Raw genomic sequence first — 57671 nt, 5'->3', positions numbered from 1 at the left:
GTCCCGCGAGAACCTCTACGACGACGAGACGCTGGACGCCGTACGGGAAGCCCTGGGGATGCGGATCAGGGAGTGGCTGGCCGAGCTCGCGGCCGGTGACCCGGACCGGCTCGCCTCGTTCCTCGCCGTGCACCACCTGGGTGTGAAGTCCCTCGCCCGGCACGACGCGGACCTGCTGGAACTGATGCTGCCCTGGCTGCCGTTCGAGACCAGTGACGGACGGCTCACCCTGGACGAGTTTGCCCGCGCCCATCCCGAGGTGCACTTCACGCGCACCGTGGAGGAGTTCCGCCAGGTCGCCCCGATCGCCGCCGCGCACGGTCTGGGAGTGGTCAACGGCGGCTACACGTACGACGCCGAACTGGTCGAACTCCTGCCGCAGGTGCGCAAGGACGTGAAGGTCAGCGAGCTCGACGCCGGGGCCGTCACCGCGCACCTCGATCCGGTCGCCCCGCAGCAGGAGCTGGCCTTCGCCTCCTTCCTCGCCACCGCCAGGACCCGGCTCGACCCGCTGGGCTGCGACGTCGTCCTGCGCGGGTTCCAGCCGGTGACGGTGCCCGCGCTCTTCCTCGACGACCGTCAGGCCCGGCACGAACGCGACCGTGCGGACGCCGAGGCGAACGCCGACAGCCTGTGGACCGGCATCCTCGGCGCGCTGCGCGGCTCCGTGCCCCGCGCCCGTCTCGTCCTCAACCACAACAACCCCCTGGTCCGGAAGATCGCCGCGATACCCGAAGCCGACCTGGCGGGGACGGCCGTCGAGTCGCTGTACGGCCAGGCCCTGCTGATGTCGCAGCGCCCGCTGCGCCCCGCCGACACCTCGCTGCTCAACCGGGCCTTCCTCGGCCTCCTGGAGTGGGCGACCCACCCGATCGCGAACGCCGCCGACGCGGAGAAGAAGGAGGACGGCAAGTGAGCACCCCCGAGTCCACCGGGCCCCAGTCGGCCGATCGAATACGGCAGGCGATCTGGGAGAACCGCGAGTCCCCCAACGGCCTGCCGCGCAACTCCCGTGCCGAGGAACTGGTCTCCGCCGCCGAGCAGTCGGGCGAAGCCGAGCTGATCCGGCTCGCGCTCTTCAACCTCATCGACGCGTACGAGTTCTCCACCGAGCGCGGAAAGCTCATCGTGCCGTTCGCCCGCCTCCTCCAGGAGTGGGACCGCGACCCGTCCGGCTTCGACCAGTGGGACGTGCAGAGCCTGCACTGGCGGTTCAAGTGGGTCGGCTCCGGGATGCTCGACCTGCCGGAGATACCCCTGGACTCCATCCGGCAGTGGCAGCAGGAGATGGGCCGCCGGTTCGCCGTCGCCGGGTACAGCCCGCGCGCCGTGCGCCAGTCCGCGTACTACCTCGCGTACGAGATCGGCGACGACGAGGCCGCCGACCGGCACCTCGCCGAGTGGACCGCCGCTGACCGCGACCAGATGAGCGACTGCCACGCCTGCGAACTGAACGAGCAGGGCGGCTACTGGGCCCGCCGGGGCGAGGACGAGAAGGCCCTCGACACGTGGGCTCCGGTGCTGGACGGCACGCACACGTGCGCGGAGGAACCGCACCGGGTACTCGCGGAGGCACTGGTTCCGCTGGTCCGGCTAGGCCGCCTCGACGAGGCCCGCGCGAGCCACCTGCGCGGCTACCGCATGGCCAAGGGCAACGAGAGCCTGCTCCGCAGCATCGGCCACCACCTGGAGTTCTGCGCGCTCACCGGGAACGAGGCGCGCGGCCTGGAGATCCTCGCCGAGCACGCCACCCACCTGGGGCCGCTCAACGACGCGGACGCCCAACTGGGCTTCGGTGGCGGAGCGCTGGTGCTGCTGGGACGGCTGAAGGAGCTGGGACACGGGTCGCTTCCCGCGGCCCGCTACCAGGGCACCGACCGTACGGTCGCCGAACTGCACGACCTGCTGCTGGCCGACCTCACCGCGCTCACCGCCCGCTTCGACGCCCGCAACGGCACGGCGGCCAGCTCGACCCGGCTGGCGACGCGGCTCGGGCAGCGCCCCCTGGTGGAGGTGCTGCCGCTGGGGGTGCGGGCGGCGGTACCGGTCGCGGCTGGTTCCGTACGGCCTGGTGCCTCTGTGCGGTCTGCTGCTCCCGCGCCGTCCGTGGCGGAGGCGAGCACCGCCGAGACCGTCGAGGACATCGCCGTACGGGCAAGGGAATTGAGGGCCGCCGGGCACCCCGCCGCGGCAGAGCTCTGGGAGCGGATCGCGGTGCTGAGCGCGCGCGAGGACGCCTCGGTGCCGGACCGGCTGCTCTCCGCCGAACTGCTGGAGCACCGTGCGCTCACGATCGGCCGTGCCGGTGGGCAGCCTGTCCAGGACGGCACGGCACGGCGGCTGTTCGAGGAGGTCGTGGCGGCATTCCGGGCGATCGACGAGCCCGGCAGGGCCGCAGTCAACGGCGTACGGATCGCGGTCGCAGCCGTCCAGCAGGGCGCGCCCGACGAGGAGATACGGGCCGCACTGGACGCGGCGGCCACGCTCGTCGAGGAGATACCCGTCGACGACCCGCTGCGGCTGCGCCGGGTGGCCACGCTGGACCTGACCCGGATCAAGCTGGATGCCTTCGTCGCCCAGCGGGCCCACGCCCACCGCGGCGGTTCCGAGCACGACGGCGGTTCCGACGCGGAAGCCGGTGCGCGCTTCCTCGCGGCGATGTCCGGCTTCGTCACCGAGTACGGCACGGTCGAGGACGCCGGGGCCCTGGCCGACCTGGTCGCCGAGGCGGAGGCCGCGCTCGCGCACGAGGCGGTGAACACCCAGGACGGGGAGCGCGCCGAGGCCCTGCTGATCTCCGCCGCCCGGCGGAACCAGGACACGGGGAGGCCGTGGGAGGCCGTGGAGCCGCTGACCCGGCTCGCCAGGCTGCGCCTGATGCTGGGCCGCCCCGACCTGGCGGAGGAAGTGTCCCGTACGGCGCTGGAGTGCGCGGCCGATCTCACGGACGCCGACGAACTGGGCACCGTACGGCTGACCCTGGCGGAGGCGCTCTACCAGCAGGACGGCAAGGAGTCCGAGGCGGCGACCTACGCGCTGGAGGCGGCGCACTGGTTCGACGCGGCGGGTGAGGGGGCCGGGGCGGGGGCCTATGCGCGGCTGGTCCTGGCGCAGGCGTTCGGCGAGACCGGGCGGGCGGCGGAGGCCGCCGAGATCCTGGAGTCGGCGCTGCCCGACCTGCTGGAACACGGCGACGAGCAGGCCGTACGCGCGCGGGACACGCTCGGGCGAATGCTGCGGCAGCTCGGCGACGAGAAGGCGGCGGCCCAGCAGTACCTGCTGGCCGCGGAGCTGGCCGAGGCTTGGGACCACCCGGCGCCCAAGGCGCGGTTGGCCATGCTGGCGGGCGAGTGCCTCGCCGCCGCGGACGGTCTGGAGAAGCAGGCCGAGCAGGCGTACGAGCGGGCCGTCGAGCTGTGGCGGGAGGCGGGTGAGACCTTCGGGCACGTGCGCGCGCTGCGGGCGTTGGCGTGGCTCGCTGTCGAGACGCGGTACGACGAGGACGGCGTCGGCGGCGAGGACGAGGACGGCGTCGGCGGCGAGGACGAGGACGGCGTCGGCCTGCTGGGCGACGTCGACCGCGCGCGGGCGTTGATGGTCCAGGCCCTGGCGGCACTGGACGAGGACGGGCCCGAGCACCGTCTGGAGCGGGCCCGTACCTGGTCGCAGCTGTCGCAACTGCTCTACAACGAGGACGGCCTGGAGGCCGAGGCCGCCGAGTTGGGCATCCGGGCGGCGGAGGCACTGCGCGAGTTCGGACCCGAAGAGCTGCCGGAGCGTGCGAGCTGCGTCCTGCGGTCCGCCTGGGCGGAACAGGACCGGGGCCGCAAGGAGGAGGGGCGGGCACTGCTCGCAGCGTTCGTCGACGAACTCAAGGTCCTGGCCGAGGATTCCGATGAGGCCGCGGAGCTGCTCAAGCAGGTGGAGCAGCGGGTGGAGCACTACGGCTGAGCGGGTTGAGCGGGGCCGGGGATTGAGCGGGGCGAGGGTTGAGCGGGTCCGGGGGTGGTGCGGGGCGGGGATGATGCGGGGTCTGCCCGCACCACCCCCGCCCCGGCGATCCACCTAGCCCAGCTGCGCGAGCCCCTCGACCGCGATCTGCTCGAAGATCTTCTCGTCCGCGGCGAACTGCGTGTCCGCGATCGGCCAGTGCAGGACGATCTCGTCGAAGCCCAGCTCCGCGTGCCGTCCCGCGAAGTCGACGAAGGCGTCGACCGATTCCAGCGGCCGGTCCGGGGTGAATCCGGTGAGCAGGGTCTTGCCCAGCTCGCCGACGTCCCGTCCGACGGCCTCGCAGGCCGCGCCGAGCTTCGCCACCTGGGCCCGGATCGCCTCCAGGGACTCGTCCGGCGTGCCGTTCTCGGACAGCTTGGGGTCACCGGTGGTCACCCACGCCTGCCCGTGCTGGGCGGCCAGCTTCAGACCGCGCGGCCCGGTCGCCGCCACCGCGAACGGCAGGCGCGGCCGCTGTACGCAGCCGGGAATGTTCCGTACGTCCCCCGCCGACCAGAACGCGCCCGCGTAGGACACGGCGTCCTCGGTCAGCAGCCGGTCCAGCAGCCCCAGGAACTCGGCGAACCGGTCCGCCCGCTCGCGCGGCGTCCACGGCTCGGTTCCCTCGGGCACCAGGGCCGTCGCGTCGAACCCTGCGGCGCTGCCCGCGCCGATGCCCAGCGTGACGCGCCCGCCACTGATGTCGTCGAGCGAGATCAGCTCCTTGGCCAGGGTCACCGGGTGCCGGAAGTTCGGCGAGGTCACCAGGGTGCCCAGCCGGAGGGTCTCGGTCACGGAGGCGGCGGCCGTCAGCGTGGGCAGCGCCCCGAACCACGGGCCCTCCCGGAACGGCATCCTCCAGGTCAGGTGGTCGTAGGTGTACGCGGTGTGGAAGCCCAGCTCCTCGGCCCGCTGCCACACCTCCTTGCCGCCCTCGTGCCAACGACGGATGGGCAGAATCACAGTGCTCAGACGCATGATCCGACTGTACGGGCCGGGCTCACGACGCGGGGCTGCGCGGGCCTGGCTGCCATGGCCTGGCCTGGAATGACCTGGCATGGCCCGGTGGGGCCAGACCTACGGAGCGGGGAAACGCACGAATTCCACCGGCACCCGCGCCGTGAGCCACACCCCGTTGGCACTGACGCGGAAGGTGTGCCCCGCCCGGTACATCGCGCCGGTGTCCACGGACAGCACCACCGGACGGCCCCGGCGCGCACCGACCCGGGTGGCCGTCTCCCGGTCGGCCGACAGGTGCACGTCGTGCCGGGCCATCGGGCTCAGGCCGTCGGCGCGGATCGCCGCCACGGCCCGGGGGTGGGTGCCGTGGAAGAGGTACGCCGGAGGCTCGACCGGGGGCAGCGCCAGGTCGACCTCGACCGTGTGGCCCTGGCTGGCCCGGATCAGGGTGCCGCGCGCCTCGTCCTCCCGTACGGCGAAGCGCTTCTTGTCGTTGGTGGCGACGACGTGGTCCAGCTCGGCGCGGGTGAAGCGGAAGCCGTGCGCGGCGGCGGCCCGGACGAGGGTGTCGACTTCGACCCAGCCGTTCGTGTCGAGGGTGAGGCCGATGCGGTCGGGCTGATGACGCAGGTGCTTCGAGAGGTACTTCGACACCTTCACGATGCGGTGTTCATTCATCCGGTCAGAATCCCCGGCGGTGCAGCCCCGGTGCACCCGAATTCCGTTGGGCCGCGAGGAAGTTCGAGGTAATCCACAGCCAACCACCCTTTTCCACAAGGGAAATGCAAGATCTGTGGATAACTCATGCCCGATTTAGGGCGCTTCGTCAAGTTTCTCCCGATTGAGTTGTGTTGTTGACAACGCGTCCAAGGTCCTTGCCTGGAGCTCTCGTTCCGTGGCCGCCGCAACGAAAGCCGAAGCGTTCTCTGCCCCAACCAACGCCCGGACGGCGGCGATCGTTCCCGCCGGAAGCGCCAGTGCCTGCGGCCTTTCATCGGGCCCGGCGACCGGAGCGGCTCCGAGGTGCTGCTGAAGGTGGCGGGTCGCGAACAGCCGCATCGCTCTGGCCAGTTCCGCGTCCACGCTCTGCTGGGCGAGCGGTCGCAGCCGTCGTACGAGAGCGGCTGCCTCCGCTGCGTCCGCGTCCGTCGGCGGCGTGTGTCCCAGGTAGCGCGCGAAGACGTGCTCGGTGGTGAACTCCAGGAACCGGGCCGCTATGTGTTCGACCTGGCCCCGCAGTTCACGCAGGTGGCCGGAGATCGCGCGCAGCGGAACGCCCGACGCGTACAGCTCGGCAGCCACCGCCAGCTCCTGCGGCGAGGGCACCAGGAACTCGTCCTCCCGGCCCTCGATCCTTTCCAGCACGCCGAGTTCGACCGCTTCGGCGACTGCGGAGTCGTCGGGACGGCCGCCGAACCGCGCGTCCAGTTCCGCCCGAGTGATCCGGCTCGCCTCCTCGTCGGACCACGGCCCGCCGACCTCCGCGACGAGCCCGAGCACCCCGCCCAGCCCCCGGCCCGCGTCCCACGCCTCCAGCAGCTCCTTGATGCTGGCCAGCGTGTACCCGCGGTCCAGGAGGTCGGCGACCTGACGCAGCCGGGCCAGATGCACGTCCCCGTACACATTGGCCCGCCCGCGCCGCTCAGGCTTGGGGAGCAGCCCGCGGTCCTGGTAGGCGCGGATCGTCCTGACCGTGGCACCGCTGTGGTGCGCGAGGTCCTCGATCCGGTACTCGGCCTCCGCCTGTCGCCCGGACATGCCCACTCTCCTTCTCCCGGCGCCCGCCGAATTCCCCGGCCCGACCTGTGCCGATCTGCCCTGACCAGCGTCGACCTGCGCCGACATCCGTAGGCTCAGGACCCCAGTGCCGACCGCCCCACCGCCCCCGCCGCGGACCGTGCCGCGGGCGAGGAGGCCAGGTACGCGACGGCCCTGCGCAGCGAACCTTCCTGCGACGGATGGTACGACCGCCGGAAGTACCGGGGTATCGCCGAGCCCAGCTCCCGCCACGTGGGCAGTAGCCCCTTCGCGACCGCCCTGTTGTGCTCGCGGAGCGAGTAACGCAGCCTTCCGGCGAGCTGCGGGTCGTGCCGCACGAGATACGACGCGCCCCACGCCCACAGCCACAGCATCACCGGTGCCACGACGACCATGCCCTCGATCCGGCGGGCGTACCGGGGCAGGCCGGTGCCGCCGCAGTGCTGGTACATGTCGAAGGCCACCGCCCGGTGTTCGACCTCCTCCGCCCCGTGCCAGCGCAGCAGATCGAGCATCACCGCGTCCGGATCCGCCCGGTCCAGCCCCTCCGCACGCAGTACCCAGTCGCCGAGCACCGCCGTGAACTGCTCGATCGCGGCGACGACGGCCAGCCGGAACCGCAGCCACTCCTGGGCGGGTATCGGTGCGTTCAGCGGCGGCGTCTCGCCGAGCAGCTTCTCGAAGAGGAAGTCGACGTGCCTGGTGTACGGGGCCGTGTCCAGGTCCTGTTCGGCGAGATGGTCCAGCACATGACTGTGCTGCACGCTGTGCGTGGCCTCCTGCCCCATGAACCCCTTGACCTGCTGGAGCAGTTCAGGATCGCGGACCAGCGGCAACGCCTCCTTGAAGACCCGCACGAACCACCGCTCACCGGCCGGCAGCAGCAGGTGCAGCACATTGATGACGTGCGTGGCGGTCGGCTCGTCCGGTATCCAGTGCAGCGGCGTCTCGTGCCAGTCGAAGGAGACCCGGCGGGGCGCGATGACGTACCCGGCTTCGCTGTCGGAGTGGTCCGGGTGGGATGCGGTGCTCACAACGGCGGCTCCAGTCGTGCGATCGCGCGCAGCGCCTTCGGCGTGAAGCGGGACATCAGGTGCGCGGCGTGTGCCTCCGGCGTCACCGGCACCACCGCCTGGTTCTTCACCACGGCGCGCAGCACGGCTTCGGCGACCTTCTCCGGCGGGTAGTTGCGCAGCCCGTACAGTCGCGACGACCGCTTCTGCTTGCGCTTCTCCTCTTCCTCCGACACCCCGGTGAAGCGGGAAGTGGCGGTGATGTTCGTGTTGACGAGACCGGGGCAGATGGCGCTGACGCCGATGCCCTGCCCGGCGAGCTCGGCGCGCAGGCACTCGCTGAGCATGAGCACCGCCGCCTTCGAGGTGCTGTACGCGGGCAGCGCCCTGGACGGCTGGTACGCGGCGGCCGACGCGGTGTTGACGATGTGCCCGCCCTGACCGCGCTCCGCCATCTGCTTGCCGAAGGTGCGGCAACCGTGGATGACACCCCACAGATTGACGTCCAGGACCTTCTTCCAGTCCTCCGGCGACGTATTCATGAAGGAACCTGCCATGCCGATTCCGGCGTTGTTGACCAGCACGTCCACGATGCCGTAGTCGGCGGCCACCTTCCCCGCCAGCTTCTCCATGGCCTGCGCGTCACTGACGTCGACGACCTCGGGCCAGGCGTCCGGTGCGCCGATCAGGCGGGCCAGCTCAGCCGTCCGCGACGCGCCCTCCGCGTCCCGGTCCACCGCCACGATCCGTGCGCCCGCCTCGGCGAACGCGAAGGCGGTGGCCCGCCCGATCCCGCTGGCCGCACCGGTCACCAGCACCAGCTGCCCGCCAAACCGGTCCGCGTACGGGCCGTTCGCCACGGACGGCCTCGGGGCGACCCCCGCCGCGCTGTCCTCGTTCGCCGTGACGAACTCCGTTATCCACGCCGCAAGTTGGTCCGGCCGGGTGCGCGGCACCCAGTGCTTGGCGGGGAGCGTACGACGTACCAACTGCGGAGCCCACAGCTCCAGATCGTCGTACAGGCGCTCCGAAATGAAGATGTCGCCGGTCGGGGTGATCAGCTGCACGGGTACGTGCGCGTACGCGTCGGCGCGCGGTCTGCGCATCCGGGCGCGTACGTTGTCGCGGTAGAGCCAGGCACCGTGCGCCGCGTCCTGCGGCAGCGACGACGTCGGGTAGCCGCCCGCCGGGATCTTCTCGACCCGCTCCAGCACCTTCGGCCACCGCTTGCCGAGCGGCCCGCGCCACGCCAGCTCCGGCAGCACCGGCGTGTGCAGCATGTACACGTACCAGGACTTGACGCCCTGGTTCAGGAGCTGGGCGGCACGCCGTGGGGTCGGCCGGGACATCCGCTTCTTGATCCAGTGTCCGAAATGGTCCAGGGAAGGGCCCGACATGGAGGTGAAGGACGCGATGCGCCCCTGTGTCCGCTCGACCGTCGCGAACTCCCACCCCTGTACGGAGCCCCAGTCGTGCCCCACCAGGTGCACCGGACGGTCCGGGCTGACCGCGTCCGCGACCGCCAGGAAGTCGTCCGTCAGCTTCTCCAGGGTGAACCCGCCGCGCAGTGGCTTGGGCGCCTGGGACCGGCCGTGCCCCCGCACGTCGTACAGCACCACGTGGAAGCGCTTCGCCAGCCGCGTCGCGACCTCCGACCACACCTCCTTGCTGTCGGGATAGCCGTGCACCAGCAGGACGGTCGGCTGCGTCTCGTCTCCGAGTTCGGCGACGCTCAGCTCGATCCCGCCGGTCCGCACCCGACGCTCGCGCGCCCCTTCCAGCCCGGTCGTCCCCGGCACGCTTGCCCCTCCCCGTCCGCTCGTCCCCGGCCCGCTCGTCCCCGCCTCGGGTCCTGCCTTCTCCACGCTCATGCCGCCTTCTCCTCGGCCCAGCGCCGCACGTGCGGCAGGTCGTCGTCCAGCCAGAACGCGCTCTGCTCGGGATCCCGGGAGTCGGTGACCACCAGGATCTCCTCGAACTTCGCGCCCGTACCCCGGAATCCGAGGTGCGGCTCCACCGCCCACAGGCCCGGCCGCGGCGGGTGGTCGGAGAACTTGTACGGGCTCCACAGCGGCGACCAGCCGTCCCGGTGTCCGTGCAGCGCGTCGCTCGCCAGCCCCTTCAGCGACTGCGTGCCGAACCCGAACACATGTGGCGACCAGGGGCGTTCCTTCACCCGGTCGACCTTGTGGGCGATCACGCCGAAGGGATACGCGCGATGGCGGTTGGCGTACCCCTGGCGCACCATCAACCGCTCGACGTTCTCGTAGATCTCCCGCAGCGTGCGTTTCTCCCGCACCTGGTCGAGGATCAGGGTGCGGTGCGCCTCCAGGTCGGCGAGCAGCCGGTCGTGCACCGGATTGAGTCCGAGGCAGCCGGAGTAGCCGATGTCGGCGGTGAAGCCCTGAAAGACGGGGGCCATGTCGAGGACGAACGGCATCCCCGCCTCCAGCCGCCGGTTCGTCGGGAAGAACTGGAGCGGGATCCGGAAGCCGGTGAAGGCCGTCCGGTCCCCGAACCACGCGAACGGCAGGTGGAACCAGTCGCGCACCCCCCGCTCGCGCAGCCACACCCGCTGCATCCGGGCCGCCTCACGCTCCGTCACTCCCGGCTTGAGCTGCGCGGCCACGGCTTCCGCGCACTCGTACGCGAGGCGCTGCACCTGTCTGAATCCCCGCAGCTCGGCGGTGAGTTCGCCCCGTGTGCCGGAGACTTCTGAGATTGCTGAGGTCATGCCAGCCGTCCGTCCCGTGTAGCGGTACGCGTCCGTAACTTGACACTGATGAATGTGACAATGCCCGGCGGCTACGTCAAGGGGTGTGCACAACGGCCTGTGGATAACTCCCCGGCACCGGCCCGTGGCTTCGCCGCCGGGCGGTTCAGGGCCGCCCGGTCAGTCCCTGGTGCCCCTCTCCCCTACGGGTCCGTACGACCAGAGACGGAGAAGGGAACAACCGCCAGGGCTGACGTGGAATGTGGTGTGCGCCACTACCTTCGGAATGTGACTGTGATCGCGACCGAAACCCTGAGCAAGCGGTTCCCCCGGGTGACCGCGCTTGACCGGCTCACGTTGGACATCGGGCCCGGAGTAACCGGCCTGGTGGGCGCCAACGGAGCCGGCAAGTCCACGTTGATCAAGATCCTGCTCGGCCTGTCCCCCGCCACCGAGGGCAAGGCCGCCGTGCTCGGACTCGACGTCGCCACCAGCGGCGCCGAGATCCGCGAGCGCGTCGGGTACATGCCCGAGCACGACTGCCTCCCGCCGGACGTCTCGGCCACCGAGTTCGTCGTCCACATGGCGCGGATGTCCGGCCTGCCCGCGACCGCCGCCCGCGAGCGCACCGCGGACACCCTGCGGCACGTCGGCCTCTACGAAGAGCGCTACCGCCCCATCGGCGGCTACTCGACGGGCATGAAGCAGCGGGTGAAGCTGGCCCAGGCCCTGGTCCACGACCCGCAGCTGGTCCTCCTCGACGAGCCCACCAACGGCCTCGACCCGGTCGGCCGCGACGAGATGCTCGGCCTGATCCGCCGCATCCACACGGACTTCGGCATCTCGGTCCTGGTCACCTCGCACCTCCTGGGCGAACTGGAGCGCACCTGCGACCACGTCGTCGTCATCGACGGCGGCTCGCTGCTGCGGTCCAGTTCGACCAGTGACTTCACCCAGACGACCACGACCCTCGCGGTCGAGGTCACCGACTCCGACACCCACCCGGACGGCACGCGCGCGCTGCGCGAGGCGCTCACCGCGGCGGGCGTCACCCTGCACGAGGCCGAGGAGCAGGGCCTGCCGGGCGCCGGTCACATCCTCCTCGTCGAGGGCGAGGGCGACGCCACGTACGACCTGGTCCGGGACACCGTCGCCGACCTCGGCATCGGCCTGGTCCGCATGGAGCAGCGCCGCCACCACATCGCCGAGGTCTTCCAGACCGAACAGCAGCACACCGGGCAGCAGCACACCGCCGGACAGCCCGTCCCGGCCGGAGCCCCCACGGGCACGCCCTGGGGCGCCCAGTGGAACGACAAGCAGAAGGGAGGCGGCCACGATGGCAACTGAGCTCACGCCGCCGGGCGCCGACCCGACGCGCATCCACAACATCGGCTACCGCAAGTACGACGGCCCCCGCCTCGGCCGCGCCTACGCCCGCCGTTCGCTCTACTCGCAGTCCCTGCGCGGGGCGTACGGACTGGGCCGCAGCGCCAAGTCCAAGGTGCTGCCCATGGTCCTGTTCGGCGTGATGACGGCCACCGCGGCCATCATCGTCGCCGTCGCGGTCGCCGCCCCCGCGGGCACCATCACGAAACTCCCGCTGTCGTACACGGCGTTCGCGATCACCCTGCAACCGGTCATCAGCCTCTACCTGGCCGCACAGGCACCGCAGACGGTCTCCCGCGACCTGCGCTTCAAGACGGTGCCGCTGTACTTCTCGCGGCCCATCGAGCGCCGCGACTACGTGCTCGCCAAGTACGCGGCGATGGCCTCGGCGCTGTTCGTCCTGACGGCGATCCCGCTGGTCATCCTCTACGCGGGCGCGCTGCTCGCGAAGTTCGACTTCGGAGCCCAGACCAAGGGCTTCGCTCAGGGGCTGGTATCCGTGGCACTGCTGTCCCTCCTGTTCGCCGGGCTCGGCCTGGTGATGGCCGCCCTGACGCCGCGCCGCGGCTTCGGCGTCGCCGCCGTCATCGCCGTCCTGACGATCTCGTACGGTGCCGTCTCGACCGTCCAGGCCATCGCCACCAGCCAGGAGGCCAACAGCGCGGTGGAGTGGCTCGGCCTCTTCTCGCCCGCCACCCTCATCGACGGCGTCCAGACCGCCTTCCTCGGCGCCACCTCGAACTTCCCCGGCGGCAGCGGACCCGGCGCCGGGACCGGCGTGGTCTACCTGCTGGTCGTCCTCGGGCTCATCGCGGGCTCGTACGCCGTCCTGATGCGCCGCTACCGGAAGGTCGGACTGTGACCACGATCGACATCACCAAGGCGTCCCGCTGGTTCGGGAACGTGGTCGCCGTCAACGACGTGACCATGAGCGTCGGACCCGGCGTCACCGGCCTGCTCGGCCCCAACGGCGCCGGGAAGTCCACCCTGATCAACATGATGGGCGGCTTCCTCGCCCCCTCCAACGGCACCGTCACCCTCGACGGCAAGCCGATCTGGCGCAACGAGAGCATCTACAAGGAGATCGGCGTCGTCCCCGAGCGGGAGGCGATGTACGACTTCCTCACCGGCCGCGAATTCGTCGTCGCCAACGCAGAACTGCATGGTTTGGACGAGCGGGCAGCACAGAAGGCGCTCGCGACCGTCGAGATGGAGTACGCGCAGGACCGCAAGATCGCCACGTACAGCAAGGGCATGCGCCAGCGCGTGAAGATGGCGTCCGCCCTGGTGCACGAACCGTCGGTACTGCTGCTCGACGAGCCGTTCAACGGCATGGACCCGCGCCAGCGCATGCAGCTGATGGATCTGCTGCGCCGCATGGGCGGCGAGGGTCGCACGGTGCTGTTCTCCTCGCACATCCTGGAGGAGGTCGAGCAACTCGCCTCGCACATCGAGGTGATCGTCGCGGGACGGCACGCGGCCTCCGGCGACTTCCGCAAGATCCGCCGCCTGATGACCGACCGCCCGCACCGCTATCTCGTACGGTCCAGCGACGACCGGGCCCTGGCCGCGGCGCTCATCGCCGACCCGTCCACGGCGGGCATCGAGGTCGACCTCACCGAGAAGGCGCTGCGCATCCAGGCCGTCGACTTCGGCCGCTTCACCGAGCTGCTCCCACAGGTCGCCCGCGCGCACGGCATCCGCCTGCTCACGGTGCAGCCGTCGGACGAATCCCTCGAATCGGTCTTCTCCTACCTCGTCACGGCCTGAAAGGAGCTTGCTGCGATGTACGAACCCACTGTCGCCCGGCTCACCTACCGGGCCCTGCTCGGCCGCCGCCGCGCGGCCATCCTCTTCCTGCTGCCCGCCCTGCTCATCGTCATCGCGGTCGCGGTGCGGATGCTGGTCGGCGTGGACGACGGCGTGGCCGCCGACGTCCTGGGCGGCTTCGCGCTCGCCACGATGGTGCCGCTGATCGGCGTCATCGCGGGCACGGGTGCGATCGGCCCGGAGATCGACGACGGCTCGATCGTCTACCTGCTGTCCAAGCCGGTGAAGCGACCGACGATCATCTTCACCAAGCTGATCGTCGCCATCGCCGTCACCATGGCGTTCTCCGCGATCCCCACCTTCGTCGCGGGCCTCATCCTGAACGGCAACGGCAGCCAGATCGCCATCGCCTACACGGTCGCCGCCCTGGTCGCGTCCATCGCCTACAGCGCCGTCTTCCTGCTGCTGGGCACGATCTCGCGGCACGCGGTCGTCTTCGGCCTGGTGTACGCGCTGGTCTGGGAGGCCCTCTTCGGCAGCCTGGTGCCCGGAGCCCGGACGCTCAGCATCCAGCAGTGGGCGCTGTCCCTGGCCGAGAAGATCGGTGCCGACGGCACGATCGCCTCGGACGTCGGCCTGCCGACCGCCGTGATCCTGCTGGTCGCCGTCACCGGCCTGGCCACCTGGTACGCGGGCCAGAAGCTGCGCTCGCTCACTCTTGCGGGTGATGAATAGCCGAAAGCGGGCTCCTTCGGGAACGGGGAGCGCCCCCGGTTCGTATGTCAGATACGAACCGGGGGCGCTCCCCGTTTCAGCAACAGGTCGGGATTTCTTGGCCCTTCGGACTTCTCGGACTTCGAGTCCCCGGACCTTGACACCTGAAGAGCGTCAGATCTTACGATCCCGGGCCGCGAACAGGCCCACCACCAGAGCCGTCGCGCACACGCCCAGCATCAGGGCGATCGGCACCGTCCAGCTGCCGGTCGCCTGGTACACGGCACCCGCCGCCAACGGGCCCACGGCGGCCAGCAGATAGCCGATCGTCTGCGCCATGCCGGACAGCCGTGCCGCCGTCGCCGCGTCACCGCTCCGCAGCACGATCATCGTCAGCGCCAGGCCCACGGCACCGCCCTGGCCGACGCCGAGGACAGCCGACCACAGCCAGGCCCCGGACACCGGGGCGACCATCAGGCCGACGTACCCGCCCGCGACGAGAGAGGAGACCAGCACGACCAGCGGGCGCTGCGAGCGCATCCGCCCGGCCAGCAGCGGAACGCCGAAGGCGCCCGCGACCTGGATCAGATTGTTGAACGCGAAGACCACGCCCGCCGTGGAACGGCTCATCCCGTGATCCGTGAAGATCGTCGGCATCCAGGCGATCAGGACGTACGACCACAACGACTGGAGGCCCATGAAGAGAGTGACCTGCCAGGCCAGCGCCGAACGCCAGACGCTCTTCGGCGCGGCCCCCGCCCCGGCCGCCGGAGCGACCCGCACCTCGTGTCCGGTACGGCCCCGGGCGATCAGCACCTGAGGCAGCCAGGCCACGGCGGCCACGGCGGCCAGCAGCGACCAGAAGGCGAGGGACGCCTCCCAGCTCCCGCCGAAGGCTTTCTCCAGCGGTACCGAGGAGGCGGCCACGACGGTGGCCCCGGCGATCATCGAGCCCGTGTAGACCGACGTCATCGACGCCGCCCGGTCGGGGAAGTCCCGCTTGATCAGACCGGGCATCAGCACATTGAGGAGGGCTATCGCGACACCGATCAGGATGCCGCCGCCGTACAGCGCGATCGTCGACGGCACGACCCGCACCACGATGCCCACGCCGAGCAGCAACAGCGCGCAGAACAGCACTGCTTCGGTGCCGAATCGCCTGCCCAACCAGGGGGCGACCATCGCGCCGACGCCCAGGAAGAGCACCGGCACGGACGTCACCAGACTGGTGGCCGTGGACGAGAGCCCGAAGGTGTCGGTGATTTCGCCGACCAGCGGGGACACGCTCGCGAGTGCCGCCCGCATGTTGAGCGAGGCCAGCACGATGCCCACCATCAGGATCACCGGATGCGCCAGCAACGCCCGCCGCGCGGCGGCCCCTTGAGGAGTGGGCCGGACGTCTGCCTCGGCGTCCAGCAGGAGTTGATCGGCTTCCGGGCGTGACAAGGCGAACACCTTTCCAAGGGAGGTGAGAGAAATGAAGTGAAGGGGGAGGGGAGCGAGGCCGGGGAGGGAGGGGCCTCAGCGGCCGACGAGACCGCGGATCACGTCGATGGGCACCTGGAGCAGCGACCGCGCCGCCTGCTCGGCCGCCGCGGGGTCGCCGCTCTCGACGGCGTCGACCAGGGCGGCATGGGCGACCAGGTCGATGGGCGGCATCTCGTGATCGCCGAGCGAGGTCACCAGCGACTCGTGCACCTGGGCCGAGAAGAAGCGGTAGACCTCGGTGAACGCCGCGTTGTGGGTGGCCTCGACGATCCCGAGGTGGAAGGCGAGATCGGCGTCGGCGGCCCGGTCGCCCTGCTCGTGCAGCTTCGCGAGGGCCGCCCGCAGAGCGCGCAGGTCGTCGTCGTCGCGCCGTGTGGCGGCGAGCCGTGCGGCCTCCGCCTCCAGGGCCACTCGCAGCTCCAGTACGTCGAGAGCCCCGGCGTGCCGGATACCGCGCAGCACGGCCGCGGGGTCGGCGGTCGAGCGGACGAAGGTGCCGTTGCCCTGCCGGGACTCCAACAGCCCCGCGTGCACCAGGACGCGCACCGCTTCGCGCACGGTGTTGCGGCCGACGCCGAGCTGTTCCGCGAGGACGTGCTCGGTGGGGATGCGGTCGCCGACGGACCACTCGCCGTCGGTGAGCTGATCGCGGAGCTGCTCCACGACGGTGTCCACCAGGGACTTCCGCCCCGCCGCCCGAAGTGCCATGCCGTGCCCCGTTCCTGTCCTGCCCGCCGGATCACCGGGCGGCGATTCGCCCGGTTGCCCAGTCATCCTACAACTGAAATCGATGCATGGTGCACGCGGCTGGAAAATGAGTGGCAGGCGATATGGGGCGACACGCACAGTAGAAGGGCAGCAATGCCCAACTACCGGGGGTGGAGCGGGCGTTGGCCGATCGGTCGATGCGGCTCCCAGTCGGGGCAGCAGAGTGGGGCAGGCACCGGAGAAGGCAACACCCGTCGCTCCGTCGTGCGGCCCCCGGAGACTGCCCGGGGCGGCCTCGTCCAGCGCGCATCGCGCCGGGCCGCCCCCTCCCGTACCTTTTGGCGCCTCGCCCGGTCCCGTGCCTCCCGGGAGGGCTTCCGTGCCTCGCGGCCGAGCGCCTCAGCGGGCGAGACCCTCAGCGGGCGAGAGTCTCAGCGGGCGAGCAGGTTCTCCAGGACCACGGCGATGCCGTCGTCCTCGTTCGACGCGGTGATTTCGTGGGCGACGGCCTTCAGCTCGTCGTGCGCGTTGGCCATCGCCACGCCGTGCGCGGCCCAGCCGAACATCGGCACGTCGTTGGGCATGTCACCGAAGGCGATCGTGTCCGCGGCCTTCAGCTTCAGACGACGGGCGGCCAGGGACAGGCCGGTCGCCTTGCTCAGGCCCAGCGGCAGGATCTCCACGACCCCTTCGCCCGCCATGACGACATCCACCAGGTTCCCGACCGTCCGGCGCGCGACCCGGGCGAGGTCGTCGTCGGACATGCCGGGGTGCTGGATGTACAGCTTGGTCAGCGGGGCCGCCCAGACGTCCGCGATGTCCGTGAACGGGACGTACGGCAGCTCGCCCTCGTGCACCCGGTAGCCGGGGCCGATCAGCACCGCACCGTCTATCCCGTCCCGGCTCGCGGCCAGTGCCAGCGGGCCGATCTCCGCCTCGACCTTGGACAGCGCGAGACCGGCCAACTGGCGGTCCAGCGTCACCGAGGTCAGCAGTCGGCGTTCGCCCGCGTGGTAGACCTGCGCGCCCTGGCCGCACACCGCGAGTCCCTCGTAGCCGAGGGACTCGAAGATGTGCTTCGTCCAGGCCACCGACCGCCCGGTCACCACGATGTGCGCGGCGCCCGCCGCGCAGGCGGCGTCGAGCGCGTCACGGGTGCGCTGCGAGACCGACTCGTCGGAACGTAGCAGCGTGCCGTCGAGATCGGTCGCGATCAGCCGGTACGGGAACGGAGCGGAGGCGTCCGGACCGGAGGAAGCGGTGGTGCTCACTTGGCGATCGGCTCCAGGACCTCGCGGCCGCCCAGGTACGGACGCAGGATCTCGGGGACCCGCACCGAACCGTCGGGGAGCTGGTGGTTCTCCAGGATCGCCACGATGGTGCGCGGGACCGCGCACAGCGTGCCGTTCAGGGTGGCGAGGGGCTGGACCTTCTTGCCGTCGCGCATGCGGATCGAGAGTCGGCGCGCCTGGAAGCTGTTGCAGTTCGACGACGAGGTGAGCTCGCGGTACTTGCCCTGGGTCGGGATCCACGCCTCGCAGTCGTACTTCCGCGCAGCGGAGGCGCCGAGGTCGCCGGTGGCCACGTCGATCACCTGGAATGGCAGCTCAAGGGCGTTCAGCCACTGCTTCTCCCACTCCAGCAGACGCTCCAGCTCGGCCTCGGCGTCCTCCGGGTTCACGTAGGAGAACATCTCGACCTTGTCGAACTGGTGCACCCGGAAGATGCCTCGGGTGTCCTTGCCGTACGTCCCGGCCTCGCGGCGGAAGCAGGGCGAGAAGCCCGCGTAGCGCAGCGGCAGCTTGTCCGCGTCGATGATCTCGTCCATGTGGTACGCGGCGAGGGGGACCTCGGAGGTGCCGACGAGGTAGTAGTCGTCCTTCTCCAGGTGGTACACGTTCTCCGCGGCCTGGCCGAGGAAGCCCGTGCCCTCCATGGCGCGCGGGCGGACCAGCGCGGGGGTCAGCATCGGGATGAAACCGGCCTCGGTGGCCTGCGCGATCGCCGCGTTGACCAGGGCCAGCTCCAGGAGCGCGCCGACGCCGGTGAGGTAGTAGAAGCGCGAGCCGGAGACCTTCGCACCGCGTTCGACGTCGATGGCGCCCAGCGCCTCGCCGAGTTCCAGGTGGTCCTTGGGCTCGAAGCCCTCGGCGGCGAAGTCGCGGATCGTGCCGTGCGTCTCGCGGACGACGAAGTCCTCCTCGCCGCCGACCGGCACGTCCTCGTGGACGATGTTGCCGAGCTGGAGGAGCAGGCGCTGGGCCTCTTCGGCCGCCTCGTTCTGCTCCGCGTCAGCGGCCTTCACGGCGGCGGAGAGCTCGCCGGTGCGCTTCAGCAGCTCGGCCTTCTCGTCGCCGGAAGCCTTGGGGATGAGCTTGCCGAGCGACTTCTGCTCGTTGCGGAGTTCGTCGAAGCGGACGGCGGACGACCTGCGCCGCTCATCGGCGGAGAGCAGGGCGTCGACGAGCGCGACGTCCTCTCCACGGGCGCGCTGGGAGGCGCGAACACGGTCGGGGTCCTCACGGAGCAGGCGAAGGTCAATCACCCCTCCAGGCTACCGGTGCCTGCCTGCGCCCCTCGACTGGATATCAACGCGGCCCCTATTTTGTCCGGATTGCCGGAAATGGGAATTCGATGCGAAGGTGCCGCGAAGGTGCCGCGAAGGCGCCGAGAAGGCGCCGAGAAGGGGGCTGCGGAGTGGCGTCGACAGGGTTGCCGCGAGGCGCTTCGCGCGCGCCGGGAAAGGTGGGCGGATTTCCACGGCCGGGGCAGCGGCGGCGTCCCGGTCCCGCGCTCCCGCCTTGCGCGGCGCGGGAGTTGGGGCCCGGGAGGGAGCCTCTTTTCCACAGGGGGTGCGGATTCTGAAAGTTATCCACAGGGTGTGCGAAAGGTCTGTGGATTCCGGAACCAGCCCTTCCGAAAGGGGGGTTCGGGGCGATGGATTCCCAGCCCAAACCCACTTCACACGCTCATTCGAGTGGGAATTGCTCCACTAAGGAGTTGATCAAGGCAATTGAGCTGACACTGCCGGACCTGTGGGCCTGTGGAGGGATCTTGGGTCGCTAGGGCGATTTGTCGACCATGTCGCGTTGCGTTGTCGACTTGTCCCCAACCCACACCCCCCTCCTGTGGATAACTTTGTGGGAAACCTCCGGCACATTCGGCCCGCCTCCGAGCCGCCGCTCAAGGCCCGCTCGCAGGCCCTCTTCTCAGGCCCGACCGTCCTGGCACCGCGCCAGCCAGTCCGACGCCTCCGTGAACTCCCGGTCCGACGTCCCGTGGCGCAGCTGGGGCACGTCCTCCGCCGCCACCCCGGCCCTCGGATACGACCCCAGGAACCGCACCTTCGGCGCGATCCGCTTCAGCCCCATCAGAGCCTCGCCCACCCGCCGGTCCGCGATGTGCCCCTCCGCGTCCACCGCGAAGCAGTAGTTGCCGATCCCCGCGCCCGTCGGCCGCGACTGGATCAGCATCAGGTTCACCCCGCGCACCGCGAACTCCTGGAGCAGCTCCAGCAGCGCACCCGGCCGGTCGGGACCCAGCCAGATCACCACCGACGTCTTGTCCGCCCCCGTCGGCGCGGCGGGCCGTGCCGGACGTCCCACCAGCACGAAGCGCGTCTGCGCGTTCACCGCGTCGTGGATGTCCGTGACCAGCGGCTCCAGACCGTACGTCGCCGCCGCGAACTCGCCCGCGAAAGCAGCGTCGTACCGCCCCTCCTGCACCTGCCGCGCCCCGTCCGCGTTGGAGGCCGACGACTCCCACACCGCGTCCGGCAGGTTCTCCTTGATCCAGTTCCGGACCTGCGGCTGGGCCGCCGGGTGGGCGGTGACCGTCTTGATGTCCTGGAGCTTCGTCCCCGGACGCACCAGCAGCGCGAACCGGATCGACAGCAGTACCTCGCGGTAGATCATCAGCGGCTCGCCGGAGGTCAGCGCGTCGAGCGTCGCCGTGATGCCGCCCTCCACCGAGTTCTCGATCGGTACGAGAGCCGCCGCCGCCTCACCGCTGCGCACCGCGTCCAGCGCGGCCGGAACCGACACCATGGGGGCGAGTTCACGGGTGGCGGCTTCGGGGAGCGTACGGAGGGCGACCTCGGTGAAGGTGCCCTCGGGGCCGAGATAGGCGTAGCGCGTCGCTGACATACGGTCACCCTAATGCGCCGTACGAGGCACGGCTCAGCCGTCTCATCCCTCGCCCGGTGCCCCCGAGCCCCGCCGGTCACCGCCGTACGGGCCCCTCTCCGTCTCCGGGGGCCTCAGCCCTCCAGCAGCCGCTGTCCCACGTACTCGCCCTCACCCGGGCCGCCGGGCACCGCGAACAGCCCGCTCGACTCGTGGCGGATGAACTTCGACAGCGCGTCCCCCCGGTCGAGCTTCCGCTGCACCGGCACGAACCCGCGCATCGGGTCCGCCTGCCAGCAGATGAACAGCAGCCCCGCGTCCGGCACCCCGTCCGCGGAGATGCCGTCGTGGTACGAGAAGGGGCGTCGCAGCATCGCCGCGCCGCCGTTCTGCTCCGGGGCCGAGATCCGGGAGTGGGCGTCGGAAGCCACGACGAGCTTGCCGTTCGGCCCCACCTTCTGGAGTTCGGGCTCGGTGAACTCGTCCCCGCCGGTCAGCGGTGCGCCGTCCTTCTTCCGCCGCCCGATGACCGCCTCCTGGTCGCCCCGAGGCAGCTTCTCCCAGTCGTCCAGGAGCATGCGGATACGCCGTACGACCGCGTACGAACCGCCCGCCATCCACTCCTGACCAGCCGGTCCGCCCTTCTCCGGCACGAAGATCCGCTTCTCGAAGTCCGGTTCCGACGGCTTCGGGTTGCCCGTCCCGTCCACCTGCCCCATCAGATTGCGGGTCGTCATCGGGGCTGCCGTAGCGCCGGGCGACCGGTTGAAGCCGTTCATCTGCCAGCGCACCCGGGCCGCGTCCCCCGCCTCCCGCTGCACGGCCCGCAGCGCGTGGAAGGCGACCAGCGCGTCGTCGGAGCCGATCTGCACCCACAGGTCGCCGTTGCTGCGGCGGGCGTCGAGGCGATCGGACGAGAAGTCCGGCAGCGGGTCCAGCTCCACCGGGCGCTTCGCCGTCAGCCCCGTACGGTCGAAGAAGGTCCGGCCGAAGCCGAAGGTGACGGTGAGGGACGACGGCCCGGCGTCATAGGCGACCCCGGTGTCCTCCCCGGCGAGCGACCGGCCCGCCATCAGCGTCTTCGCCACCTCCGACCAGCGGCGCAGCAGCGCCATGGCCTCCTTGCGGCCGGACCCGGGCGCCAGGTCGAAGGCGATCAGGTGGCCGCGGGCCTGAAGCGGAGTGGTGATTCCGGCCTGATGTTTCCCGTGAAACATCGCCTCGGCCGTACCCAGCGAGGCCAGGGCGGCGGGTTCGTCACCGCCGGAGCCGACCGCGGCGGCGACACCCGCGCCGCCCGCCGCGCCCAGCACGAGCCCGGCGGCTCCGGCCGCACCCGCCGTGCCGAGCAGCCGACGCCGCGAGATCTCCGGAGTGGCGGAAGAGGCGGAGTCCTGTGCGGAGTCGGGGGAAGAGGTGGGGGAAGGAGTGTCGGTCACGCCGGTCAGCCGATCTTGACGTTCTGGGAAACGGTCACTTGGTCGATGTCGGAGGTGCGGATCGTCACGTCGATCTTCCAGGTCCCGGCCATCGGGATCTGCACACCGCTCGCGCTCCAGTGTCCGGGGGCGAGCTTGTCGGGGACGGCGGGCAGCGGGCCGACCTGCTTGTCCTCGTTGGTGAACGCGACCTTCAGTTCGGGTGCGTCCACCGGCTTGTTGTCCGGCGAATTGGCCCAGACGTGCAGGGCGTTGCTGCCGGTGCGGCCCGGGGTGATCTGGAGGCGGATGGTGCCCTTGCCGCCTTGCCCGCCGGTGTCGAAGGCCATGTTCAGGTCGACGGGGCGGTCGGCCACCGCAGGGGCCGAGGTGGTGTTGCGACCCGCCTCCTTGAGCTCCGTACGACCCGGTTCGGTGCTGGTCAGAACGGTCGTGACGGCGAGCAGCACGACCGCGACCCCGGCCTCCAGAAGGACGGAACGGCGCAGTCCGGAGCGCTCCGGATCGGCGTCGCGGACCCGCTTGGCGCGGACGGTGCTCATGGCCGCGCGCTGCCGGGCGAGCTGGGCGGCCCGCTGGGGGTCGGCGGGCACGGTGACCGACTCGGCGTCCTGCTGTGCCTTCTCCTCCCGTTCCTCCCGCTCGTCGAGTACGGCTTCCGCCTCGGCCTCCGGAGCCCGTCGTTCGGTCATCCGCCCGATCCACCGGCGCGAGAACCACGCGGCCGCGACCATCACTACGACCAGCGCGATCTTCGCCAGCAGCAGTTGTCCGTACGTGGTGTCGAAGAGCGCCTTCCACGAGCCGACCTGCCGCCAGGACTGGTAGAGCCCGGTCGCGGCGAGCACGGCGACACTCCCGAACGCGAGCCGGGAGAAATTCCGTACGGCCGTTCGTTCAAGGGAGGGAGACCGGTAGAGAGCGGTCAGCAGCGCGGCGAGCCCGCCCAGCCACGCGGCGACCGCCAGCATGTGCAGGACGTCGACGGGCATCGCGACGCCCGGCTGGATGCCCGTCGAGGCGTGTTCGGACATCGCCCAGGTCGCGGCGATGCCCGCTGCCACGACCCCGCCGCCCAGGGCGATGCCGAAGGTGAGGTCCTTGCGTGAGGAGTCCTCGTCGTCGTCCGGGGCGTCGTCCCCGTCTTCGGCGGCCACCTTCTTCGCGTACGCCCCGAAGAGGACCGCCACGAAGAGCGCCGCCGCGCCGAGCAGCAACAGCCGAGACACCAGCGCCGCACCGGTCTTGGTGGTCAGTACGGCCTTGAGCGCGGCGAGGTCGAAGATCCCCGACAGTTCCCCGGACCCGGTGTACGGGGCCCGGAGCAGCAGCATGAGCAGGGTCGCGGCCGTCAGCAGCAGCCAGCCGCGCACCACCAGACGCTGCATTGGACGCTCGGACGCCCCGCGCCGCCAGCAGGTCAGCACGAAGGCCGCACCGCCGACGAGCACGATGAACCCGGCGTAGGCGGCGTACCGGGCGATGCCGTAGAGCGCGCCGACGACGCCGCCCCCGGCCTCCTGGGAGGGCAGCGAGACGCTGCTTTCGGAGGGCGCGCCGATCGAGAAGGTCAGGGCTCCGGAGATGGGGTGGCTGTCGGCGGAGACGGCCTGCCAGGCGACGGTGTACGTGCCGTCCGGCAGCCCCTTGTGCAGCGCGACCCCGTACTGGACGAGGTTGCCGTTGCACAGGTCGAGGACCTCGCCGGTGTCGGCGCGCTTGCCCGACGGGTCGAGGACACGGATGGCGTCCTCGCCGAGCTGGATCTGCTCGGAGAAGTTCAGGGTGATGTTCTGGGGAGCGGTGGCGACCACCGCCCCGTCCTTCGGGTTGCTGTCGGTGAGCGCGGCGTGCGCGGCGGCGGGGCCCGCGCCCGCCAACAGCGCGCCGAACAGCGCGGCGACCACGAGCAGCGCACGTACGACATGCACGCGCACCGCACGTGCGTGCGGGCGTGCTTCACGCGCATGCACGTGCACCTCACGCAAATGCACGCGCACCTCACGGGCACGCACGCGTGCCTCGCGCACGCGTGCGGCCGAAGCGGTCCCCGGCGTCCCGAAGAGCGGGGCGGTGTCCTTCATGGTGAGTCCTCAGCCCCTCAGTGGTGCTGCTGCGGGTTGTGGGTGGCTGCCTCCACCGGCATGTCGACCTTCACGGTCCCGGCCTTCTCGAAGTGCAGCTCGACGGCGATCTTGTCGCCCTTCTTCGGCTTCTTCTTCACATCGAGGAACATGATGTGGTTGCCGCCGCGCTTGAGCTCCAGCGTGCCGTTGGCGAGAACGGGGAAACCGTTCTTCGCCTCCTTCATCTTTCCGTCCTTGGTCGTCTCGTGGATCTCGGCCTTGCCCGAGAACGCTGAGGCGGTGACGGACGTCAGACGGTCGCCGACGGAGCCGGTGTTCTTGACGGTGAGGAAGCCGCCCGCCATGTCGGGCATGGCGGGTTCCGGGATGAACGCGCCGGTGACCGCGAGCTTCGGCTTGCTGTCGGCCGCCGGAGCGGTCGTCTTCGCCGAGGAGGTCTTGTCGGTCTTCGCGTCGCCCCCGCACGCGGTCAGCGCGAGCGAGCCCGCCACGGCTATGGCGGCGAACGTGGTCAGACGTGCGGTGTAACGCATGGAACGGGTGGTGCGAGTGTTCACGGGGTGTCTCCCTTGACGATCTTCGGGAGATCGGCGGTGTAGTCGTCTGCGGTGGCCTCGTCGGTGTAGAGGAGGTAGCCCGCGTCGGTCTTCGGCGAGAACGCGATGACCTGCTTGGTGTGCATGGAAGTGACCTTGCCGTCCTTGTCCTTGGTGGACGGCTCGATGCTGACGCCGAGCTGCCTGGCGCCCGCCTGGATGGTCGGGAAGTCGCCGGTCAGCCCGATGAAGTCGGGGTTGCCCGCGCCCTTGAGCCAGGTGCCGAGTTCCTTCGGCGTGTCCCGTTCCGGGTCGGTCGTCACGAAGACGACACGGAGGTTCTCCTGGTCGGCCTTCGGCAGCTTCTTGTACGCGACCGCGATGTTGCTCATCGTCAGCGGGCACACGTCGGGGCAGTTGGTGTAGCCGAAGTAGATCAGCGTCGGCTTGCCCTTGGTGGCCTCACGGAGGTCGTACTCCTTGCCGTTCGTGTCCTTCAGGACGAGGTTCGGCTTGGTGTACGGCCGGTCGAGGACCGTCGCGGCCTTCTCCTTGGTGGGAGTGGCGACGTTGGCGACCGACTGGCCGCCTTCCTTCTTCGAGGAGTCGCCACCGCACGCGGACAGGGTGAGTGCGGCCGCGGCGACGAGAGCCGCCGCGACCAGCACGTTCTTCTTACGCATGGAATTCCTGGAACTCTTGAGGGGGTGGGTCAGGAGGCGCGGCGACGGCCCGCGAGAACCCCGAAGGCCACACCGGCGACACCCACGATGATGCCCACGATGCCGAGCACCCGGGCGGTGGTGTCGCTGCTGGAGACCGCGGCAACGGTCTCCTTCTTGCCGTCGTCGTGCGAGTCGGCGGCCTTGGAGTCCTTGGCCTTCTTGTCGTCGGCGGCCGGAGCCGCACCGTGCCCGTCGCCCACGGGCGCGGTCAGCTTCAGGACGGGCGCCGGGGACTGCGGCTCCGGCTGACCCTCCTTGGGCTCCTCGATCCAGCGCACGACCTCGTCGTTGTCGTACGTCTGGATGGCCTTCAGCACGATCTGGTCGGCGTCCTCGGGAAGCTTGCCCAGCGAGAGCGGGAACTGCTGGAACTCACCGGAGCCGACCTTCCCGCCGGTCCAGGTGATCTTCGAGACGGCTTCCTTGATCTCCTTGCCGTGCACCTTCAGCGGCTTGTCGAGCGTGGTCTTCTCGACCTTCACGGTCCAGCCCGGGACGGCCTGCGGCATCACGGAGGTCAGCGGGTGCTCCTTGACCGGGAAGCTCACTTCGAGCTTCACCGTCGAGGCGTTGTCGCGCTCGTTGGGGACCTTCACGTTGACGGTGGCGTAACCGCCCTTGGCGGCCGCGCCGACCGGCTGCACGCTGACGTGCGCGAAGGCGGGTCCGGCGAGCACCACGACGGATGCGGCCGCGGCGACACCGACGGCGGAGAGGCGTGAGATACGGGTGCGACGGTTTGCGTTCATGACTGTGAACCCCACATGGCAGAAGTGGATCGGATGAGGGGCACACCCCGACAGGCGCATCGGTGTTTCACGTGAAACGTCGGAACGTGGAACGTCGGAACGTGGAGCGTCCAAACGTGGAACGTGAACCACCGGGACGCGCCGCGACGGGGCGCACCGGAAGCACGACCCGCTCCGCCGTCGTCTTGTGTGCGTACGTACGTGAGGGGGCCGCGTCAGGCAGCGAGGAAGAACGCCGTCGCGGGCGGCCCGCGCCTGATCACCGAGTGCTGGAGGTCCTCCTCGCCCGCGCGCACGGGCACGAGGAAGGGTGCGGGCACCGTCACGGGCCCACACGAAGGAGCCCCGGAGAGCCCCGCCCACAGGGCGCGCACCAGCGCGAAAGCAGCACGCAGGGCGCGTACGAGCGCGCCCGTCGCCACTTCCTGCGCCCCGTACGCGGAGAGCCGGGCCAGCCTGCGCAGCGCGAGGTCGCCGTGCCGCAGCAGCCACCCGGTGGCGAGCGCGGCCAGCAGATGACCGAGCAGCATGGGAAGGCTGGGGACCAGCGAGTGCAGACAGTCGGCCGCAGCGGCGCCGCTGTCCTGTCCACCGCCCGTACCGACGGCGCCGTAGCCGACGTACGACTCGGTGGACGTGCCCGCCCCGTGTGCGGAGTGCGCCCCGGCGGTCGGATCGATGCCCGCCGTGGCCAGAACGTTCCGCGCCTGGGCGTCGCTCATGCCCGTACCGCCGCCGCACATCAACTGGGCGGCGAGCGCGGACAACGGCCCTTCGCCATCGCCCTGGACGGTGCCCGCATGGCTCTGGCCGAGGCCGAACAGGGCGTGCAGCGCCAGCTGTCCCGCCGTCATCGCGAAGGTGATGCCGGGCAGGGAACGCGTGCGTCCGGCCAGCGGCGCGGCCAGCGCGAACAGCCCGGCGAAGCCCACCGCGAGGGTCCACCACGGCACGGTCGCCGTGGAACCCAGTACGTGCCCGATCGCGGACAGCACGACGCAGACCGCGGCGAACACCGCGGCCCTGGCGAGTCGCGGAGCGACCCGGTCGTATGCGCCCGGCGAGGCGATGGGCTGTGACATGGCGGAGCCATCATCGCACTGCGCTCCCGTAGCGGACCGGGCAGGTCCAGAAGCTCACCATCGTCCGGTACGTCACCTTGGCCCGCCCGCCGCCCGGTCCTGCGGCGGCCCCCCTACACCGGCGCACGGGGTGCGCGCATCCGCCGAATGAGCGCTCTCGCACCGATTACTGGCTTACCGACCGCCTTCGGCGGCAATAGGTAGTCGTATGTCGAGCCGCAGCCAGGAGGCTGGAGCATGAGCATCTGGTGGTCACTCCACTTGCGGCGCGAAGCCGCGAGCGTTCCGCTCGCCCGCCGTCTTCTGCTCGACAGCATGAACACCGCGGGCGTCGATCCGGACATCTCCTACGACCTTTCGGTCGCACTCAGCGAAGCCTGTGCGAACGCCGTCGAGCACGGCGGTGACGACGAACCGGGTCCGCATTGCGCGGCGTACCGGGTCACCGCGTACCTCGACGGCGACACCTGCCGCATCGAGGTCACCGACTCGGGACCAGGCTTCCCGGCGGTCCGCAGACGCGGTGCGGGCAGTACGGGTGCGGGCGGTACGGGTGCGGGCCGCCCCGGCGCGGCCCGGCCCGCGGCGCACCTGCGGGAGAACGGCCGGGGGCTGCGCCTCATCGAGCAGCTCGCCGACCACGTGCACTTCCGCAACCGGCCGGGGCGGGGCGCGGTGGTCAGCTTCGACAAGATCCTCAAATGGCGCGAGGGCGCGCTGCTCCAGGCGTCCTGAGGACCCCGGGGCGAACGCGCCCTCACCCACCCGTGCACGTCCCGTGCCAGTACGGGACCTACTTGGCGGCCTTCGTCGCCGCCATCCACGCCTCGACCTCGTCGGACCGGCGCGGCAGCGCCGCCGACATGTTCCGGTTGCCGTCCTCGGTGACCAGGATGTCGTCCTCGATCCGGACGCCGATGCCCCGGTATTCCTCCGGCACCGTCAGGTCGTCGGCCTGGAAGTACAGGCCCGGCTCGACGGTCAGGCACACGCCCGGCTCCAGGGTGCCGTCGGCGTACGCCTCGCGGCGCGCGGCGGCGCAGTCGTGAACGTCCAGGCCCAGCATGTGGCCGGTGCCGTGCAGGGTCCAGCGGCGCTGGAGGCCCAGCTCCAGGACCCGCTCGGCCGGGCCCTCGACGAGGCCCCACTCGACGAGCTTCTCGGCGAGCACGCGCTGCGCGGCCTCGTGGAAGTCACGGTACGAGGCACCCGGCTTGACCGCCGCGATGCCGGCCTCCTGGGCCTCGTACACCGCGTCGTAGATCTTCTTCTGGAGCGGCGAGAACGTGCCGTTGATCGGCAGCGTGCGCGTCACGTCGGCTGTGTAGAGGGTGTGGGTCTCCACGCCGGCGTCGAGCAGCAGCAGGTCGCCGGAGCGCACCGCGCCGTCGTTGCGCACCCAGTGCAGGGTGGTGGCGTGCGGGCCCGCGGCGCAGATGGAGCCGTAGCCGATGTCGTTGCCCTCGACGCGGGCGCGCAGGAAGAACGTGCCCTCCAGGTAGCGCTCGGAGGTCGCCTCGGCCTTGTCGAGGACCTTCACGACGTCCTCGAAGCCGCGGACGGTGGAGTCCACGGCCTTCTGGAGCTCGCCGATCTCGAAGGCGTCCTTCACCACACGGGCCTCGGAGAGGTAGACGCGCAGTTCCTCGTCCGTCTCGGCGGTGACCTTGTCGGCGAGTGCGGCCTCGATGCCCGCGTCGTGCCCTCGGACGTTGCGGACCCGGCCGGTGGCCTCGCGCAGCGCCTGCGGCAGCTCGCGGACGTCCTTGGCGGGCAGGCCCAGCACCTGCTCGGCCTCGGCGAGGGAGTGCCGACGGCCGACCCACAGTTCGCCCTGGCCGTCCAGCCAGAACTCGCCGTTCTCCCGGTTGGAGCGCGGCAGCAGGTAGACCGTCGCGTCGTGCCCGGTCTCGGTCGGCTCCAGGACCAGGACGCCGTCGTGGGTCTGGTCACCGGTCAGGTACGCGTACTCCGTGGAGGCGCGGAAGGCGTACTCGGTGTCGTTGGAACGCGTCTTGAGGTTGCCCGCGGCGATCACCAGGCGTTCGCCCGGGAAGCGCGCGGAGAGCGCGGCGCGGCGGGCGGCGGTGTGCGACGCCTGCGCGATCGGCTCCAGGCCGTGCAGCTCGGTGTCGGCCCAGCCGGACTTCATGTTCTCGGCGAGCTCGTCGGACAGTCCCGGGTACAGCCCGTTCTTGCGCTGCTTGATGGGCTCTTCCTCGGTGGCCTCAGTCTCGCCATCCACGATTTCCGGGGTCTCCGGCTTGAGCTCCTCAGACACGACACGTCTCCTCATACGACACAGGGCCAGGGGTTTCCCGCCTCCTGGCCCTCCATCGTATGTCCGTGCGGTCGAACGTTCCCCAGCCTGTGGATAACTGTGAGAAATCATTCCCGGACAAGGGACGACCTCAGACGACCTCAGTCGAAACGTGCCGCCAGCAGCACGATGTCCTCCGCCGAGTCCACCTCGTCCAGCCCGTCCGGCAGCACCGTCCGCAGCACGTGGTCGGCGATCGCCCCCGGGTCGTCCCGGATCGCCTTCGGCACGCCCACCGCCGCCGCGTGCAGCCGCGCGAACGCCCGGTCCATCGGCTCCCCGGTGCGGTGCAGCAGCCCGTCGGTGTACAGCAGCACGGTCTCGCCCGGCTTCGGGCTGATCTCCACGCTGGGCGCCTCCCAGCAGGACAGCATCCCCAGCGGTGCCGACAGCGACGTCTCCGCGTACTCCGTGCGCCGCTCGCCGATGATCAGCGGCGGTGTGTGCCCCGCCCCGGCGAGCACGATCTTCCGCTTGGCGGGTTCGCAGTACGCCAGCAGGGCGGTGGCCGAGCGCGCGGGCTCCGTCAGCCGCATCAGCAGCTCCAGATCGGAGAGCACGGCGACCGGGTCCTCGCCCTCTATGACGGCGTACGCCCGCAGGCTCGCCCGCAGCCGTCCCATGGCGGCGGTCGCGCTGGGCCCCGCCCCGGTGACCGAGCCGACGACCAGGCCGAGCGCCCCTTCGGGCAGCGGCAGCGCGTCGTACCAGTCGCCCCCGCCGCGCGGCCCGGTCCGGTGCCGTACGGCCAGCTGTACGCCGGAGACCCGGGGCAGGCGGCTCGGCAGCAGCTCCTCGACGAGCGTCCTCGCGTGGGTGCGTGCCCGCTCCAGTTCGAGCAGCCGGGTCAGGTGCTCGGACGCGTACCTGCCGTAGAGCCCGACCAGGTGCCGCTGACGCTCCACCGGCTCGGCGGGTTCGTCGTACAGCCAGACGACCGCGCCGAGCCGCCCCGAGGAACCGGTCAGGGGCAGCGCGTAACTGGCGGCGTACCCGAGGCGCGCGGCCACCTCGCGGTGCAGCGGGTCGAGCCCCTCCTCGTGCAGCAGATCGGGGCTGGCGCTCGGCCCGCCGTCGCCGGGTTCGGTGGTCCCGTCGAGGAAGCGGCCGTACGCCGTCGCGTCGCGCGGCACGGTCTCGATGTGACCGAGGTCGGCGTGCGCGAGGCCGAAACCGACGGTACTGGCGGGCCCGAGGCCGTCGGCGGGCTCCAGGACGGCGAGGCCGCGCCTGGCCCCGACGAGGGCGGCTCCGGCGCGCACCACCTCGTGCAGTGCCTCGTCGAGCGCACCCGTTCCCACCAGGCGTTCGGTGAGTTCGTGAAGAGTGGTCAGGTCGGAGACCCAGCCCGCCAGCCGGTCCTGGATCACTGCTCCCGCAGGCGCGGGAGTCTGCGCGGGGGGCGGAACCAGTGGATCGATTCCGGCCACTTTCGGCACGTTCGGGGCGCTCATGTCAGCCGGCTTTCCACCTGGTGCGTAGTGCTCAATAGCATCGCAAACCCCCATGTCATTCTGCGCCGCTATCAATAGATCCACATCTACACGCACATGTAAGGCGATGTCCAGCATTGTCCTGGCGGGATTGATGGTGTCCCTGGGGAAACGAGGGAACACGTACTTGGCGTGAAAACGCAGCCCCGTACACACATTTGCGGTCGACTGGGGGCGTTCGACAGCGCGTCATATCAAGCCGCGCTGGGTATCTGACTCCGTGATGACCGGGGGACCGCGGCCGTGCCGCTGTCGTCGACCCGGAACCCGGCGGCGGGCGCAGGCGTCCTATCCGCTGTGGGCCGGGCGCCGTCACCGAGTGGCGGTCATGGACCGTCAAGCACCAGGGATCAGCACCACCGGAAGATCTGGCGACGTCCCCTGGGGACGGGGAAGCGCCCTGTGCGCGCCACCCCTCGCCACGTTCCGCGCTCGGCCCCTGTGGGGCTGCCGTACCGCAGGCTGTTCAGAGGCTCTGTACGTCTACCAGTACGCGCAGTGAGTACGTCCCCAGTACACGCAGTCAAGTGATGCACACATGGTGTCATGTGGACCTCGGCGTTCAACGGAAAGGAACGAGCGCTCATGCGCGAGATCCTCGGAAGGCGACGCAGGCTCCGGTTCCGGCGAAGCGAGCGGCCAGTTCTGCCCGGTACGGCGCTCACCTGCGCCACCGCGTGGCAGTGGCCGGTGCTCCCGGGAGTGGGGCTGACGGCGGCCGGCGGCCGCGCGGGTGCGGCGAAGCGCTGCGCCTGCCCCGATCCCGAGTGCGTGGTGCCCGGCGCGCACCCTTTCGACCCCGGGCTGATGGCAGCCACCACCGATGCGCGCATGGTGCGCTGGTGGTGGGAGAAGCGACCGGACGCACCGGTGGTGCTCGCCACCGGCGGCCGCGCCCCCTGTGCGCTCAGTCTCCCGGCGCTGGCGGGCGCGCGGGCGCTGGTGGCACTCGACCGGATGGGAGTGCGGCTGGGTCCCGTGGTGGCGACGCCCACCCGGTGGTCGCTCCTGGTCTCCCCGTACTCCCTGGAGCGGCTCGGTGAACTCCTGTACGCGAAGGACCGGGTGCCCTCTTCTTTGAGGTTCCACGGCGACGGCGGCTATCTGGTGCTGCCGCCCGCCGAAACCGGTGCGGGACAGGTGCGTTGGGAGCGGCGGCCGACGCTCGACGGGGACGGGCTCCCCTGGCTGCCGGACGTGGAGACCGTGCTGGACGCCCTGGTGGTGGCCAGCAGTGGTGCCCCGGGCGGCGGCAGCAGGCTGGCGTACTGAAGGCGCGGGCGCGGCTGCGGAAGCTGCGCCCGTGGTGTCACGCAGGCGCGTTGCGGAAGCGCGCACGGAGCGCGGGAGAGGCGTTAACCGCCGTGCGCCGCTCACTCGTAAGGGTGTGAGACGGCGCGAGTTCAGCGGAATTGGGCGCGCGGCCGACAAGTCGCGCCCCATCCGTCGATATCTTCGGCCCACCGTCACGAATTCCCCGGCAGTTGACAGGTGGGACTCCCTTGAATATCCGCATGATCGGACTTTCGGCCGTCGTGGTGTTCACCGTTCTGCTGCCGTTCGCGGGAGCCTCGGCAGGGCCGGCCGGATCTCCGGCCGAACCCGAGAAGGGTCACGCCGCTCCCGTGACGGACGACCCGAAGGCACAGGAGGACGCCGCGGAGGGACCGGGGCGCACGCGGGCCCGGTGCGGTCCCGAGGTGTCCTCCCCCGACGGCGTCGAGGCGCAGACCTGTGTGCTCACCGAGAAGGGCGAGACCTGGGCGCGTACGTACTACCGCAACGCCACGGGGGAGGAACTCGACGCCGTACTCACGCTCATGGGGCCGGCCGGGCGCACCGTACGGATGCGCTGCGAGGTCGGTGCGGGGGACGAGCCGGGATCGTGCGAGACACCGCGCGAGGGAGTGCCGAAGCGGACGGTCGCGGAAGCGGGCGGCGAAGCGGGCGCCGGGACGTACACGGCGGTTTCGGAATTCGCGAGTCCGGGAGACGGTCCCCTGCTGCTGCGCTCGGGGAGCAACTCACCGGAGTCCGCAGGGCCGTAAGGCGGCCGTAAGAACGAAAAGACCCGGTCGCTGGCGACGGGGGATGCACCAGCGACCGGGCTCCTAGAACGGTAACAAGAGATCCGCTGTTCGCAAATTCGATCTCGTGTATTCAGACAGGGATTTACTCGCCAGTACGACCCGGTGTGACCGGAATCACCGCGCCCGCTCCGTCCCGTTGTGCGACGTGCAACGGAGGGGCTCCGCGGAGCCCCTCCGGGCGGGTCAACTCAGCGTCACCTGACGGTTGGTGAGGCCGCCTCGGGAGCGCCGCTCCTCGGCCGTCAGAGGCGCGTCCGACGCGAGTGCCTCGGCGAGCCGCTCGGCGAACGCGGCGGCGGGCTTCTCGCACTCCTCCGCGGTCATCGCGCTCGGCAGGTCCCAGACCGGAACGATGATTCCGTGCGCCCGGAACGAGCCGACCAGACGCGTGTCCTCGCCCAGCGACGAGGTGCCCGCGGCGTGCAGCCGGGCCAGCGCGTCGAGGAGCTTCTCCTCGGGGTGCGGCATCGCCCACCGCAGGTGGTTCTTCTCCGGCGTCTCGCACCAGTAGGCGCAGTCCACACCCGTCAGCCGTACGGTGGGGATGGCGGCGGCGTTGGCGCGCTCCAGGGAGGCGGTGACCTCGGCGTTGGCGTTGTCGGCGTCCGGCACCCAGAACTCGAAGCCCGTGTGCACGTCCGGCGCGAACGTGGCGTCCGGGTCCAGCAGGTCCTGGAGGCGAGGCCCGTCGGCGGGCGCCTTGTCGGCGGTGACCGGGTTGCCGGGCTCGGCGACGAGTGCCCTCTGGAGGGTGTTCGCGAGATCGCGGCTCAGGTCACCGGAGGGGGTGTCGTTCTGGAGCCCGAGGAGGACCGATCCGTCCTCGCGGCGCAGCGCGGGCCACGCCATCGGCAGTACGGTCGCGAGCGTCACCGAGGGGACGCCCTCGGGCAGCCCGTCCTTGAGGGTGAGTTCGACCGTCGCGGCCGGGACCAGCTCGCGCAGCGCGACCCAGTCGCACTCTCCGGCCAGGCCCTCGAAGGGGCGCTGGACCAGCTCGGTCACGGCGTGCGACGCGGCACGGCCGTGACACGCCTTGTAGCGGCGGCCCGAGCCGCACGGGCAGGGCTCGCGCGCCCCGACCACCGGCACGGGCTCGTTGCTGGTGTTCTGCGGCTTGGCGGCCTTGGTCTGCGGGCGCTTCTTGGCCATGCGTGCTTCTCCCATTGCGGCAGTGCGGTGTCGGCGCGAGCCTAGCCGCAATGGCGAGCACGTCCTTCGTGCCGCGAGCACCAGCGCTGGTGAACAGGACGGGCCCGCCGCGAGCACCAGCGCTGGCGGCGGACCCGCGATGTCAGCCCAGATCGTCGAACGGCACTGCGAAGTCCAGCGCCGGAGGCGCGACGCGCGTCGCGAAGTCGCTGTGCCGGTCGCTCTCTTCGAGCACCACCCACACCGTCACCTCGCCTGACGCCCTGTCGTCCCGTACGCCCCAGTCACGGGCGAGCGCGCTGATGATGTTCAGCCCGCGACCGCCCCGTGCGGTCACCGAGGGAGTGGCCGGAACAGGGCGGGTCGGCCCGCCGCCGTCCGTCACTTCCACGGTCAGCCGCCCCGTGGGACCGACCCCCCACGCGGCGCGCACGTCCCCGTCGCCTACCTCTGTCGCCCCCAAGGGCCTGCCGTGGCGGCAGGCATTGCTCAGTAGTTCGGAAAGGACCAGAACTGCATCATCGACGACCGATTCAGACACCCCTTGTGTGCGCAACTCCGTACGCATCTGGTGTCTTGCCGCCCCCACGCCGGCAGGGCCATGCGGAATGGCCATGCACGACGACGTGGGCACCTCCTGTGCCTCCATCAACGCCACCCCCGAGACCTCCTTCGCCCCACGCCACCGTGTGAATTCCCCAATGGCCTGGACCGGAAACCGGCCAAGCGTTGGCCAATGATGCACTCGTAACGATCGAATACGGTACGGATGCGCCGGAGCACTCCCCGTAGCGCTGTCCTGGTCGGTGCGAGGGGTCAGGCGCGGCCGAGTTGGGCGAGCACCTGCTTGGGGCGGTTGGTGATGATCGCGTCCACTCCCAGGCGCACGCACAGCTCGACGTCCTCCGGCTCGTTCACCGTCCAGACGTGCACCCGGTGCCCCGCGCGGTGCAGGCGGGCGATGTACCCGGGGTGGTTGCGCACGATCCGCATGCCGGGCCCCGCGATCCTGGCCCCCGCAGGGAGTCGCCCGTCGCGCAGCCGGGGCGTCACGAACTGCATCAGGTACACCGTCGGGATGGTGGGGGCGGCGAGGCTCACCCGGTGCAGGGAGCGCGCCGAGAAGCTCATGATCCGTACGGGAGCGGGCGCGCCGGCCTCCTTGGGCGGCCCGTCGAGCCCGAACCGCTGGAGCATCTCCAGCAGCTTCTCCTCGACCTGTCCGGCCCACCGGGTGGGGTGCTTGGTCTCGATGGCCAGCTGGAGCGGGCGGCCCGCGTCCGCGACCAGTTCGAGCAGGCGCTCCAGTGTCAGCACGGAGGTGAGGTCTCCCCGGCCCGGGTCGCGGTCCGGGCGCTCCCCGCTCTCCTCGATGCCCTTCCAGGACCCGAAGTCGAGGGCGGCGAGGTCGGCGAGCTCCAGGGCGGAGACCGCGCCCCTGCCGTTCGACGTACGGTTCACTCTGCGGTCGTGCACACAGACGAGGTGGCCGTCGGCGGTCAGCCGCACGTCGCACTCCAGGGCGTCGGCCCCGTCCTCGATCGCCTTCCGGTACGCGGCCAGGGTGTGCTCGGGGGCCTCCTCGGAGGCTCCTCGGTGGGCGACTACCTGGATGGTCTGCTGTCGTGCGTGAGTCACCGCGTCATGGTGTCACCGACGGCGGGCAGGTGTACGCGAAGCGGTGTGGGGAACGGGCGGGAAACAGGCGAGGAACGGGATGCCGCGAGGGAATTCCGGGGCCGTTCGGCCTCTTCGGGGACGCTCCCGGATGCGTCCCATTAGTCCGGAATAAAGGATGAGGGGCGGACGCACAGGTCCCGTTTACAGTGCTCTGACGTGCCGTGGGAAAAGCTGACAGCACACACGTGCACAGTGGGAAAAGGCATACAGGGGGGCGAAGGGCCCCGAAATGTGCCGGATCATCAGAAGCAGGACGACGCGGAACCGAGGAGAGAGCTGTGAGCACCGAGAACGAGGGCACTGCGGTACCGGCCGCCCCGTCCGCACCGCCGTCTCCCGTCCCGGCCACGGATCAGAGCACGCCGGAACTCGGTGCGCCCGCGGACAGGGCGCCCGCGCCGGAGCCCACCGCGGAACTCCCGGTGACCGCGCAGCCTCCCGTGCAGCAGCCCGCGCAGCCCCCCGTGCAGCAGCCCGCGCAGCCCGCCGCGCAGCAGCCTCCGGCGCCGCACGCTCCGCAGCACCAGGCCCCTCAGCACCAGGCCCCTCAGCACCCGGCCCCGCAGTCTGCCGCCGCCCCGCACACTCCGGCCCCGCAGCCCCCCGTACACGAAGTACCGGCAGCGCAGCCGTACCCGCAGCCCCAACCGCACCAGCAGGCAGCCCCCGGGGCGGCATGGCCCCCGCCGCCGCCCGCGTACCCGGCGTACGGCAACGCGTACGGCACGGGTGGCGGCGGTGACGCCCACCACGGCGGTGGCGGCGGCAGTGACCCCTGGGGCGCCCCCCTGGGGTCCGACGCCCCCCAGCCCCGGCGCAAGGGACGCGGCGGGATGATCGCCGCCGTCCTGGTCGCCGCGCTGGTCGCGGGCGGCGTGGGCAGCGGCATCGGTTTCTGGGCGGCCAACCGTGAGGCCAACTCCCCCGGCGGCTCCACCACCATCTCCGCAGCGGGCAACCCGCAGGACTTCAAGCGCGACCCGGGCACCGTGGCGGGCGTCGCGGGCAAGGCGCTCCCCTCCGTCGTCACCATCGATGCGCAGAGCGGCAGCGGCGAGGGCGGCACCGGCACCGGCTTCGTCTACGACAAGCAGGGCCACATCCTCACCAACAACCACGTGGTCGCCTCGGCGGCCAACGGAGGCGACCTCTCCGTCACGTTCTCCAACGGCAAGAAGTACGCCGCCGAGGTCGTCGGCCGCGCCCAGGGCTACGACGTCGCCGTCCTCAAGCTCAAGAACGCGGGGGACCTCAACCCCCTTCCGCTGGGCGACTCGGACAAGGTCGTCGTCGGCGACGCGACGATCGCGATCGGCGCCCCCTTCGGCCTGTCCAACACGGTCACCACGGGCATCATCAGCGCCAAGGACCGCCCGGTGGCCTCGGGCGACGGCCAGGGCAGCAAAGCCTCGTACATGAGCGCCCTCCAGACGGACGCGTCCATCAACCCGGGCAACTCCGGCGGCCCGCTCCTCGATTCGCGCGGCGCGGTCATCGGCATCAACTCCGCCATCCAGTCCGTCCCGAGCGGCGGTTTCGGATCCGGCGGCGGCCAGGCGGGCTCCATCGGCCTCGGCTTCGCGATCCCGATCAACCAGGCCAAGACGGTCGCCGAGCAGCTCATCAAGACGGGCAAGCCGGTCTACCCGATGATCGGCGCCACGGTTTCGATGGACCAGAAGGGCGACGGCGCGAAGATCGCAGAGGCGGGCACGGGCAACACCCCGGCCGTCACCCCGAACGGCCCGGCCGCCGCGGCCGGTCTCAAGCCCGGCGACGTCATCACGAAGTTCGAGGACCGCGTCATCGACAGCGGTCCGACCCTGATCAGCGAGATCTGGACCCACAAGCCCGGCGACAAGGTCAAACTGACCTACACGCGCGGCGGCAAGGAGTCCACCGCAGAAGTAACCCTCCAGGCACGCGAGGGCGACGGCTGACCGGCTAGGCTGTCCTCGCGTCGCCCCAGGTGGGGTGATGCGAGGGTGGGTTGCCCGAGCGGCCTAAGGGAACGGTCTTGAAAACCGTCGTGGCAGCGATGTCACCGTGGGTTCAAATCCCACACCCACCGCAGGTGCACGGCCCCCGACCGGGGAAACGGTCGGGGGCCGTTCGCATGTCCGGGGGCGGTGACGAGGTGAGGGTCATGCCTTCGTGCCCGCGGTGAGGCGGGCGGCCGAGGCCAGGGTGGAGCGGATCTCCGGGAGGGTGAGGCCCGTGTGGAGGGCGGCTTCGGTGAGGGGGGCGGTGAGGGTGGGGCCCAGGCCGTTCTCGTAGGCGCGGCAGGCGGCCCAGAAGAGGCGGGTGTTGCGCTGGCCCTCGCGGGCGGTGCGGACGAACTCTACGAGGCCGTGGCCGTCGTTCGTACGGGATAACGGGGATGACGGGGGTGGTGGGTGATCGGGGCGCTCCGGGCGCTCTGGGCGTTCCGGGGTGAGGAGTGTGAGGAGGGGCGGTGGGCAGGGGGCGGCCGGGAGGTGGGCCGTGCCCGGGGCCAGGCGGTAGACGCCGTGCGACGTCAGGGAGCCGGGGCCGACCAGGTAGCCGCCGGTGCCGCGGACGTCGATGCCGGGGGCGAGGCGGCTCGCGGAATTGGGCACCGTGACGCCGGGCGGACCGGACAGCCAGAGGTGGCGGCCGCCGGAGGGGGTGAGCACGGTGAGGGTGGTGGGGACGGTGAAGTCGTTTTCCTCGGCCAGGCGTTGGAGGGCGGCGAGGGGGTCCGCTCCGTGCTTGGTGTCCAGGTCGATGCCGATGAGGTGGTGCGGGGGACGGCCGCAGGCGATGCCGTAACCGGTGGCCCAGGGGGCGGCGGCGAAGAGGGCGCGCACGACCGTGGGGTCGGTGGAGGCGTCGTGGACGCCGTGGCCGGGGAAGCCGCAGGCGCCTCGGCAGGGTCCGCCTTCCGCAGGAGGCTCCTCGCGGTGCGGCGAGGGCAGCGCCGGCAGCTTGGTGCGGGACAACGGGATGACGGGGAGGCCGCGCTCCGCCGCCGAGAGGGCGTGTGCGAGGGCCAGTGTGGCGGTGAGCCGGTCGGGAGTGGCCATGACTCCATAGTCGTACGAATGTTCGAACAAGGGAAGCCGGAAAGTTGGCCGAAAATCTGCCGGAACGGTTCTCCTTGTGGGGTTACTGGGCTTCATGGGCCATTTGGCCGATCGATGGCGGTTTTGGGGTGAGGTTGGGGGTTTATCGATAAAACCTCACGCTTGCGAGCGAATAAGGGCGTGGTGGGTGGTTCGCCGGGGATTCGGTAGGTCAATCTGATGTCGCGACGTCGTCACCAGTACCGAGGCAGTCGGCCAACTTCCTCGGAAAAAGCCGTACTTAACAGTTCCTGGAGGAATTGACATGGCACGTATCCGTACCGCCCGCGTCATCGCCGCTGTCGCCGCCCTGCCCCTCGCGGCCGCCCTCTTCACGGGTGTTGCCACCGCCGACAACGGTTCCTTCGCGGACGACGGATCGAACGCGACCGTTGCCACGCAGAACGGCACCGGCGTAGGCGGCACGAACAACGGCAACTCCACCACCACGCAGCAGGTGGCGACGGGTGCCGGTGCTTCGAACCAGAACAACACCGCCAGCGTGAACGGCTCGGACGACACCGCCATCCAGCAGGGCAACGAGAACGTCGCGGTGAACTTCACCGAGCTTTGGTAGTACAGCGCGGCCTGATGGGGGTCTGTGCTGCGGGGTGAACGACTGCCTGTGCGGCGGTGCTTCGGCGCCGCCGCACAGGCATGTGTGCGTGTGGTCGGTGACCTTGACACGACGACTGGATCTGACGGACAGTCAGAAATCCTTTCGCGTACGTCCGGACCACTTCGCCGGAGGCCATCGCCGTGCACCTCGCACCGACCGAGCGCCAGCAGCGACTGCGCGCCGAACTCCGCTCGTACTTCCGTGAACTGATGCCGGACGGGCCGCCGACGGAGGCGGCCGGGCAGCGCGCGCTGCTGCGGCGGATCGGCGCCGACGGGATGCTCGGGCTCGGCTGGCCGAAGGAATACGGGGGCCAGGGGCGCGGCCCCGACGAGCAGTTCGTCTTCTTCGACGAGGCGTACCGGGCGGGCGCGCCGGTGTCGATGGTCACGCTCAACACGGTCGGGCCGACGCTGATGAAGTACGGGACCGAGGCCCAGCGGGGGTTCTTCCTGCCGCGGATCCTGCGGGGCGAGCTCGTCTTCGCCATCGGGTACAGCGAACCGGAGGCCGGTACCGATCTGGCGGCGCTGCGCACCCGTGCGGTGCGGTCGGCGGGTGGAGCGGGTGGGGTGGGTAGAGCGGGTGATGCGGGTGGGGTGGGTAGAGCGGGTGACGCGGGTGGGGTGGGTGGGGCGGACTGGGTGATCGACGGGCAGAAGGTCTTCACCAGCAATGCCCAGAACGCGGACTGGATCTGGCTCGCCTGCCGCACCGACCCCGAAGCCCCCAAACACCGGGGGATATCGATCGTCCTGGTGCCGACGGACGCGCCCGGCTTCTCGTGGACGCCGATCGAGACGGTCGGGGGGCTGACGACCACCGCCACGTACTACGACGGGATCCGGGTCCCCGCCGGGAATCTCGTCGGGGACGAGAACGAGGGGTGGGGGCTGATCACCAACCAGCTCAACCACGAACGCGTCGCCCTCGCGGCCATCGGCATGCAGGCCGAGGAGACCTTCGCCCAGGCGCTGGAACATGCCCGGCGCATCGACCCCGACACCGGCGAAAGGCCAGGTGAGAGGCCCTGGGTGCGGGCCCGTCTGGCCGAGGCGCATGCCCGGCTGGCGATGGTGCGGCTGCTGAACTGGCGGCTGGTCGGGGAGGTGGGGGCGGGAACGCTGGCGCCCGGGGACGCCAGCGGCGTGAAGTTCGTGGGGACCGAGAGCGCGGTCGCCGTCTATCAGCTCTGCCAGGAAGTGGTGGGGGACGCGGGGCTGGTGCGGGCCGGGTCGCCGGGGGTCTTCGGGGAGGGCGAGTTGGAGCGGATGAACAGGGCCGCCCAGATCAACACCTTCGGCGGCGGGGTGAGCGAGGTGCAGCGGGAGATCGTGGCGACCATGCGGCTCGGGATGCGGAGGACGAAGCGGTGACGGAGAGTCCGGAGAAGCTGAAATTCGTCGCAGAAAGTGACGACGGTGGGGAACTCGACGGATTCCACGCCCGTTTGAAGAAGTACGAGGGGCAGGCGGCGGCCACCTCGGCAGTGGGCAAGGACCTGGTCAACGAGCCGATGATCAGGCATTGGTGCGAAGCGATGGGAGACACCAGTCCGGCATATGTGGGGCCGGACGCGATAGCTCCGCCGACGATGCTTCAAGCCTGGACGATGGGCGGGTTGTCCGGGCACACGGATCGATCGTCGGCGTACGAGGGCCTGTTCGCGCTGCTCGACGGCGCCGGGTGTACGTCGGTGGTGGCCACCGACTGCGAGCAGGAGTACGTGCGGGACTTGCGGCCCGGGGACCGGATCACCTTCGACGCGGTGATCGAGTCGGTGTCCGACCGCAAGACGACCAAGCTGGGCACCGGGTACTTCGTCACGACCCGGATGGACGTCTACGGCGACGGGGAGCTGGCGGGCACGCACCGCTTCCGCATCCTCAAGTACGCCCCGGCGCGGAGGCGGACCGGCCCGGCTGCGAGGAAAACTCAACAGGGAGCGGCCGAGCAGGAGAACACGGCGTCCCAGGAGAACGCGGCGTCCCAGGAGAGCACTCCTGCCGCGCTGCGGCCACGGCCCGTGATCAACCGCGACAACGCCGGTTTCTGGGAGGGGGTTTCCGCTCACCGGCTGCTGATCCAGCGCTGTGCGGCGTGCGCACTGCTCCGCTTCCCGTGGCTGCCCGGATGCAATGGGTGCGGGTCGGCCCGGTGGGACACCGTCGAGGCGAGCGGCGAGGGCACGGTCTTCTCGTACGTGGTGATGCACCACCCGGCGTTCCCGGCCTTCGATCCGCCGTACGCGGTCGGGCTGATCGAGCTGGCCGAGGGCGTGCGGATGATCAGCAACGTGGTCGGGGTGCCTGCCGAACGGGTGCGGATCGGGATGCGGGTCCGGGCGGAGTTCCAGCGCTGCGACGAGGAGTTGGAGCTGCCGGTGTTCCGCGTCGTGGAGGGCGTTGAGGGCGTCGAGGGCATCGAAGGAGACAAGGGCGTCGGGACAGCCGAGGGTGAGGGGTGAGCGGGATGGATTTCACTCCGACCGAGGTGCAGCAGGAGGCGCGGGACCTGGCGGCGCGGATCTTCGGCGACCTGTCCACGCACGAGCGGCTGAGCGCGGCCGGGTCGGGCACCGATGCCGAGCTGTGGAAGCGGCTGGGCGAGGCCGGACTGCTGGAAGCGGTGGAGGAAGTGGGGCTGCTGGGACTCGTCCTGCTGCTGGAGGAGCAGGGACGGACCACCGCACAGGTTCCGTTCGCGGCCACGGGAGTCGCGGGTTTGCTCGCCCTGGGTGCTTTCGGGACGCGAAAACAGCAGGAAACGATGGGTCCTGGTCTGCGAAACGGGTCCCTCGTAGCCGTAGGTGCGTTTTCAGCCAACGGGCCCGGACACGTTCGGGTGAGCGGCGGTGCGGAGAGCAGCGACGGCTCGTACTCCTGTGCGCTGACCGGGGTGGTGCCGGTGGTGCCGTGGCTGCGGGACGCCACCCATGTGCTGGTGCCGGACGCGGACCGGGGGCTGTGGCTCGTACGGACCCAGGAGGAGGGGGTCGGGGCCGAGCCGGTGGAGACCACCGCGCCCTGGTCGGCGGGGCGGCTCACGCTCGACGGGGCGCGGGCGGAGCGGCTGGGAGGGCCGGGGCCTCAGGCGTACGGGAGCGTGCGGCGGGCGACGGTGATCGCCTTCGCGGGGTTGCAGGCGGGGGTCTGTGCGGGGACGGTGGCCCGGGCCGTGGAGTACACCTCGCAGCGGGAGCAGTTCGGGCGTCCGCTGTCCACGAAGCAGGCTGTCCAGCTGCGGGCCGCCGACGCGCACATGGACACCGAGGCGATCCGGGTCACCGCGTACGAGGCGGCTTGGCGGTACGACCAGGGCCTGCCCCACGCGACGCACGCCCTGACGGCGGCCTGGTGGGCGTCCGAGGCGGGGCGGCGCGTGGTGCACGCGGGCCAGCACCTGCACGGCGGGATGGGCGCCGACCTGGAGCACCCCGTACACCGGCACTTCCTCTGGGGGCGGCAGATCGACGCGTACCTGGGCGGTGGGGGTCAGGCGCTGGAAGAGCTCGGACGGCTTCTCGTGGAGGAAGAGGAAGAGGTGGAGGGATGAGTTCCGGAGGGGTGCGGGGGTTGCGGGCCGGTGAGGAGCTGGCGCCGCTGGAGATCGCGGTGACGCGGACGCTGATCGTCGCCGGGGCGGTGGCCTCCCGCGACTACCAGGACGTGCACCACGACGCCGAGGCCGCGCGGGAGAAGGGGTCCCCGGACATCTTCATGAACATCCTGACGACGAACGGCCTGGTCGGACGGTACGTGACCGACAGCCTCGGCCCCGGGACGCGGCTGCGGGCGGTGAAGATTCGGCTGGGTGCGCCCAACTACCCGGGCGACACGCTGGTGTTGCGCGGGACCGTCACCGAAGTCGACGAGTCGGAGGGCGTCGCCGAGATCGGGATCGTCGGCGCGAACGGCATCGGCCGTCACGTCGCCGGCACGGTCACCGTGGCGTTCGGTGCCGCAGGGGAGGAGCTCGCATGAGTATCCGCAGGGCGGACGAGCTGGGCGGGAAGGCCGCGATCGTGGGGATAGGGGCGACCGAGTTCTCCAAGGACTCCGGGCGCAGCGAACTGAAGCTGGCCGTCGAGGCGGTGCACGCGGCGCTGGACGACGCCGGGCTGACGCCCGCCGACGTCGACGGTCTCGTCACCTTCACGATGGACACCAGCCCGGAGATCACCGTCGCGCAGGCGGCGGGGATCGGCGAGCTGTCGTTCTTCTCCCGCATCCACTACGGGGGCGGCGCGGCGTGCGCGACCGTGCAGCAGGCGGCGCTGGCGGTGGCGGCGGGGGTGGCCGAAGTCGTGGTCTGCTACCGGGCGTTCAACGAACGGTCGGGGCGCAGGTTCGGGTCCGGGGTGCAGCGCAGGGAGCCGTCGGCGGAGGGGGCGGCGATGGGGTGGGCGCTGCCGTTCGGCCTGCTGACCCCGGCGTCCTGGGTGGCGATGGCGGCGCAGCGCTACCTTCACGCGTACGGGCTCACCCCGGAGGCGTTCGGGCAGGTCGCGGTGGTCGACCGGAGGCATGCGGCGCGCAATCCGGCCGCGTACTTCTACGGCAAGCCGATCACGCTCGCCGATCACGCGGCCTCGCGGTGGATCGTGGAGCCCCTGCGGCTGCTGGACTGCTGCCAGGAGACCGACGGCGGGCAGGCGATCGTGGTGACCAGCGCCGAACGGGCCCGTGACCTCGCGCAGCCGCCCGCCGTGATCGTGGCCGCCGCACAGGGGGCGGGGCGCTCGCAGGAGGCGATGACCAGCTTCTACCGGGACGACCTGACCGGGCTGCCGGAAATGGACGTGGTGGCACGGCAGTTGTGGCGGACGTCCGGGCTCGCGCCGTCGGACATCGACGTGGGGATCCTGTACGACCACTTCACGCCGTTCGTGCTGATGCAGCTGGAGGAGTTCGGGTTCTGCAAGGCAGGGGAGGCGGCCGACTTCGTGGCGGCGGACGCCCTGCCGCTGAACACGCACGGGGGGCAGCTCGGCGAGGCGTACCTGCACGGCATGAACGGCATCGCGGAGGCGGTCCGGCAGGTGCGTGGCACCTCGGTGAACCAGGTGGCGGGGGCGGCGCGGACGCTGGTCACGGCGGGCACCGGGGTTCCCACATCCGGGTTGATCCTGGGCGCGGATTCCTGACCGGCCCGGCGTGCGTCGTGGACTCGGCCACTGAATGACCGTTAGCTAACGGTATGTACCGATTTGCTGGCTCAACGTACGTATCGTACGTACGAAAATGGTCGTCCGGCAGAGGCGTGGCGCTCGCCCTCGCGTTCGCCGCCCTGCTCGCGCTGCCCACGCCGGGGGCGGCGGCACATCCCGGAGAGGGAGAGGCTCGGTCCGCTGAGGCCAAGCCGTACTCCGGGCGGCCCGTGCACTTCAACGGCTGGGCCTTCGACACGTGCGAGGCCCCGTCCGTCGCGACGATGCGGGCCTGGCGGTCCTCCCCGTACCGCGCCGTCGGCATCTACTTCGGCGGCCGGGCCCGCGGCTGTCCGCGCCAGACGAACCTCAACAAGCAGTGGATCAAGTCGGTGGACCGGATGGGCTGGTTCCTGCTCCCGGTGTACGTCGGCTCCCAGTCCCCGTGCGTCACCGTCAAGCACAAGCGGCGTTACGCGATCGGCCGCGACTCCTGGCGGCAGGGTGCGGCCGAGGCCCGGGACGCGGTGACGCGCGCCCGCTGGCACGGCCTGATCCCCGGCAGCACCCTCTACCTCGACATGGAGTCGTACGACGTGGGCAACCGCGCCTGCGCCGCCCGCACCCTGGACTTCGTCCGCGCCTGGAACCGCGAGCTGCGCCGCCACCGCTACATCCCCGGCTACTACAGCAGTGCCGACTCCGGCGTCGTGCACCTGGAACGGGCCCGCCGGGCGAAGGTCAAGGACCTGCCCACCGTGGTGTGGTTCGCCCGCTGGGGCAAGAAGCCGTCGGTGACCGGGGAGCCGGCGCTGCACCCCCGGGCCTGGATGCCGCACCGCCGCGTCCACCAGTACGCGGGCAACGTCAAGGAGACCCACGGCGGGCACCGCCTGAACATCGACCGCAACCGGATCGACGCCCTGGTCGCCCGCACCTGGGAGTGACCCGCCCCCGTCCTGGTCAAGTGGCTCCCACCCGTCCCGGCCAGGGGGTTTCCCCGGCAGTCCCCCTGGAGCGACTCGCTCACCCCGCCCTCCGACCCTCACCCCGGACGCGTCCCGACCCTGAGGTCGGACCGGCCCCCCTCCACCTTCAGGAGGTGGGGCCTGCCCCACCCCTACAACCTGAGGCGGACATGCCTTCGGGACCTGGGGCCGATCCCCGGGGCCGCCGCCACTTCTAGCGTGGAACACATGACCACGCCTGTCTGCACCAGCGCATCCAAGGCTGCCACCGGGCACGCCGGGCACACCGCGAACCCCGGCCGCTCCGCCTTCACGGGGTACCCGTCGTTCTCCTCCTACGTCCGGGCCCGGGGCCCCGTCCTGCTGCGCACCGCGCGCTCGCTGACGGCCAACCCGAGCGACGCCGAGGACCTGCTGCAGACCGCGCTGACCAAGACGTACGTCGCCTGGGAGCGCATCGAGGACCACCGCGCCCTGGACGGCTACGTGCGCCGCGCGCTGGTCAACACCCGCACCTCCCAGTGGCGCAAGCGCAAGGTCGACGAGTTCGCCTGCGAGGAACTGCCCGAGCCGAGCACGTCCTCCGTCGCGCCCGCCCCGGACCCCGCCGAGCGGCAGGTCCTGCACGACGCCATGTGGCGCGCGATCATGAAGCTCCCCGACCGCCAGCGCGCCATGGTCGTCCTCAGGTACTACGAGGACCTCAGCGAGGTGCAGACCGCCGAGGTGCTCGGCGTCTCCGTCGGCACCGTCAAGAGCGCCGTGTCGCGCGCCCTCGGCAAGCTCCGCGAGGACCCCGAACTGACTCCAGTGCGCTGACCGGCGACGATCTCCACAGCGGGCTCCCGGATTCTGCCTGCTTTTTGGTTACCTCCAGGTAGTGACATACCGCTGGGTACGCGCGCAGAATCGGCCGCACACGCACGGGCGACATTTCGCTGCCCCGTGCCCTTTGTGCCTTTTCGCGCGCCCACCGGGAGGACGCCGTGCTCAGCACCATGCAGGACGTATCGCTGACTGTGACCCGCATCCTGCAGCACGGGATGACGATCCACGGGAAGTCCCAGGTCACCACATGGACCGGTGAGGCCGAACCGCAGCGCCGCAGCTTCGCGGAGATCGGCGAGCGCGCCACCCGGCTCGCGAACGCCCTGCGCGACGAGCTCGGAGTGGTCGGCGACCAGCGCGTCGCCACCCTCATGTGGAACAACGGCGAGCACGTCGAGGCGTACTTCGCGATCCCCTCCATGGGCGCCGTGCTGCACACCCTCAACCTGCGGCTGCCTCCGCAGCAGTTGATCTGGATCGTCAACCACGCTGCCGACCGCGTGGTCATCGCCAACGGCTCCCTGCTCCCCCTCCTCGCCCCGCTCCTCCCGCACCTGCCGACGATCGAACACGTCGTCGTCGCGGGCGCCGGCGACCGCTCCCTCCTCGACGGCTGCGCCCCGCAGGTCCACGAGTACGAGGAGCTCATCGCGGGCCGCCCGACCACCTACGACTGGCCGGACATCGACGAGCGCTCCGCCGCCGCCCTCTGCTACACCTCCGGCACCACGGGCGAGCCCAAGGGCGTCGCGTACTCCCACCGCTCCATCTACCTGCACTCCATGCAGGTCAACATGGCCGAGTCGATGGCGCTGACCGACAAGGACACCACCCTCGTCGTGGTCCCGCAGTTCCACGTGAACGCCTGGGGCCTCCCGCACGCCACCTTCATGACCGGCATCAACATGCTGATGCCCGACCGCTTCCTCCAGCCCGCCCCGCTCGCCGAGATGATCGAGCGCGAGCGTCCCACGCACGCCGCCGCCGTCCCCACCATCTGGCAGGGCCTCCTCGCCGAGGTCACCGCCAACCCCCGAGACCTCAGCTCCATGAGCCAGGTCACCATCGGCGGCTCCGCCTGCCCTCCCGCCCTCATGGAGGCGTACGACAGGCTCGGCGTCCGGCTCTGCCACGCGTGGGGCATGACCGAGACCTCGCCGCTCGGCACCATGGCGCACCCCCCGGCCGGTCTCACCCCCGAGGAGGAGTGGCCGTACCGGATCACCCAGGGCCGCCTCCCGGCGAGCGTCGAGGCGCGGCTGATCGGCCCGGCCGGGGAGACGCTGGCATGGGACGGCGAGTCCGCCGGTGAGCTGGAAGTACGGGGCGCGTGGATCGCGGGCTCGTACTACGGCGGCGCGGGCGGCGAGAACTTCCGCCCCGAGGACAAGATCAGCGAGGACGGCTGGCTGAAGACCGGCGACGTCGGCGTGATCAGCCCCGGCGGCTTCCTCACCCTCACCGACCGTGCCAAGGACGTCATCAAGTCCGGCGGCGAGTGGATCTCCAGTGTCGACCTGGAGAACGCGCTGATGGCCCACCCCGACGTCGCCGAGGCCGCGGTCGTGGCCGTCCCGGACGACCGCTGGGGCGAGCGCCCGCTGGCCACCGTCGTCCTCAGGGAGGGCGCCACCGCCTCGTACACCGACCTGCGTGACTTCCTCGCCCAGAGCATCGCCAAGTGGCAGCTGCCGGAGCGCTGGGCGCTCATTCCGGCGGTGCCGAAGACGAGCGTCGGCAAGTTCGACAAGAAGGTGATCCGCAAGAGCTACGCGGACGGGGAGCTGCAGGTCACCGAGCTCTAGCCTGCGGCAGCGAGTCCCGCCCTGCGGCAACGGGAGAAGGGGCGGGTCATGTTTCACGTGAAACATGACCCGCCCCTTCGCGATGTTTCACGTGAAACACCAGCCGCCGTCGGTCAGTTGGTGCCGATCTTCGCCAGCAGATCCACGATCCGGCCCTGCACCTCGGCGCTCGTGGAGCGCTCCGCGAGGAAGAGGACCGTCTCGCCCGAGGACAGGCGCGGAAGCTGCGCCTGGTCGAGTCCGGCCGACGTGTAGACGACGAGCGGAGTGCGGTTCAACTGCCCGTTGGCGCGCAGCCAGTCGACGATGCCCGCCCTGCGGCGGCGGACCAGCATCAGGTCCATCACGACCAGGTTCGGCCGCATCTGGGTGGCGAGATTGACCGCCTCGGTGTCCGTCGCGGCGCGGGCGATCTGCATGCCCCGCCGCTCCAGGGTGGCGGTCAGCGCGAGCGCGATCTCCTCGTGCTCCTCGATCAGCAGGACGCGCGGCGGGTGCTGCTCACTGTCGCGCGGGGCGAGCGCCTTGAGGAGTACGGCCGGGTCGGCTCCGTACGCGGCCTCCCGGGTCGCCTGCCCGAGCCCGGCGGTGACCAGGACGGGCACCTCCGCCGCCACGGCCGCCTGACGCAGTGACTGAAGCGCGGTACGGGTGATCGGCCCGGTCAGCGGATCCACGAACAGGGCGGCGGGGAATGCCGCGATCTGCGCGTCGACCTCCTCGCGGGAGTGCACGATCACCGGCCGGTACCCACGGTCGCTGAGCGCCTGTTCCGTGGAGGCGTCCGGCGCGGGCCACACCAGCAGCCTGCGCGGGTTGTCCAGCGGCTCCGGGGGCAGCTCGTCGTCGACGGGCTGCGGCACGGGCCGGTTGGAGACCTCCACGGCGCCACCCGGCCCGTCCAGCGGCTCGGGGCCCTCGCTGCCCTCGTCCGGGGCTCCTATGGCGTACGCACGCCCTTCGGATGCCTCGGGGATGAGTTGCTGGTGCTGCGGGGCGGCCGCTCCGGTGGGCGTGCCGCCGGTCGGGGTGTGCTGGGGGCTCTGCGGGTGCGGACGGGCCTCCGGCTCTTCGGCGGCCCCGGAGAGCGCGGCTGCCGCGGGGCGCTCCGCCTCGGAGGGCGCGGCCAGTTTGCGGCGGCGTCCGGAGCCCAGCGTCTGGTTCTGCTGCTGGGCGATCTGCTGGGAGAACGGCATGCCCTGCCCGAGCGTCCGCACGCTGAAGGCGCGCCCCTGGGTGGAGTGCGTGGACCCGGCGGGCAGGGGCAGGGGCTGCGGCTGCGGCTGCGGTGTCGTGGGGATCTGCGGCGGCACCTGCGGGAGGGGCTGGGCCTGCGGGTGCTGCGGGTTCGCGACGTCGGCGGAGGGCGTGGGCCAGCCGCCCGGAGCGGGCTGGGCGGCCCGCTCCTGCGGTACGTCACCGGGCCGTACGTCACCGGGCCGTGCGTCACTGGCCCGGGCCGGAACGCGGTCCGCCTCGGCGGGCGGCAGTGCGAACGGGCTGCGGGCCTCTTCGGGTTCGGCGGGCGCGGTGGCCAGCGCACGCCGGGCCCGACGTCCGCCCCCGGCCTGGCCGCGTAGCCCCTGCCCCTGGTGCGGGGCGGCTCCGGCGGACGCGAGGACCTGTTCGTGGCCGGAGGTGTCGTCCGGCGACGGTGCGGTCCCGTCAGGACGGGCGGCGGCGGGCATGGCGGAAGCGTCCGCTCCCGGCGGCCGCTGACCGTAGGGGGCGGGAGTGCCAGGCGCAGAGGGCGGGGCGGGCGGCAGGGCGGGCATGCCGCTGCTCGCGGGCGAGGAGCCCCCGTCCGCGTGCGGGGCACGACGCCCTGCGGCCCCTGCCTCCGCAGCACCCTGCGCGGAGAGCCCCTGCGCTGGAACGACGTGCGGAGGCACGCCCTGAGGAGGCACCGTCCCTCCGAGCGCCGCGCGCCCGGAGGAACTGTCACCGGCCGGTACGACAGAGCCCCCGGCTGGCCCGGGGTGTGCGCCCGGTCCGCCCCGCACCGGAGGGCCGCTCAGGTCGGCGGGCTTGGAGGGGCCGGGCAGCGCGAGAGCCTGACCGGCACCGGGCGCGGGAGCATCCGCGCCGGACACGGCGGCACCCGTATCGGAACCGTCGTGCGAGGCACCCGTCGGCGCAGGCTCTTCGGACGGGCTCGGGCGACCGCGTCGGCGGCCCGTGCCACCACCGCCCGCACTCGTGCCGTCGCCCGTGCCCTGCGCCGGGATCAATTCCTGCTGCTCGTCGGAGGGGCCGCGACGCGCCCTGCGCCGTCCGCTCGGCGCGGCGGCAGAAGCGTCACCCACAGGACTGCCACCCACAGGACTGCCACCGGCCGGAGTGCCACCGGCCGGAGTGTCACCGGTCGTGGCAGCACCCGCCCCGGCGGACTCCGAGGGCTTCTGCTCCCCGTCGAGGAAAGCGTCGGTCGAGGACCGCCTGGCCCGACGGCCGCCATTCTGCTGCGCCGGTACGGGAGCAGGGGCAGGGGCTTCCGCCTGGGCCGCGGGGGCCGGAGCCTGGTCGACGCCCGAGCCCGCGCCGATCGGCACCTCCAGGACGTACGCGTTGCCGGTCATGCCCGGCACCTCGTGCGTCTGGAGCACGCCGCCGTGCGCCTGGACGATGCCCCGCACGATCGGCTCGTGCACCGGGTCGCCGCCCGCGTACGGGCCGCGCACCTCGAAGCGCACGACTTCGCCGCGCTGGGCCACCGCCACCACGATCGTCGAGTCGACGTAACCGCCGCCCGCAGCCGTTGCCGAGGCCACCTTGCCCGTCGAGTCCACCCCGGCGACGTCCGCGACCAGGTGCGCGAGCGCGGTCGCCAGCCGACCGCCGTCCACCTCGGCCTCGATCGCGGGCGCGTGCACCGCGAACTGGACACGGCCGGGACCGATCAGCTCGACGGCACCCTCGACGGCCGCCGCGACCACACCGTCCACCAGCACGTTCGCCTTGACGAGCGGCTCGACGCCGGAGGCCAGCCGCTGGAAGCCGAGCACGTTGTCGACGAGGGTCGTCATCCGGGCGTACCCGGCGGCCAGGTGGTGCAGCACCTGGTTGGCCTCGGGCCACAGCTGTCCCGCCGGGTCGGAGGCCAGCGTGCCGAGCTCGCCGCGCAGTTCCTCCAGGGGCCCGCGCAGCGACCCGCCGAGCACGGCGCTCAACTGGGTGTGTCGGTCGGTCAGTTCCTCCAGCCGCTCCTGGCCGAAGGCCACCTCGGCGTCGTACCGCTCACGCGTCGCGGACAGTTCCTCGGCGTGCTGGGCGGTCAGCCGCTCCAGCTCCTCGGCGTGCCCGGTGGTCAGCCGCTCCAGTTCTCCGGCGTGCCGGGTCGCCTGCTCCTCGTACGAGCGGCGGTCGGTGAACGTCATCACCGCGCCCACCAGCTGCTCGCCGTCGCGCACCGGTGCCGTCGTCAGGTCGACGGGCACCTGCTTGCCGCTCTTCGCCCACAGCACCTGTCCGCGCACCCGGTGCTTGCGCCCGGACTTCAGGGTGTCGGCGAGCGGAGACTCCTCGTACGGGAAAGGCGTCCCGTCGGCCCGCGAGTGCACGGCGAGCGCGTGCAGTTCCTTGCCGCCCAGGTCGCTCGCCCGGAACCCGAGGATCTGCGCGGCGGCCGGGTTGGCGAGGACGATGCGGCCCTCGGTGTCGGTGCCCACCACGCCCTCGGACGCGGCACGCAGGATCATCTCGGTCTGCCGCTGCGAACGGGCCAGTTCGGCCTCGGTGTCGACGGTGCCCGAAAGGTCTCGTACGACCAGCATGAGCAGTTCGTCACCCGTGAGGGAGGTGGCGCCGGTCGGTCGCTCGGCGGAGAAGGCGTCCCGGCCGTCCTCCAGGTTGGCGCTGGTGACCTCGACGGGGAACTCGCTGCCGTCGGTGCGGCGGGCGATCATCCGGGTCGGCTTGGTGCGGCCCAGCGCGTCGGTGCCTGCCGGGCGGCGCATGGACCCGGGGATCAGCTTGGAGTCGAACTCCGGCAGGAGGTCGAGCAGTCCGCGCCCCACCAGTGCGGTGCCGGGAGTCTCGAAGGTCTCCAGGGCGATGGTGTTGGCGTTGACGACGGTCCCGTTGCAATTGACGAGCAGGAGCCCGTCAGGAAGCGCGTCGAGTATCGCTGCGAGGCGAGCAGCGCCTCGGGATGGCCTGCTGCTCACGACGACGGTTCCTCCCTGAATTACTGCGTTGTGCCCAGTCGGTGACCCCGGGTCGGCCCCAATTTTTCTCCTCGGGGCGCACGTTGTCACTGGAAGGAGTCTAAAGGCTGGGGATACGGGCGTGACGGCGGATGACGGGGAGCTGCTGTGGAGCTGCACACGTCGGTGAAGTGGATCTTCGTGTGGCGAGGGGCGGGTCGCGGAGTGGATCTTCGGAGGGTGCGGGCCGGCTCGTGGAGCTGATCTTCGGGCGGAGCGAAAGGGATCTTCATCGCGAATCGCCCCGACCGGCCGTCACAAGTGCTTTGCTCTGTCGCCCCGACGCCTAGTACCGTGGGGTGCGATTGGTGACACCGCGCAATGCTGTGCCATCATCTGCAACGCACCTACTCGCGAACGCGCAAGCGCTGGCGTGTGTGGGTTGTGCTGGAGGCGTCGCCTAGTCCGGTCTATGGCGCCGCACTGCTAATGCGGTTTGGGTTTTAAAGCCCATCGAGGGTTCAAATCCCTCCGCCTCCGCCAGCACCATCGAAGCCCCGGTCCACCAGGACCGGGGCTTCGGCCGTTCTCGGGGTTCCGGGCGCGCTCGGGGGTGCTCGGGCGCACTCGGGCAGCCCCGGCTGATGGCTGGGGTGGTCCTGCGGGGGATTTCCGGATGTGATCGTCGGGAGCGGCCGGAGGGACGCGCCACGCCCGTCACTCGTCCGGGTGTTTGGGCAGGTCAGGCCGGGTGCGCGGAATGGATTTCGCATGACGGCGCAGGTCATGTAATGTTCTTCTTGCAACGCCGACGGGGCGGAAAACGGCCCGGAAGCACAGCGACAAGCACTCGTAGCTTAACGGATAGAGCATCTGACTACGGATCAGAAGGTTGCAGGTTCGAATCCTGCCGAGTGCACAGCAGGCGAGAGGCCCTCAGGAGAAATCCTGAGGGCCTCTCGCGTTTCCCGGGACGGCAGTGGTGGACGGCAACTGTCCCGGCACGGCATTCAGACGGCAGCAGACGGCCCCGGCCGTCCGTGCCGAGACACGGATGACCGGGGCCGCAAAGGGTCTGGAGTACTAGCTGACCGGGCACTTCTTCCAGGCGAAGTGGTACTTGGTGTTGAAGCTGCCGTCGGTCGAGTCCATCGTCATGAAGCTGGTGCGGGACGGGTCCGATTGGCCCTTGTTCACCACCAACTCGGTGTTGATGTTGAAGTTCCGCTGGGCACCGCACGGCGCGAAGACGAGCGCTTCGATACCGGTGCGGTCGGTGACCTGCCAGTTGCCCTGGTACGGCCCGCGCACCTGGTGGGTGCGCCGGTCGGTGTCGGACATCCCCTGGAAGTAGAAGCTCGACTTCTGAGTGCCGTACGCGCCCTGGGCCAGGTCCGCGAAGCCGCGGTGGTCGGCCTTGGCGACGGCGTACGTGTACCCCTGGGGGATGTTGACCTTCAGCCCGAGCTGGCAGTTCTTCCGGGAGTCGATGAATTTCGCGCCCTGGCCGACCTGTGCCAGGTACTCGCTGTACGTCACGGTGAACGCGGTGTTGTCCGGCGACACGGCCACGGAGGCGGTGCCGGGCCGACAGCCCGAGCCGTTGACCTGCGCGACCTTGATGGTGACCCGGTCCTTCGGAGCGGCAGAGAGCTTCGCCGCAGGGGCGGCCGGAAGCTCCGCCGGAGCGGAGGAAGCCGAGGGGAGGGAAGCGGCGGCCGTGAGTGCGGCGGCCGCGCCGATGAGTGCTGCCTTGAGCATGGGGATTCCTTCAGCTTCAGGTCCGGGGCGCGGCGATCCTCGCGCGCGACTGGCGACCAAACTCAAACACATTGTAAACATTTGTGCGCATTGAGTGAGATTCTGGTGGGTGTGCGGGGGTTTGCAAGGGCAGGAAGGGGCGTCCCGCCGAGTGCTCCACCCGGTAGCCGCCCGGGAGGACCCGCCCCCCTTCACTTCTTCGTGGGCGCAGCTCAGTACGGCAGGTCCCCGGCACCTCGGGCCACCGCCGCGCTCGGGCGCGGTGGGCGGATGACCCTGTCTGCCGCCTCGCCCCGCTTCGCGCCGCCGCTGCCACGCGCAGGCATCAGGGAGGGCCGGAGTCCCGTGGCTGGGGCAGGCTGACGGCAGCGCTGATGGCAACGACGGCACGTGGGGGTCGTTGATCACCGGCGACGGCGACGGCGATCGGCTCAGGAGGTCGGGGGAGCATCCCGTAAGGGGCTGCCCGGTCGTACGGATCAGAAGGTTGCAGGGTCGAATCCTGCCGAGTGCACGGTGAGGGAAGCCCGTCGGACACAGTCCGGGGGGCTGATTCGTGTCTGTGGACGCGGGGGCGTTGTCAGTGGTGGGGGACACACTGGGGGCATGGAGAGGGAGCGGGCGGGGCGGCGGGAGTGGCGGAGTGCGGGGCTGAGCTGGGCCGGTGGGGCGCCGGGGCTGCGGTGGGTGGCGGGGGCCGGTTCCGGGAGCGGGCCGGTCAGTCCGTTGTCGTACGGGGTGGGGGCGGGGGGTCTCGTTTCGTACGGGCGGGAGATCGGCTTTCGGGTGGTCGGGGAGCGGCGGTGTGTGGGGGTGCGGGGGAATCCGTGTCCGCTGAGAGCTGCGGTGCCGGGGCGTGCCACTCAGGCGCAGTGCGGGGAGTGTGCGCGGCTGGACCGGTCGCGGTCGGTGGCGGCGGACACCATGGCCGACGATCCGCGGCCGTACGCGGTGTATCTGGCGTGGTTCGGGCCGGGGATGGTGAAGGTCGGCATTACGCGGGAGGACCGGGGGGCGGCGCGGCTGCTGGAGCAGGGGGCGGTGGCGTTCAGCTGGCTGGGGCGGGGGCCGTTGATGGCGGCGCGTCGGTGCGAGGAGCTGTTGCGGGCGGGGCTCGGGGTGCCGGACCGGATCTCGTACGCGAAGAAGAGGGCGGTGCGGGCTGCGTTGCCGGGGGCGGGGGAGCGGGCGGCTGAGGTCACGGAGTTGCATGCGCGGGCGGTGGGGTTGGCGGCGTGGCCGGAGGCGTTGGGGGTGGCGGAGTGCGAGGTGGTTGATCATGCGGGGGTGTTCGGGCTGGAGGGGTTGGCGGGGGCTGTGGGTGTGGTGAGGGAGCTGGTGGGGGGTGGGTGTGTGGCGGGGAAGGTGGTGGCGGTGGCGGGGCCGGACGTGCATGTGGAGGTACTGGGGGTGGGGGTCGTGGTGGTGGACAGCCGGTTGTTGGCCGGGTGGGGGCTGGAGAAAGGGGAGGTGGGGGGTGGGGTGACGGTTCCGGTGAAGCTCGTGGAGAGGGAGGGGGAGGTGGGGGTGCAGGAAGGGTTGTTTTGAGGGGGAGGGGTGGTGCGGAAATGGGCGCTTGTCGCACTTCGGGGTGAACTTCGGCTGTTTTCGGGCCAGTTGGCGTATCGGCGTGTCAGCTTCTGGGGTGGAGGTGATGCTCGATGTACGAGCAGAACAGGCCGCCGGAAGACGCGGCGGAGCGCAAGCAGGACGCGATCGAGGTCGGGGACTTCGTGTACGCGGCGACGGGGTCGCGGGTGCGGAGGGTGACGTTGCCGGATGGGGAACATTGGTTCCCGGCTGCAGACGTAGCCACGCAACTTGGCTATGCCAACACCCGTGATGCATTGCGCAATCGTGTTGATCCGCAGTACTCAACGTCGCTCGGTAAGCTTGCACGAGCCGTCGATTGGGCCGACGGGTCGTGCAAGCTTGCAGGTCACGGGCTTATGCGGCACATGAGATTGGTCAACCTGCGAGGGCTTGTCCAGCTTGTCAACGGATGCAAGAAGCCAGAGTCGAAGGCGTTCAAGAATTGGGTGGCCGAGGTCATCGCGACCATCCAGCGGGACGGCACCTACGCGCTGGAGCCAGCTCCAGTGCAGTCCGTGGCGCAGGGTGGGACGGCGTACGTCATGCCGCCCGAAATGATTGACGTCCTCGTGCGGCTGGAGGAGCGGAACGTACTGGCGGATGAGCACTTCGCTGCTGCGCAGGCCGAACGGGTTGAGCAGGTTCACCGGACCAATGACCTGCTGGACAGGATCGCGGGCTCTCTGGAGACCTTGGTCGAGCGCATGGAACCTCGGGTTCCGGTACAGGTGGAGCCGGAGGTCACTCCGCAGCAGTTGCTGGCCACGTGGCGGCAGCGGAATCTGGTGGTGACGGACGACGTCCACGCGGTGGCGGCGTACCTGGCGCCCGCGCTGGTGCGGGGTGGGGCGCGGTACCCCGTCGAGGTCATCGCGGCGCAGACCGGGCTGCCGCAGGTGCGGGTGCATGACTGTCTGCGGTTGCTGCTCAAGCGGGGGTGCATGAAGCAGCGGGGCCTCGCCGGGGATGGGGCGCCGGTCTACGAACTGCCGTAGGTAACGCGGGATGGCAAACGGCCCGAAGCCGCAAAACGAAGTTGCGGCTTCGGGCCTTGTCGTACCGTACCCGACGTTTCACGATCTTGAAGATGTTGCACGAAGCGTCTGTGGGCCAGACGCTTCACGCAGCATCGCAGGTCAAGCCCTGTGGATAACGTGCTGTTTCTTGAAGCAAGTTGATGCACGTAGCGTGCCGCGCATGACGAACAGTGCAGAGGAAACAGCCCGAGTGAGGGAGTTCTGGCAGAGGCTCGGGATTCCGGGGTTGGTCGATGTGCATACGCACTTCATGCCGGAGCGGGTGTTGAAGAAGGTGTGGGCGTACTTCGATGCCGTGGGGCCGTTGACGGGGGTGGAATGGCCGATCACGTATCGGTTCGAGGAGGAGCGGAGGGTCGAGCTGTTGCGGGAGTTCGGGGTGGTGGGGTTCACGTCGCTGATCTATCCGCACAAGGCGGGGATGGCGGAGTGGTTGAACGGGTGGGGGGAGGAGTTCGCGGAGAGGACGGAGGGGTGTTTGCGGACGGGGACGTTCTTTCCGGAGCAGGGGGCCGAGGAATACGTGCGGCGGGCTGTGGAGGGTGGGGTGAGGGTTTTCAAGGCGCACTTGCAGGTGGGTGCGTATGACCCGAACAGCGTGGAGCTGGAGGGGGTTTGGGGGCTGCTGGCCGAGGCCGGGGTGCCGGTGGTGATGCATTGCGGGTCCGGGCCCGTGCCGGGGAAGTTCACCGGGCCTGGG

At 70.8% G+C, this 57671-nt stretch carries 47 protein-coding genes and 3 tRNA genes (2 of these 50 cut by a window edge); 25 read left to right on the top strand and 25 right to left on the bottom strand.

Annotation, left to right across the window (positions count from 1 at the left end; translation table 11 throughout):
- Together OG897_RS00785 and OG897_RS00780 are read left to right on the top strand one after the other, a co-directional pair.
- Positions 1 to 916: the final stretch of an HSP90 family protein gene (locus tag OG897_RS00785; RefSeq protein ID WP_266651829.1), read on the top strand. Its footprint begins 965 nt before the window's first position; only the last 916 of its 1881 coding nucleotides appear in the window; its start codon lies beyond the left edge, outside the window; the stop codon is at positions 914 to 916.
- The gene (locus OG897_RS00780; protein WP_266651827.1) at positions 913 to 3951 is read left to right on the top strand and encodes a tetratricopeptide repeat protein; all 3039 of its coding nucleotides are present in this window, start codon (positions 913 to 915) and stop codon (positions 3949 to 3951) included. Before OG897_RS00785 ends, OG897_RS00780 begins: the two co-directional genes overlap by 4 nt.
- A 114-nt stretch (positions 3952 to 4065) precedes the next feature.
- On the opposite strand, the gene OG897_RS00775 is transcribed toward OG897_RS00780, so the two are convergent.
- The 6 genes from OG897_RS00775 to OG897_RS00750 all read right to left on the bottom strand — a co-directional run bounded on the left by OG897_RS00775 (position 4066) and on the right by OG897_RS00750 (position 10458).
- Positions 4066 to 4971, bottom strand: a complete 906-nt coding sequence (locus OG897_RS00775) for an LLM class flavin-dependent oxidoreductase (RefSeq protein WP_266651825.1) — start codon at positions 4969 to 4971, stop codon at positions 4066 to 4068.
- Between the two features lie 99 nt (positions 4972 to 5070).
- The gene (locus OG897_RS00770) at positions 5071 to 5631 is read right to left on the bottom strand and encodes an RNA 2'-phosphotransferase (protein ID WP_266651823.1); all 561 of its coding nucleotides are present in this window, start codon (positions 5629 to 5631) and stop codon (positions 5071 to 5073) included.
- Between the two features lie 135 nt (positions 5632 to 5766).
- The gene (locus tag OG897_RS00765; RefSeq protein ID WP_266651821.1) at positions 5767 to 6711 is read right to left on the bottom strand and encodes a MerR family transcriptional regulator; all 945 of its coding nucleotides are present in this window, start codon (positions 6709 to 6711) and stop codon (positions 5767 to 5769) included.
- Between the two features lie 95 nt (positions 6712 to 6806).
- The gene (locus tag OG897_RS00760; RefSeq protein ID WP_266651819.1) at positions 6807 to 7745 is read right to left on the bottom strand and encodes a metal-dependent hydrolase; all 939 of its coding nucleotides are present in this window, start codon (positions 7743 to 7745) and stop codon (positions 6807 to 6809) included.
- On the bottom strand, positions 7742 to 9595 hold the full coding sequence (locus tag OG897_RS00755) for an SDR family oxidoreductase (RefSeq protein WP_266651817.1): 1854 nt from the start codon (positions 9593 to 9595) through the stop codon (positions 7742 to 7744). Before OG897_RS00755 ends, OG897_RS00760 begins: the two co-directional genes overlap by 4 nt.
- Positions 9592 to 10458 (bottom strand): M24 family metallopeptidase, encoded by an 867-nt coding sequence (locus OG897_RS00750; protein ID WP_266651815.1) that lies wholly within the window; start codon positions 10456 to 10458, stop codon positions 9592 to 9594. The genes OG897_RS00755 and OG897_RS00750 overlap by 4 nt, the downstream gene beginning before the upstream one ends.
- A 273-nt stretch (positions 10459 to 10731) precedes the next feature.
- On the opposite strand from OG897_RS00750, the gene OG897_RS00745 reads away from it, so the two are divergent.
- The 4 genes from OG897_RS00745 to OG897_RS00730 are packed head-to-tail and all read left to right on the top strand — an operon-like array spanning position 10732 to position 14328.
- Positions 10732 to 11784, top strand: coding sequence for an ABC transporter ATP-binding protein (locus tag OG897_RS00745; RefSeq protein WP_266656462.1), 1053 nt, complete (start codon positions 10732 to 10734; stop codon positions 11782 to 11784).
- The gene (locus tag OG897_RS00740; protein WP_266651813.1) at positions 11774 to 12685 is read left to right on the top strand and encodes an ABC transporter permease; all 912 of its coding nucleotides are present in this window, start codon (positions 11774 to 11776) and stop codon (positions 12683 to 12685) included. Before OG897_RS00745 ends, OG897_RS00740 begins: the two co-directional genes overlap by 11 nt.
- Positions 12682 to 13593 (top strand): ABC transporter ATP-binding protein, encoded by a 912-nt coding sequence (locus OG897_RS00735; RefSeq protein ID WP_266651811.1) that lies wholly within the window; start codon positions 12682 to 12684, stop codon positions 13591 to 13593. The genes OG897_RS00740 and OG897_RS00735 overlap by 4 nt, the downstream gene beginning before the upstream one ends.
- 15 nt (positions 13594 to 13608) lie before the next feature.
- Positions 13609 to 14328, top strand: coding sequence for an ABC transporter permease (locus OG897_RS00730; protein WP_266651809.1), 720 nt, complete (start codon positions 13609 to 13611; stop codon positions 14326 to 14328).
- 153 nt (positions 14329 to 14481) lie between these two features.
- On the opposite strand, the gene OG897_RS00725 is transcribed toward OG897_RS00730, so the two are convergent.
- The 11 genes from OG897_RS00725 to OG897_RS00675 all read right to left on the bottom strand — a co-directional run bounded on the left by OG897_RS00725 (position 14482) and on the right by OG897_RS00675 (position 27245).
- Complete coding sequence (locus tag OG897_RS00725; RefSeq protein ID WP_266651807.1) at positions 14482 to 15753, bottom strand: MFS transporter; 1272 nt, start codon at positions 15751 to 15753, stop codon at positions 14482 to 14484.
- 75 nt (positions 15754 to 15828) lie between these two features.
- The gene (locus OG897_RS00720) at positions 15829 to 16503 is read right to left on the bottom strand and encodes a FadR/GntR family transcriptional regulator (RefSeq protein WP_266651805.1); all 675 of its coding nucleotides are present in this window, start codon (positions 16501 to 16503) and stop codon (positions 15829 to 15831) included.
- 431 nt (positions 16504 to 16934) lie between these two features.
- Positions 16935 to 17774: an HAD family hydrolase gene (locus tag OG897_RS00715; protein ID WP_266651803.1), complete on the bottom strand. Its 840-nt coding sequence runs from the start codon at positions 17772 to 17774 to the stop codon at positions 16935 to 16937.
- Positions 17771 to 19048 carry a serine--tRNA ligase gene (gene serS / locus OG897_RS00710; RefSeq protein ID WP_266651801.1) on the bottom strand — a complete coding sequence of 426 codons (1278 nt, stop codon included), beginning with the start codon at positions 19046 to 19048 and terminating at the stop codon, positions 17771 to 17773. Before serS ends, OG897_RS00715 begins: the two co-directional genes overlap by 4 nt.
- Before the next feature lie 664 nt (positions 19049 to 19712).
- On the bottom strand, positions 19713 to 20648 hold the full coding sequence (pheA, locus tag OG897_RS00705; protein WP_266651799.1) for a prephenate dehydratase: 936 nt from the start codon (positions 20646 to 20648) through the stop codon (positions 19713 to 19715).
- 113 nt (positions 20649 to 20761) lie between these two features.
- Positions 20762 to 21994 carry an iron uptake transporter deferrochelatase/peroxidase subunit gene (gene efeB, locus OG897_RS00700; protein ID WP_266656460.1) on the bottom strand — a complete coding sequence of 411 codons (1233 nt, stop codon included), beginning with the start codon at positions 21992 to 21994 and terminating at the stop codon, positions 20762 to 20764.
- Between the two features lie 77 nt (positions 21995 to 22071).
- The gene (locus OG897_RS00695; RefSeq protein WP_266651797.1) at positions 22072 to 24150 is read right to left on the bottom strand and encodes a copper resistance CopC/CopD family protein; all 2079 of its coding nucleotides are present in this window, start codon (positions 24148 to 24150) and stop codon (positions 22072 to 22074) included.
- A 17-nt stretch (positions 24151 to 24167) separates the two neighbouring features.
- Positions 24168 to 24710 carry a copper chaperone PCu(A)C gene (locus OG897_RS00690; protein ID WP_266651795.1) on the bottom strand — a complete coding sequence of 181 codons (543 nt, stop codon included), beginning with the start codon at positions 24708 to 24710 and terminating at the stop codon, positions 24168 to 24170.
- Positions 24707 to 25372: an SCO family protein gene (locus tag OG897_RS00685; RefSeq protein WP_266651793.1), complete on the bottom strand. Its 666-nt coding sequence runs from the start codon at positions 25370 to 25372 to the stop codon at positions 24707 to 24709. Before OG897_RS00685 ends, OG897_RS00690 begins: the two co-directional genes overlap by 4 nt.
- A 29-nt stretch (positions 25373 to 25401) precedes the next feature.
- Positions 25402 to 26163 carry a YcnI family protein gene (locus OG897_RS00680; RefSeq protein ID WP_266651791.1) on the bottom strand — a complete coding sequence of 254 codons (762 nt, stop codon included), beginning with the start codon at positions 26161 to 26163 and terminating at the stop codon, positions 25402 to 25404.
- 215 nt (positions 26164 to 26378) lie between these two features.
- Complete coding sequence (locus tag OG897_RS00675; RefSeq protein ID WP_266651789.1) at positions 26379 to 27245, bottom strand: hypothetical protein; 867 nt, start codon at positions 27243 to 27245, stop codon at positions 26379 to 26381.
- A gap of 237 nt (positions 27246 to 27482) precedes the next feature.
- On the opposite strand from OG897_RS00675, the gene OG897_RS00670 reads away from it, so the two are divergent.
- On the top strand, positions 27483 to 27980 hold the full coding sequence (locus OG897_RS00670) for an ATP-binding protein (protein WP_266651787.1): 498 nt from the start codon (positions 27483 to 27485) through the stop codon (positions 27978 to 27980).
- A 58-nt stretch (positions 27981 to 28038) separates the two neighbouring features.
- On the opposite strand, the gene OG897_RS00665 is transcribed toward OG897_RS00670, so the two are convergent.
- Positions 28039 to 29526, bottom strand: a complete 1488-nt coding sequence (locus OG897_RS00665) for an aminopeptidase P family protein (protein ID WP_266651785.1) — start codon at positions 29524 to 29526, stop codon at positions 28039 to 28041.
- Between the two features lie 140 nt (positions 29527 to 29666).
- Positions 29667 to 31136, bottom strand: a complete 1470-nt coding sequence (locus OG897_RS00660) for a PP2C family protein-serine/threonine phosphatase (protein ID WP_266651783.1) — start codon at positions 31134 to 31136, stop codon at positions 29667 to 29669.
- 507 nt (positions 31137 to 31643) lie between these two features.
- Here OG897_RS00660 and OG897_RS00655 point away from each other — a divergent pair.
- Together OG897_RS00655 and OG897_RS00650 are read left to right on the top strand one after the other, a co-directional pair.
- Positions 31644 to 32330, top strand: a complete 687-nt coding sequence (locus OG897_RS00655) for a bifunctional DNA primase/polymerase (protein ID WP_266651781.1) — start codon at positions 31644 to 31646, stop codon at positions 32328 to 32330.
- Positions 32331 to 32572: 242 nt separating this feature from the next.
- Positions 32573 to 33106, top strand: coding sequence for a hypothetical protein (locus OG897_RS00650; protein WP_323187951.1), 534 nt, complete (start codon positions 32573 to 32575; stop codon positions 33104 to 33106).
- Positions 33107 to 33331: 225 nt separating this feature from the next.
- Here OG897_RS00650 and OG897_RS00645 read toward each other — a convergent pair whose 3' ends face one another.
- The 3 genes from OG897_RS00645 to OG897_RS00635 form a co-directional block, all read right to left on the bottom strand.
- A complete protein-coding gene (locus tag OG897_RS00645; protein WP_266651777.1) occupies positions 33332 to 34300 on the bottom strand; it encodes a DUF5926 family protein in 969 nt (322 codons plus the stop codon).
- Between the two features lie 142 nt (positions 34301 to 34442).
- Positions 34443 to 35045, bottom strand: coding sequence for an ATP-binding protein (locus OG897_RS00640; RefSeq protein ID WP_266651775.1), 603 nt, complete (start codon positions 35043 to 35045; stop codon positions 34443 to 34445).
- Positions 35046 to 35116: 71 nt separating this feature from the next.
- A complete protein-coding gene (locus OG897_RS00635) occupies positions 35117 to 35938 on the bottom strand; it encodes a glycerophosphodiester phosphodiesterase (RefSeq protein WP_266651773.1) in 822 nt (273 codons plus the stop codon).
- 320 nt (positions 35939 to 36258) lie between these two features.
- Here OG897_RS00635 and OG897_RS00630 point away from each other — a divergent pair, with 320 nt between their 5' ends.
- Entirely contained in the window at positions 36259 to 37920 is a 1662-nt protein-coding gene (locus OG897_RS00630; protein WP_266651771.1) for a S1C family serine protease, read from the top strand.
- Positions 37921 to 37964: 44 nt separating this feature from the next.
- Positions 37965 to 38051 (top strand) — tRNA-Ser (locus OG897_RS00625).
- Positions 38052 to 38124: 73 nt separating this feature from the next.
- Here the strand turns inward: OG897_RS00625 and OG897_RS00620 are convergent.
- Positions 38125 to 39027, bottom strand: coding sequence for a bifunctional DNA primase/polymerase (locus OG897_RS00620; protein WP_266651769.1), 903 nt, complete (start codon positions 39025 to 39027; stop codon positions 38125 to 38127).
- Between the two features lie 304 nt (positions 39028 to 39331).
- Here OG897_RS00620 and OG897_RS00615 point away from each other — a divergent pair, with 304 nt between their 5' ends.
- From OG897_RS00615 to OG897_RS00575, 9 genes are all read left to right on the top strand, one after another.
- Positions 39332 to 39643 (top strand): hypothetical protein, encoded by a 312-nt coding sequence (locus OG897_RS00615; protein WP_266651767.1) that lies wholly within the window; start codon positions 39332 to 39334, stop codon positions 39641 to 39643.
- 182 nt (positions 39644 to 39825) lie between these two features.
- Complete coding sequence (locus OG897_RS00610) at positions 39826 to 41061, top strand: acyl-CoA dehydrogenase family protein (protein ID WP_266651764.1); 1236 nt, start codon at positions 39826 to 39828, stop codon at positions 41059 to 41061.
- Between the two features lie 17 nt (positions 41062 to 41078).
- Positions 41079 to 42152, top strand: coding sequence for a bifunctional MaoC family dehydratase N-terminal/OB-fold nucleic acid binding domain-containing protein (locus OG897_RS00605; RefSeq protein WP_266656458.1), 1074 nt, complete (start codon positions 41079 to 41081; stop codon positions 42150 to 42152).
- A gap of 5 nt (positions 42153 to 42157) precedes the next feature.
- On the top strand, positions 42158 to 43240 hold the full coding sequence (locus tag OG897_RS00600) for an acyl-CoA dehydrogenase family protein (RefSeq protein ID WP_266651762.1): 1083 nt from the start codon (positions 42158 to 42160) through the stop codon (positions 43238 to 43240).
- A 20-nt stretch (positions 43241 to 43260) separates the two neighbouring features.
- Positions 43261 to 43668: a MaoC family dehydratase gene (locus tag OG897_RS00595; protein ID WP_266656456.1), complete on the top strand. Its 408-nt coding sequence runs from the start codon at positions 43261 to 43263 to the stop codon at positions 43666 to 43668.
- A complete protein-coding gene (locus OG897_RS00590; protein ID WP_266651760.1) occupies positions 43665 to 44831 on the top strand; it encodes a lipid-transfer protein in 1167 nt (388 codons plus the stop codon). Before OG897_RS00595 ends, OG897_RS00590 begins: the two co-directional genes overlap by 4 nt.
- A gap of 116 nt (positions 44832 to 44947) precedes the next feature.
- Positions 44948 to 45781 (top strand): DUF1906 domain-containing protein, encoded by an 834-nt coding sequence (locus OG897_RS00585; RefSeq protein ID WP_266651758.1) that lies wholly within the window; start codon positions 44948 to 44950, stop codon positions 45779 to 45781.
- A 249-nt stretch (positions 45782 to 46030) separates the two neighbouring features.
- Positions 46031 to 46621, top strand: coding sequence for a SigE family RNA polymerase sigma factor (locus tag OG897_RS00580; protein WP_266651756.1), 591 nt, complete (start codon positions 46031 to 46033; stop codon positions 46619 to 46621).
- A gap of 167 nt (positions 46622 to 46788) precedes the next feature.
- Entirely contained in the window at positions 46789 to 48435 is a 1647-nt protein-coding gene (locus tag OG897_RS00575; RefSeq protein ID WP_266651754.1) for a long-chain fatty acid--CoA ligase, read from the top strand.
- Between the two features lie 113 nt (positions 48436 to 48548).
- On the opposite strand, the gene OG897_RS00570 is transcribed toward OG897_RS00575, so the two are convergent.
- On the bottom strand, positions 48549 to 52601 hold the full coding sequence (locus OG897_RS00570) for a PAS domain-containing protein (protein ID WP_266651752.1): 4053 nt from the start codon (positions 52599 to 52601) through the stop codon (positions 48549 to 48551).
- A gap of 428 nt (positions 52602 to 53029) precedes the next feature.
- On the opposite strand from OG897_RS00570, the gene OG897_RS00565 reads away from it, so the two are divergent.
- A tRNA-Ser gene (locus tag OG897_RS00565) sits at positions 53030 to 53123 on the top strand.
- Between the two features lie 303 nt (positions 53124 to 53426).
- Positions 53427 to 53499: transfer RNA gene (locus OG897_RS00560), tRNA-Arg, on the top strand.
- 164 nt (positions 53500 to 53663) lie between these two features.
- Here OG897_RS00560 and OG897_RS00555 read toward each other — a convergent pair.
- A complete protein-coding gene (locus OG897_RS00555) occupies positions 53664 to 54341 on the bottom strand; it encodes a DUF4360 domain-containing protein (RefSeq protein ID WP_266651750.1) in 678 nt (225 codons plus the stop codon).
- Positions 54342 to 54947: 606 nt separating this feature from the next.
- Between OG897_RS00555 and OG897_RS00550 the strand changes: the two genes are divergently transcribed.
- The 3 genes from OG897_RS00550 to OG897_RS00540 all read left to right on the top strand — a co-directional run.
- Positions 54948 to 55889: a DUF2797 domain-containing protein gene (locus tag OG897_RS00550; RefSeq protein WP_266651748.1), complete on the top strand. Its 942-nt coding sequence runs from the start codon at positions 54948 to 54950 to the stop codon at positions 55887 to 55889.
- 113 nt (positions 55890 to 56002) lie between these two features.
- The gene (locus OG897_RS00545) at positions 56003 to 56929 is read left to right on the top strand and encodes a Bro-N domain-containing protein (protein WP_266651746.1); all 927 of its coding nucleotides are present in this window, start codon (positions 56003 to 56005) and stop codon (positions 56927 to 56929) included.
- A gap of 202 nt (positions 56930 to 57131) precedes the next feature.
- Positions 57132 to 57671 carry the 5' portion of an amidohydrolase family protein gene (locus OG897_RS00540; RefSeq protein WP_266651744.1) on the top strand. 357 nt of this gene lie beyond the right edge of the window, so 540 of the gene's 897 nt are visible here — the first part of the coding sequence; it begins with the start codon at positions 57132 to 57134; the stop codon falls past the right edge of the window.

Source organism: Streptomyces sp. NBC_00237, from assembly GCF_026342435.1.
GTDB lineage: Bacteria > Actinomycetota > Actinomycetes > Streptomycetales > Streptomycetaceae > Streptomyces.
Note: the sequence above shows the minus strand (reverse complement) of the source record. Positions and strands in the feature narration are given on the sequence as shown.

Coding starts and splice junctions, on each gene's coding strand:
- OG897_RS00660 (WP_266651783.1), bottom strand. CDS start 31,136: ATGCTGGACATCGCCTTACATGTGCGTGTAGATGTGGATCTATTGATA.
- pheA (WP_266651799.1), bottom strand. CDS start 20,648: ATGTCAGCGACGCGCTACGCCTATCTCGGCCCCGAGGGCACCTTCACC.
- OG897_RS00650 (WP_323187951.1), top strand. CDS start 32,573: ATGATCGGACTTTCGGCCGTCGTGGTGTTCACCGTTCTGCTGCCGTTC.
- OG897_RS00720 (WP_266651805.1), bottom strand. CDS start 16,503: ATGGCACTTCGGGCGGCGGGGCGGAAGTCCCTGGTGGACACCGTCGTG.
- OG897_RS00620 (WP_266651769.1), bottom strand. CDS start 39,027: ATGGCCACTCCCGACCGGCTCACCGCCACACTGGCCCTCGCACACGCC.
- OG897_RS00680 (WP_266651791.1), bottom strand. CDS start 26,163: ATGAACGCAAACCGTCGCACCCGTATCTCACGCCTCTCCGCCGTCGGT.
- OG897_RS00550 (WP_266651748.1), top strand. CDS start 54,948: ATGGAGAGGGAGCGGGCGGGGCGGCGGGAGTGGCGGAGTGCGGGGCTG.
- OG897_RS00740 (WP_266651813.1), top strand. CDS start 11,774: ATGGCAACTGAGCTCACGCCGCCGGGCGCCGACCCGACGCGCATCCAC.
- OG897_RS00645 (WP_266651777.1), bottom strand. CDS start 34,300: ATGGCCAAGAAGCGCCCGCAGACCAAGGCCGCCAAGCCGCAGAACACC.
- OG897_RS00695 (WP_266651797.1), bottom strand. CDS start 24,150: ATGAAGGACACCGCCCCGCTCTTCGGGACGCCGGGGACCGCTTCGGCC.
- OG897_RS00685 (WP_266651793.1), bottom strand. CDS start 25,372: ATGCGTAAGAAGAACGTGCTGGTCGCGGCGGCTCTCGTCGCCGCGGCC.
- OG897_RS00730 (WP_266651809.1), top strand. CDS start 13,609: ATGTACGAACCCACTGTCGCCCGGCTCACCTACCGGGCCCTGCTCGGC.
- OG897_RS00765 (WP_266651821.1), bottom strand. CDS start 6,711: ATGTCCGGGCGACAGGCGGAGGCCGAGTACCGGATCGAGGACCTCGCG.
- OG897_RS00755 (WP_266651817.1), bottom strand. CDS start 9,595: ATGAGCGTGGAGAAGGCAGGACCCGAGGCGGGGACGAGCGGGCCGGGG.
- OG897_RS00670 (WP_266651787.1), top strand. CDS start 27,483: ATGAGCATCTGGTGGTCACTCCACTTGCGGCGCGAAGCCGCGAGCGTT.
- OG897_RS00600 (WP_266651762.1), top strand. CDS start 42,158: ATGGATTTCACTCCGACCGAGGTGCAGCAGGAGGCGCGGGACCTGGCG.
- OG897_RS00770 (WP_266651823.1), bottom strand. CDS start 5,631: ATGAATGAACACCGCATCGTGAAGGTGTCGAAGTACCTCTCGAAGCAC.
- OG897_RS00675 (WP_266651789.1), bottom strand. CDS start 27,245: ATGTCACAGCCCATCGCCTCGCCGGGCGCATACGACCGGGTCGCTCCG.
- OG897_RS00580 (WP_266651756.1), top strand. CDS start 46,031: ATGACCACGCCTGTCTGCACCAGCGCATCCAAGGCTGCCACCGGGCAC.
- OG897_RS00555 (WP_266651750.1), bottom strand. CDS start 54,341: ATGCTCAAGGCAGCACTCATCGGCGCGGCCGCCGCACTCACGGCCGCC.
- OG897_RS00545 (WP_266651746.1), top strand. CDS start 56,003: ATGTACGAGCAGAACAGGCCGCCGGAAGACGCGGCGGAGCGCAAGCAG.
- OG897_RS00615 (WP_266651767.1), top strand. CDS start 39,332: ATGGCACGTATCCGTACCGCCCGCGTCATCGCCGCTGTCGCCGCCCTG.
- OG897_RS00655 (WP_266651781.1), top strand. CDS start 31,644: ATGCGCGAGATCCTCGGAAGGCGACGCAGGCTCCGGTTCCGGCGAAGC.
- OG897_RS00750 (WP_266651815.1), bottom strand. CDS start 10,458: ATGACCTCAGCAATCTCAGAAGTCTCCGGCACACGGGGCGAACTCACC.
- OG897_RS00590 (WP_266651760.1), top strand. CDS start 43,665: ATGAGTATCCGCAGGGCGGACGAGCTGGGCGGGAAGGCCGCGATCGTG.
- OG897_RS00775 (WP_266651825.1), bottom strand. CDS start 4,971: ATGCGTCTGAGCACTGTGATTCTGCCCATCCGTCGTTGGCACGAGGGC.